Below are 54,666 nucleotides of genomic sequence, written 5' to 3'. Positions count from 1 at the left end.
CGCGTGCGGCATCTGCGCGTTCGGACCGTGGCGCGCCCGTCACCTCGTCGGCCACGAGCAGCTCTTCGGCGGCCTGACGCTCACGGTCGTCGCGCCTGCCGCCGTCACCCTGGACTTCTGGCGGACCCGCTGGAGTCTTCCGGCCGCCGGCCATGTGGTTCATCCGCATGCGAGGCTGGTCGAACGCGCAGCCGCGCCGGTTCCCCCGAGCGAGCGTCCGCTCCGGGTGGCGTTCCTCGGCTATCCCGTCGCGCACAAAGGCTGGCCGCTGTTCAAGCGGCTCGTCGCCCGGCACGCGGGTGACGCCCGCTACGTCTTCTTCCACCTCGGGGCCCAGCAGGACACGGGCGTCGCGGCGGAGTTCCACGAGGTGCGCGTCGCCGCCGGCGGACCGAACGCCATGCAGCAGGCGCTGGAGCGGCTGGAGATCGACGTCGTCCTGCTCTGGCCTTTGTGGCGCGAGACCTTCTCGTTCGCCGCCTACGAGGCGCTGGCCGCCGGCTGCGCGGTGGTCACGGGCCCGGACAGCGGCAACGTGGCCGCGATCGTCGCCTCCACGCGCCAAGGCGCCGTCCTCGCCGACGACGCCGCGGTCGAGGCCGCGTTCGAATCGGGCCAGATGGCTAAGCTTGCCCGCGCGCAGCGTCGGCCGATGCTCTACGATCTGACGCTGAGCGGGATGACCGCCGATCTGTTGCCTGCGAGAGCCGAGGCATGAAAGTCCAAGCCTTTTCCAGCTTTACGTTCTCGTACCTGAACCGCGCCCGCGTGCTGTTCAAGACGCTGCGCCGGCATCATCCCGACTGGGAGCTGGTGGCGCTGATCACCGACGTGCCGCCGCCGGATTTCGTCTTCGACCCTGCCGGCGAGCCGTTCGACCGGGTCGTGTGGGCCCAGGACCTGGGCATCCCGAGCTTCAAGAGCTGGCTCTTCAAGCACGACATCGTCGAGGTCTGCACGGCGGTGAAGGGCCCCTACATCCACCAGGCGTGCACCTCGGGCGCCGACGTGGTGATCTACCTCGACCCCGACACGGCTCTGCTGGGCCCGCTCGATCCGCTGCTCACCATGCTGCAGACGGACGACATCCTGCTGACGCCTCACCTGATCGATCCGAACGACGACCCGCAGGCGATCCTGGACAACGACATCGCTACGCTGCGGACGGGGATCTACAACCTGGGCTTCGTGGCCATCCGCACGAGCGGCGAGGGCGCCCGGTTCGCCAAGTGGTGGAACGACCGGCTGCTGTCGTACTGCTACGACGACATTCCACAGGGTCTGTTCGTCGATCAGCGCTGGTGCGACCACGTGCCGGCCCTTTTCGACAAGGTGAAGGTCGTCCGCGATCCCGGCTACAATGTCGCGAGCTGGAACCTCAGTCAGCGGAAGGTCGCGGTGGGCAAGGACGGTGCGATAACCGTGAACGGTCACCCGCTTCGGTTCTGGCACTTCACGAAGCTCGGGCCGCTCGGCGACACCATGACCAAGCGTTATGCCGGCTCGAATTTCCCGGTCTACGAGATCTGGTCCTGGTACAAGCGCGAGGTCGCCGAGGCGACGGACGCGGGCATTCCGGAACGCTGGTGGGCGTATGGGACCTACGCCGACGGGACGGCCATCGAACGCGCGCACAGGCTGCTCTACCGTGGGCGCGTCGACCTGCAGGCGGCCTATCCGGACCCGTACGCCGCCGGTCTCGGGACCTTCCGGGACTGGCTGGAGCATGAAGCAGCATGAGCGGCGAGGCCGATTCCGTCCTTCGCGTCGTCGGGAAGGCGCGAGCGGTCGCTCAAAAGGTGGCCGGCCTGCGCCGCGTCGCCCAGGACGCCCAGGTCCGTGAAGCGGTCGTCCGCGCCGAGCTGAGCCAGGCGCTCCACGAGTCGCTGATCGCCCGGGCCGAGCTGGTCGGACGGGTCCGCGCCACGGCGCTGGCCGCCTACGTCGCCGCGGCGCGGCCGGCTCGTCTGCGTCGCCGCACGGGTCTGAGCCGCAAGCTCGACCGCGTGCTGGTGCGGCTGGGGGCGTTCGGCCAGGCCCTGGTGATCGCCCGCAGCGGCGTCTGGCGAGGATCGGGCCGCCTCGCGCACGACTATCGGCACATGGCCGCCTACACCCGGCGCGGCGCCAACCCCGCCGTGGCGCCGCCGGCGGCCTTCGATCAGGCCTGGTACCTCGCCCGCAATCCGGACGTGGCCGGATCGCGCATCGCCCCGCTCGTCCACTACCTGATCGCCGGCGGCCAGGAAGGGCGCGAGCCGCGCCCGCTGTTCGATGAGGCCTTTTACCGGCGCGAGAACGCCTCCGAACTGGCCGCTTCGGGCGTTACGGCGCTGGAGCATTATATTCGCCGCGGCGCCGCCCAGGGCCGCAGCCCGCATCCTGTCTTCGACGTCGCCTACTATCTGGCCCAGCGGCCCGCGCTCGCCGTCGGTGAGGATCCCGTGTCGCACTACCTGCGGGAAGGCTGGAGACTGGGGCTGTCGCCGCATCCGCTGTTCGATCCCGCCTGGTACGCCCGTCAGGCCGGCCGCGGCGCGCACGGCGTCGCCCCGCTGGTCCACTACCTGCACGAAGGGTGGCGGTCCGGCTGCACGCCGCACCCGCTGTTCGACTCAACCTGGTATTTGGAACAGTACGCGCACGTGGCCGAGGCCGGCCGGGAGCCGCTGACCGACTTCCTGGTCGAAGGCGCGGCGGAGGGGCGCAGCCCCGGACCCTGGTTCGATCTGCCGCACTACGTGGCGGTGCGTGGCGGCGGCCTGGCGCCGGGCTCCAATCCCCTGGTCGACTATCTGCAGGGCGGCGCGTGGGCCGTCGCCGAGGCGCGCCCCGGCTTCCCGACCGCTGCCTATCTCGCCTCGCGGCCGGAGCTGGCGCGCGAGGGACTCACGCCGCTGGAACACTGGGCGCGACAGGCCCAGCGATAGGCCGGGGGACGCCCAGCGCCTCCAGCTGGCGCCAGATTTCGGCGTAATATTCGGGAATGAAGTGAAAGGGGCTGAGGCCCCAGCGGTGTTCCGCGTCGGCGATACGAAGCGCCGGCGCATCCAGCCGCTCCATATGCGGCATGAGGTCGAGGAGGGTCGCCTCGTATCCGGCGAGCAGGCTGTTATGTTCGGCGATCTCCGCGGGCCGGCCTTCCATGATGGCGACGTTGGTCAGCGGCGCCCGGAGCCCGGAGCCATCGCGCACTTCGTGAGCCCAGCGGGAGACATGCAGGATCAGCCTGGCCTCGGCGAGCGGCGTCGCCCGGATCAGGGCGGCGACTTCCCCGGCCGCGCGGGTCCACAGGCGATCGCACGCCGCGGAGAGGCGCGGCACGCGACGCGCTCCACCGAAGGCCTTCTGCTCGAGATATCCGCTCGCCTCCAGCTCCCAGCTTTCCGTCACGATCGAACGGCCGACGGACAGCAGGTCGAAGCGTTCGTCGATCAGATCGAAGATCAGGTGCGTGGGCCGGAAGGCCACCAGGCGCGCGAGCGCCGTCTTCTCCAGATCGGCGACCATCGCGCTGTGCTGATAGCCGTTCAGTCCCGCGGGCGGCTGCTTCGCGGGCCGGAAACCGAGGAGCGGCTCGGAGACCAGGCTCGGCAGGCTGGTGCGCGAGACGTAGGCGAGGCCGTCTGCCCCGTCGCCACGGATCGGCCACAAATCGCGCGTGATGCAGCTTCCGATGATCGCGACCCGTGGCATTCCAGCTCCCAACGTCGGCGCAATTGCCGGCGGCTCAGCATTGACAACATTTCGGCCGCTCCGCATCTAGCCCGCCGCGCCGGACGTTCCGGGCGCGAGGCTGGACGAACGGCGACCCGAAACCTGCGTTCACCTTTTTCGCGCCAGATGGGTTTATCTGGCTGCAAGCCACGACGGAACAGCTCGGCGCCCCGATGAAATTCCTGACGTTCCTCTCGAACCAGCCCGACACGGCGCTGACCCGCGCGCTCGGCGACGCAAAGAAGGTGGCGACGGTCGCCTTCCTCTTCAGCCTGGTGTCGAACATCCTCTACCTGGCTCTGCCGCTCTACACCTACCAGGTGTACGGCCGCGTCATGCTCAGCCAGAGCCAGGCGACGCTCTGGGTTCTGACCCTGGTGACGCTGTTCGTGTTCGGCATCTCCGGCGTCATCGACGACATCCGCGCGCGGATCCTCATCAACTACGGCGTAGCCCTCGATCAGCGCGTGTCGGGCCGCGTCTTCGCGAGCCTGTTCGACGCGGCGGTGCGCGGCGAACCCGGAGCTCGGGCGCAGGCGCTGCGCGACCTTGACCAGTTCCGCCAGACCTTCACCGGCGTCGGCGCGGCCGCGATCTTCGACGTGCCATGGATTCCGGTCTTCCTGATCGTCCTCTTCATCATCGATCCGCTCGTGGGCATCGTGACCCTCATGGGCGCGATCACGCTCCTCGCCCTGGCGATCCTCCAGACGCGTGCGATGGCTCCCGCCCTCAAGGACGCCAACGACGCTGCGCTCAAGAGCTATGGCTTCACCGATGCGGCGCTGCGCAACGGCGAGGTCGTCCGGGCGATGGGCATGCTGCCGACCCTGGGCAGCGCCTGGGCGCGGCATCGGGCGGTGACGATCGAGCGCGGCGCCGCCGCCGCCGAGTACTCGAACGGCTATACCGACCTGATCAAGTTCGTCCGCATGGGGATGCAGGTCCTGATCATCGCGCTCGGCGCGTACCTGATCCTGAAGGGCAAGATTCACTCCGGAATGCTGTTCGCCAACATGATCCTGGCCAGCCGGGCCCTGCAGCCGATCGAGAAGATCGTCAGCTCGTGGGAGCCGCTCAACAACATGGTCCGCTCGCACGAGCGACTGCAGAACCTGCTGACGAAGGCCGAGCCGGCCCCGAGCGGCACGCAGCTTCCGCGGCCGACCGGCAAGCTGTCCGTCGAAGGGCTGAACTTCGCCCCGCCCGGCGCCAGCAAGCTGGTGCTGAGCGGCGTGCAGTTCTCGGTGGAACCGGGCGAGGTGCTGGGCGTGATCGGGCCGTCCGGGGCCGGCAAGTCCACCCTGGCCCGCCTGCTGCTGGGCATCTGGAAGCCGCTGCAGGGCGTGGTGCGGCTGGACGGCGCGGACGTCTTCACCTGGGACCGCGCCGACTTCGGGCGCTACGTGGGCTATCTCCCGCAGGACACGGAGCTGTTCGCGGGCACGGTGCGCGACAACATCGCCCGCTTCCGCAGCGACGTGAGCGACGAGGATGTCGTCGAGGCCGCACGCCTGGCCGGGGTGCACGACCTCGTTCTGCGCATGCCCAAGGGCTACGACACCGACGTGGGCGAGAGCGGCCTCGTGCTCTCGGGCGGGCAGCGACAGCGCGTAGGCCTTGCGCGGGCGGTGCTCGGCAAGCCCGCCTTCGTGGTTCTGGACGAGCCGAACGCCAGCCTCGACGCCGAAGGCGAGGACGCCCTCATGCGCGCCATCGAGCAACTGAAGGCCGACGGCGCAACGGTGGTCATCATCTCGCACAAGCCCAGCGTCTTCCGGCCGGCCGACAGGATGCTGGTCCTCCGGGACGGCCGGGTCGAACTGTTCGGCCCGCGCGACCAAGTGATGTCGCGCCTCGTCAAGCCGGCGCCGGACGTCCGCGCCGTGGAGGGCGGCCGATGAAACTCGACCTCGGGCCGGTGCGCCCCAACAACAACACCAACAACTACGTCGTCCCGACGTTCGGCGACGACCCAGGCGAGATGGATGCGACGCTCCAGCACCGGCTGAAGCGGCCTATGATCGTCGGCGTCGGCGTCATCGGCGCGTTCGTCTTCGGCCTAGGCCTCTGGGCATCGTTCACCCCCCTCAGCAGCGGCATCGCCGCGCCGGCCGAGGTCCGCGTGGAGAGCAACCGCAAGACGCTCCGCGCGCCGCGAGAGGGTGGCACGGTCCGACAGATCCTGGCGCGCGAAGGGCAGCTCGCCCGCGCCGGCCAGCCGCTGCTGCTGTTCAACGACGTGGAGGCCCGCGCCACCGTCGACGTGCTGCAGAACCAGTACGACGTGCTGATGGCGCAGAACGCCCGCTTCACGGCCGAGGCCACGAATCAGCCGACCGTCCAGTTTCCCGCCGAGCTGACGGCGCGCATGGCCGATCCGCGCGTTTCAGGAATGATCCGCGATCAGCAGTTCCTGTTCAGCACCCGCGCCCAGCTCTTCCAGAGCCAGGCGGCGGTGCTCAGCCAGGGCATCGAACAGCTCGAAACCCAGGTGCAGGGCCTGCAGGCCCAAGTCGCGTCCATTGACGAGCAGCGGCGCCTCACCGAGGAAGAGCTCGCCGGGTACCGCAAGCTGAACGAGCAGGGCTATGCGCCGAAGACGCTGATCCTGCGCTACGAGCGTACGCTGGCCGAACTGGGTGGCCGGAAGGGCCAGCTCACCGCCGACATCGCCCGCATGCGGCAGGGCATGGGCGAGACCCGGATGAAGCTGACGCAGCTCCGCGATCAGCGGCAGACCGAGGCGGCCGAAGGCCTGCGTGACAGCCAGGCGAAGCTGTCCGACGTGGTGCCGCGCCTTGCCACCGCACGCCAGGCGCTGGAGCAGACGGTCGTGCGCTCCCCCGTGGACGGCTACGTCTTCAATCTCACGCAATTCACGGTCGGCGGCGTCGTCGGTTCCGGCGAGATCCTGATGGACGTGGTGCCCGCCGGCGCGCCGCTCACGGTCACCGCGATGGTCAAGCCGGAAGACGTCGATCAGGTCCGCGTCGGCATGCCCGCGCGGGTGCGCCTGACGGGGCTGAACCAGCGCTTCAACGACGAGCTCCAGGCCAAGGTGGCGCTCGTTTCCGCGGATCGGATCACCAACGAGCAGGCGGGCACGTCGTTCTACCGCGTCGAACTGCGAATCCAGCCAGGCGAGCTGAAGAAGCTGAAGCGCGGCGTCGAACTGACCCCGGGGATGCCGGCGAGCGCCCAGATCGTCACCGGGCACAGGACGGTGATGAGCTACCTGATTTCACCCATTACGGACACCCTGCGGGACGCCTTCCGCGAGGAGTAGAGGCCTAGGCGCCACACCGTCGCAGGCTCGCCGAAAGGGGGCTTTTTGGTGTTGCGTAATTGGCAGGGTTCCGATACGTCTCGGCTTGGGCTCGTCTAACCTACGCCGCAGCCGTGCTATGGCGCTTGGGTGATGGACCGCCGGGATTGCCCCATCGGGGATGGGGGTCAGGCGTTCCGGGGGTCCGTGTGACACAGACTGGAGAGACTAATGGCTAGCTATATTTGGGAAAACATGACGCCGGAGCAGTCGGCGGATTTTGGTCCAGGCGACGTGCTCGTCTTCACGACGGCCGGCGCCCGCGCCAACCTCGTGACCGTGTCCTACGTCCCGGCGACCGCCACGGCGGTGGAATCGGTGAACATCACGTTCGGCGGCAAGACGCTGAACTTCCCGATCGATTCGGTGTCGGATGATGGCGACTTTGCGATCTTCCCGGACGGGTCTAAGCTCTACATCGGCGATGCGAACAGCACGACCTACACCGGCGGTTCCACGCAGGATGGCCTGTACGGCGGCGCTCTGAACGACACCCTGTCGGGCGGCGGCGGCGCTGACCTTCTGCATGGCAACACCGGCAATGACGTGCTGGTGGGCGGCAACGGCGCTGACTCGATCTACGGCGGTCAAGGCAACGACAACATCGACGTGCTGAACGGCGGCGCCGATGACCTGTCGGCGTTCAACTTCGCCCACGGCAACCTCGGCAACGACAGCATCAGCGCGCAGAACGCCACCGGCACGGCGTGGCTGTACGGCGGTCAGGGCAACGACTCGATCATCGGCGGCGCGGGCAACGACCTGCTGTTCGGCAACCTCGGCAATGACTCGGTTGTCGGCGGCAACGGTGCTGACCAGATCTTCGGCGAAGACGGCGATGACACCATCGACGGCGGTACGGGCGCGAACGTGATCGTGGCCGGCGCTGGCGACGACTACGTCACCGTCACGGGCACCTCGGCCAACAGCATCCAAGGCAACCTGGGTGACGACACGATCATCAGCACCAGCAACGGCGCCGACACCATCACCGGCGGCCAAGGCGATGACGTGATCACCGCCGTGGCGGGTGGTGCGAAGTTCCTGAACGGCAACCTCGGCAACGACACCCTTGTTGGCGGCGCTGGCAACGACACGCTGCTCGGCGAAGACGGCAGCGACAACCTGTCCGGCGGGAACGGCAACGACTCGCTCGCAGGCGGTGACGGCGACAACACGCTGGTCGGCGGCGAAGGCGCTGACACCATCACCGGCGGCGCCGACGACGACGTCGTCAGCGGCGGCAACGGCAACGACACCATCAACGTCGGCAGCGGCGATAACTTCGTCGACGCGGGTGCCGGCAATGATGTGGTCACCACGGGTGCTGACGAGGACTCCATCGCCGGTGGCAACGGCAACGACGTGATCAATGCTGGCGACGGTGAAAACCTCATCGATGCCGGTGCTGGTGACGATGCGATCACTTCCGGCAACGACGACGACTCGATCACCGGCGGCGTGGGTGACGACACTGTCGTGGCCGGCGGCGGCGACGATACGGTCTTCGGTGACGCTGGCGTGGATAGCATCCAAGGCGGCGACGGTGACGACTACATCGAAGGCGGCGGCGATCAGGACATCATGTTCGGCGGCGCGGGTGCGGATACCTTCGGGATCTTCACCGACCAATCGGGCACGACCGCCGGCGAGATCGACCAAATCCGTGATTGGTCGGCGAGTGACCGCCTGGAGTTCAATGCCGGGGCTGGTTCTGCCACGAACTACGACGAGACGACTGCCGCGACCTACGCGGACGCGCTCGACGAAGCTTCGGACATCATCGGCAACGTGACCGATGCGTTCAACTACGTCGCTGTCCAGGTTGGTAACGACGTGATCGTGTTCGCTGACCAAGACGGCGACAACACGGTTGATGACGCGGTGGTGCTGGTGGGCCGTTCGCTCGCCGACATCTCCGAAGACAACCTGATCTAAGCGAAGCGCAAGCTTCCACGATCTAGGGGAGGGGCCGCCTTCGGGCGGCCCCTTTCTTTTTGCGCGGAGGGCGAGCCGTCGCGCCAGGACGCGCATGCATCGGCACGCCGATGCGGCGCGGCGGAAGGCGAGGCGGATTGTCGGGAGTTCAAACGAAGACCGGGCGGCGGATCGCTGGATCCGCCGCCCGGTCGAAGCGACACAGCCTTGGAGAGCTAGGCTGACGACGAAGCTTAGCTGAATTCGATGATGCGCGAAAGCGAATCGCCGAATCCTTCTCAGCTGGGCCAACAGTGGCGACGCTGATCCGCGGGGCGCGCGGCGCCAGGCCTCGCGAGCGCCGATGATGCTAAGACCTGGGCGCATCCGTCCGCCGGCGAGTCGCCGCGCTCTTTGAGGACCCCGTTTTCGATGACCGCACCGCCGATCTGCGCTTCATCCATGACCTGGGCGCCGGAGGCGCGAGCATGATCTCGCTCGAGCGTCGATTCCTCTTCGTCCACATCCCCAAGACCGGCGGCAACTCCATCCAGAACGTGCTGCGGACCTATTCCGAAGACGAGATCGTCTGCCGCGAGCCCCATCAGGACGGCATCGAACGCTTCGAGCTGAGCAACCCCACCTACGGCTTCTCCAAGCACTCGCCGCTCGCCGAGTACGCGGCCAAGCTGCCGCCAGACGTCTATGGGGCGCTGTTCAAGTTCGCCTGCGTGCGCAATCCCTGGGCCCGAGCCGTCTCGTTCTACTTCTCGCCGCATCGCGGCGTGACCGAGTTCACCCGGGAAGCCTTCGTCGCATTCCTGCCCACGATCCCGCCCATGACGCAGCATCTCCGCGCCACGCCGGACCAGCCGGCCGCTGGCATCCGGGACAATTTCGACTATCTGATGCGTTTCGAGACCTTGCAGCAGGACTTCGACGTGATCTGCGAGCGCCTGGGCCTGCCGCCACAGCCCCTCCCGACCCGCAACCGTTCGCAGCGCGGCCGCGTGGAAGACTACTATGACGCAGGGACCGTCGAGCTCGTGCGGCAGCTGTTCGCTGACGACATCGCGCTCTTCGGCTACGACGTCCCGTGGGCAGGAGCCTGAGCATGTTCTTCAAGCCGATCGGCCGCCAGGCGGCCAAGCCCGCGCCGGACGCCGCCGTCGAGCAGCGCACGATCAATGTGCGCTTCTTCACCGACTACCCAGTCTGCAACTACAAGTGCCCCTACTGCGTGGCCGGCCACGCGCCGCCCGAAGGCCGCGGCCCCAGCCCGTGGAACGAGGAGCGCTATCTCCAGATCGTCGACAACCTCTGCAAGCTGCCCTTCCCGATCAACATCCGGATCGGCGTCGGCGGCGAGTTCTTCATCTCCAAGGTCCTCGTCGAGGGCGCGCGCCGCCTCGGCGCGTCGGACAACGTCCGTGTCCTGAACCTGATCACCAACCTGTCCTTCCATCCGAAGCAGTACGCCAGAATCCTGGCCGGCGTGCCGAAGGAGAAGGTGGCTCTGGTGGCCAGCTATCACCCCACCGAGATCAAGAACGAGGACGCCTGGATCGCGGCGGCGCAGGAGCTGGGCACCTACTACGACCTCACCACCATGAGCGTCGCCTATCCGCCGTCGCTGCATAAGTTGCCCGAGGTGAAGGCCAAGTTCGAGGCCGCCGGCGTCGACCACTTCGTCCAGCCGTTCATCGGCGAGTACGACGGCAAGACCTATCCTCAAGCCTATACGGAGGAAGAGCGCGCGATCATCCGTCAGGTGATCTACTCGCGCCACGACTGGGAGTTCCTGCTGAACCTGAAGCGGCCGGGCCTCTGCAACGCCGGGTTCAAGTACCTGTTCGTCGATCCCGAGGGCGTCGTCTATCCTTGCGGCGGCGCGCAGCACCTGAAGCCGATGGGCGACCTCAGCCAGTCGCCGGAGGTCACCTTCTTCGCGGGCCCGAAGCCGTGCCCGGCGATGGCGTGCCAGTGCGACACCGAGAACATCAACACCAAGGTCTTCGAGGAGCACTACGCCTACCTCGACAAGAACCAGCACCGCTTCGCCTATCGTTTCACCGAGGAGGCCAAGGCCGCGCCCTGGATGGACGAGTGGACGGTGGCCTACTAGCCCTTCGCCCGTTAAGACCGGTCCGAAGGGGAAGGCGCTGTTGAGATGAAGACGGTAATCCTGGCCGGCGGCCTGGGCACGCGGATATCGGAAGAAAGCCACCTGCGGCCCAAGCCGATGATCGAGATCGGAGGCCGGCCGATCCTCTGGCACATCATGAAGCTGTACTCGGCCGCGGGCTTCAACGACTTCGTCGTGTGCCTGGGCTACAAGGGCTATGTCATCAAGGAGTACTTCGCCAACTATGTGCTCCATAACGCCGACCTGACCGTCGACCTGGACAAGGGCTCGATCGAGTATCACGCCACCAACCACGAACCCTGGCGGGTGACCTTGGTGGAGACCGGGGCCGAGACCATGACCGGCGGCCGTCTCAAGCGCGTGGGGCGCTACCTCGATCCGGGCCAGCCATTCTTCTTCACCTACGGCGACGGTCTTTCCGACGTGGATTTGCGCGCCCTGGCCCACTTCCATCGCGGACACGGCAAGGCGGCGACCATCACGGCGGTCGCGCCGCCCGGCCGCTACGGCGCGCTGGAGATCCAGGAAGGTCGGGTGGAGCGCTTTACGGAGAAGCCCCCTGGGGACAACGCGCTCATCAACGGCGGCTTCTTCGTGCTGCAGCCCGAGGTGATCGAACGTATCGCGGGCGACGAGATGTCCTGGGAGGCCGAACCTCTCGAAGGCCTCGCCCGCGACGGCGAGCTGATGGCCTATCGTCACGACGGCTTCTGGTCGGCGATGGACACCCTGCGCGACAAGAATCACCTCGAGGCGCTGTGGGCCTCGGGCGAGGCGCCGTGGCGGCGGTGAACGCGGCGTTCTGGGCCGGCAAGCGGGTCCTGCTGACGGGTCATACGGGCTTCAAGGGAGCCTGGGCCGCGATCTGGCTCAGCCGCATGGGCGCTCAGGTCACCGGCCTGGCGCTGCCCCCGGACCAGACGCCCAACCTGTTTGACCTCGCCGACGTCTCGAGCCTGGTGGAATCCCGTTTCGTCGACCTGCGCAATCCTGCGGCCGTGACCGCCGCGGTCGAGGGGAGGCGCTTCGACGTCGTGCTCCACATGGCGGCCCAGGCGATCGTCCGGACCTCGATCGAGGATCCGGTGGGCGCCTTCTCGGCCAACGTCATGGGGACGGCGCACCTGCTGCAGGCCCTGCGGGAACAGCCGGGTCTCAAGGCGGCGCTCGTGATCACCTCGGACAAGGTCTACGCCAACGCCGACACCGGGCGGGCCTTCAAGGAGGGGGACCCTCTGGGCGGCAAGGATCCTTATTCCGCATCGAAGGCGGCGACCGAGATCGTCGTGCAGAGCTTCGCCCGAAGCTATTTCGACAGCCTGGGCGTGGCGGTGGGCACGGCCCGCGGCGGCAACGTGATCGGCGGCGGCGATTTCTCGCGCGACCGCCTCGTCGCCGATATCGTGCGTGCCGCGGCCGCCGGCGAAGCGGTGGTCCTGCGCCATCCGGAGGCGACGCGACCCTGGCAGCATGTGCTGGACTGCCTCGCTGGTTACTTCCGCCATCTCGAGGCCCTGGCGACCGAACCCGGCGCGCCCCGGGCCCTGAACTTCGGACCGCGCCCCGGCGGCCCATCCGTCACCGTCGGCGAACTCGCAACCCTGGGCGTCGAGGCGCTGGGCGGGCAGCCGTGGCGGCATGAGCCCGATCCGAACTCCATCGAGGCCCGGGCCCTGGCCATCGACGCCAGCCTCGCCCGCGAGACGCTAGGCTTCGAGAGCCGGCTCGACGCGCCCGACGCCGTGGCCCTGACCATGGCGTGGTACCGGCGTCAGGCCGGCGGCGAGCCCGCTCTCGCCTTGTGCCAGGGGCAGATCGCGGCCTACGAAGGCCGGCCATGAGTCCGCCTGCCTGCCGCTTCTGCCGCGCTCCGCTCACCCAGACCTTTCTCGACCTGGGCCGCCAGCCGCTCGCCAACAGCAACCTGACGCGCGAGCAGCTCCAGGCGGGGACGGAGAAGACCTATCCGCTGCACACCCGCGTCTGCGGCCGGTGCTTCCTGGTGCAGGCCGACGACGTGGTGCCGGCCGAGGACATCTTCGACGCCGACTATGCCTACTTCTCCTCCTACTCGCCCGGCTGGGTGGAGCATGCCCGGCGCTATGCCGTCGCCATGGCCGAGCGGTTCGACCTCGGGCCTGAGTCGCTCGTCATCGAGGTGGCCAGCAACGACGGCTATCTGCTGCAGCACTTCCTGGCGATGGACATTCCCGTCCTCGGAATCGAGCCGACGGCCAACACGGCCGAGGCGGCGCGGGCCAGGGGCGTCCGGACCGAGACCGTCTTCTTCAACGAGGAGACGGCCATTCAGCTCGCCGCCCGTGGCGACCGGGCGGACCTGATCGCGGCCAACAACGTCCTGGCCCACGTGCCCGACATCAACGGCTTCGTCGCCGGCTTTCGCCACGTGCTCAAGCCGGAGGGCGTGCTGACGTTCGAGTTCCCGCACCTGCTGAACCTGATCGAACAGGTGCAGTTCGACACCATCTACCACGAGCACTTCAGCTACCTCTCGCTGCTGGCGGTGGAGCAGGTTCTGGCGGCGCATGGCCTGATGGCGTTCGACGTGGAGCAGCTTCCCACCCACGGCGGCTCGCTGCGGGTCTTCTGCGCGCTGCGGTCGTCCGGCCATGCCGAGACCGAGGCGCTGCGCCAGCTTCGGGCCGACGAGGCCGCGGCCGGCCTCGACCGGCTGGAGACCTACGCCGGCTTCACGCCAAGGGTGGAGGCCGTCCGCGACAGCTTCCGCGCCTTCCTGGCCGAGGCGAAGGACGAAGGACGGGAGATCGCGGCCTATGGCGCGGCGGCCAAGGGCAACACGTTCCTGAACTACTGCGGCGCGACGGCCGACGACATCGTCTGCGCCTTCGACGCCAATCCGGCCAAGCAGGGCCGCTACCTGCCGGGCAGCCACGCGCCGATCCTCGCGCCCGACAAGGTCGCCGAGGTGCGGCCGGACTACGTCCTCATCCTGCCCTGGAATCTGAAGGACGAGATCATGGGCCAGCTCGCCTTCATCCGCGATTGGGGCGGCCGCTTCGTCGTGGCCTCGCCCGTGACGCGGATCCTGGACTAATGCGTCTTGCGCCTACCGCCATCGCCGGCGTGATGCGGGTGGGGGCCGACCCGAGGACGGACGAACGCGGCAGCTTCGCCCGCCTTCAATGCCCGGAAGAGTTCGCCGCAGCGGGCGCGCCGTTCGCGCCGGCTCAGACCAGCCTTTCGCGCAATCCGCGCCGGCACACCTTGCGTGGCATGCACTTCCAGCCCGTCCCGCACGGAGAGATCAAGCTGGTGCGCGCGGTGCGGGGCCGGATCTATGACGTGGCGGTGGACCTGCGCCCGGGGAGCCCGACCCACCGCCAGTGGGTGGCCGCGGAGCTGTCCGCGGAGGCCATGGACGCCCTGCTGATCCCCGAAGGCGTGGCGCACGGCTTCCTGACGCTCGAGCCGGACACCGATGTCCTCTATCAGATCAGCCCAGCCTACCGCCCGGGGCACGAGGCCGCCGTGCGCTTTGACGATCCGGCGTTCGGCATCGCCTGGCCCGCCCCGCCGGCGGTGATCTCGGACCGCGATCGCGGCTATCCGGACTATCGGCCGTGAAGACGGTCCTGCTGACCGGGGCGAGTTCGTTCACCGGCCTATGGATGGCCGACGCCCTCGCCGGCGAGGGCTGGCACGTCGTCGCGCCCTTGCGTCGAGCCGCCGGCGAGTACGAGGGCGTCCGAGCGGAACGGGTGAAGACTCTGGCCGAGGTGGCCGAGGTGGTCTTCGAGGCGCCCGTCGCCTCGGCGGCCTTTCGCGACCTGATCGCCACGAATCGGCCCGAGCTCTTCGCGCACCACGCCGCCGACATCCCCGGCTACCGAGACCCGGATTACGATGTCGAGGCCGGGGTCGCGCGCAACATGGCCGGCATGCCCGAAGCCATTGCGGCCTTCGCCGCGGCAGGCGGCGCGGCCTTGCTGGCGACGGGCACCTATTTCGAGAGCGGCGAGGGCGGCGGCGAGGAGGCGGCGAGCCCCTACGGCCTGTCCAAGGCGCTGACCAACGCGGCCCAGCGCGATCTCGCCCAGGCTGCGGGCCTCGCCTTCGGCAAGTTCGTCATCCCGGCGCCGTTCGGGCCGTGGGAGGAAGGACGGCTGGTCTGGTCGCTGTTCCAGGCCTGGACCGAAGGCGCCGCAGCCGAGATCCGCACGCCTGAGTATGTTCGCGACCACCTGCCGGCCCCCTACCTGGCCCTCGCCTACGCCTTCGCCGCGGCTCGGCTGACGGAGGATGGCGGCGACCAGGTGTTCCGACCCTCAGGTTATGTGGAGCGGATCGGCGACTTCGCGGCCCGGGTCGCTCGCGAGGTGCGCGCGCGCACGGACATGGCGTGCGAGATCGCCGAACACGTCCAGACCGAGTTCCCCGAGCCCCGACGTCGAGCGAACAGCGACCCGCTGCTGGACGACGAGGAAGAGCAGCCGTTCTGGGACATCTATGTCGACTACTACGACCAGGTGCGGGCGAGCGGGCTGCTGAAGGCGGTCGCCGCCTAGGCGCTCCGCCGTGCGATCTCGGCTGCCACCGCCTCGAAGAAGTCCTCGGCCCACTGCTTCGTCCGACCGAGCGGGCTCTCCTGCATGCGTGGGCGCATGATCCGCCGCAGCTCGCCGATGCGCCCGGCGTCGGCCGCCAGCCGCACGGCGATGTCCTCGTATTCCTGGATGGTGCGGGCGCAGAACTCGCCCAGGCCGAGGTTGGTCAGCACCGAATAGCTGAGCCGTTCGTACAGCGCCTCGCCGACGAGGGTGATCACGGGCGCGCCCATCCACAGCGACTCGCAGGTCGTGGTGCCGCCGGTCTGCGGCCAGGTGTCCAGCGACATGTCGATCTGATTGTAGAAGGGCAGATGCTTGCCCCGCACCGGTTCGAACAGGATGCGCTCGGGCGCGACGCCCTCGGCGGCGAAGGCCGCCGTCATGTGCGCGCGGAAGCTGGGCGCCCCGCCCTCCGGCCGGATGAACAGGAAGCGCGAGTTCGGCGTCCGGGCCATGATCCTGGCCCAGGAGGCCAGCATCTCCGGCCCATACTTGTAGGGATTGTTGGCCGTGCCGAAGGTCACGTAGCCGTTGCGCTCGACCGGCGCCTGGAGCTCCAGGGCGGGCTCCGGCCCATAGATCTCGGGCGCCAGGCTGTACCAGCAGTGCGGCAGCATCAGCGGCTGTTCGATCAGCAGCGCGGGGTCCGCCGGCTTCATGAAGGGGTCGAGGACCAGATAGTCGATCGCCGACAGTCCGACCGAGTGCGCGTAGCCCAGCCAGCTCGCCGACAGCGGCGCGGGCTTGTACGCCATCACCTCGATCTTGTTCATGTGGGTGGAGCCGCCCAGCTCGATCAGCATGTCGAGCTGGTCGTCGGCGATCATCTGGGCCGCATCGCGATCCGAGATGTCGGGACGCCAGCGGAAGACGTCGACCAGCTGGGCCATGCCGTCCTGCACCGGATCGGCTTCCCCCTGCTTGTACGAGTAGCAATAGACCTCGAACCGCTCGCGGTCGTAGTGGCGCAGCAACGGCAGGGTGAACCAGCCTACCGGGTGTGCGCGAAGGTCCGACGACATGAAGCCGATCCGCAGCTTCTTCCGATCCGCCGGACGCGGCGGCCGGACGATCGGGTCCTGCGCGGCGATGCTCTCGATCTGGCGGCCCCAGGCGCGGTGAGCCTCCACGAGCTCGCGGCGATCCTCGGCCGTGCGCACCCGTGACAGCAGCGCCATCAGGGGCGCGTGCATGCTGGCGCCGACGTAGGCGCGGCCAAGGTCGCGCACGGAGCCGAGCTGCTCCAGCCGCTCGTGATCGCCGATCCGCTGGAAGATCTCGGCGGCGATCTTGCGGTTGCGGATGGTCAGCGTGCGCAGCGCCGGAACGTCACGGATGACCTGGTAGGAGTCCTCGATATGAGCGGCCTCGTCGCCGTAGCGCGACCGCTGCAGGCTCTCCGCCAGGCTGAAGCGGACGTCGACGTCGCCGGGCGACAGCGCCGCGGCCTGTCGGAGATGGTCGTTGGCGCGGGGGCGATCCGTGTCGGCCAGCATCTGGCCTAGCTGACGGTGCGCCCACGCCTGGTTGGGATCCTTGGCGAGAACGGCCTCCAGTGCGGCGATCGCGGCGGCCTGGCCCTCCTTGCGGCGGATCAGACTGATCCGGCCCTCGCGGAACTTCTCGTGGTCGGGGAAGATCGTCGAGGCGCGCTCGACCGCGTCCGCCGCCTCGTCGTCGCGGCGCATGTCCAGGAGCAGGCCTGCCAGGTCGAGCCACGCATTGATGTTCTTGCGGTCCAGCAGGACCGATTGGCGAAGCCGCGCCAGCGCCGGCTCGTGCCGACCCTGCCGGCGAAGCGCGCGGGCCAGCAGACGCTGGTGCTCGCCGTTCTTGGGCTCCATCCGCACCAGCCGCGTCAGGATGCTCTCGGCCGCCGCGTCATCGTCGCGGTCGAGCTGGACGTTCGCCAGGTTGGTGAGGACCGAGGTGCTGGAGGGCTGCAGCCGAAGCGCGGCGTTCAACGCCTCGAACGCCTCGTCGAGTCGGCCCAGCCGTCGGAGCAGGACGCCGCGCATGTTCCACAGCTCGAAATTGCGCGGATGATGGTCGAGACCCTGCCGGACCCAGGCCTCAGCTTCGGCATGGCGTCCGACGCGGTAGAGCTGCAGGGCGAGGGTCTGATAGACGCGGGCGTTCTGCTCGGGCGCCTCGGTGAGCACCGCGGCCAGGAGTTCGACGGCCTCGGCCAGACGCCCGCCCTGCAAGGCCGCCTGGGCCGCCGCCAACCGCTCGCGCATCCGATCTCCCTGCCTCCTGCCGAGACGTCCAAGCCGCCGCAGCCAGGGACTTACGGCGCGCGTCCGTCGCTGGCTAGACCTCCCGCGCGGCTGCGCCTCTGCGCGAGAAGCGCCATTTCAGCGCCAGGATGGTGGCCGACATCACGAGGCAGACGGTGTTGGCGCCCGTCACCGGCCAGCTCTTGATCAGCACGCCGTAGGCGATCCACAGGGCGAAGCCCGTGACCGTGACGATGTACATACGCAACGACACCGAAGAGGCGTCGCGTTCGCGCCAGATCTTGAGGATCTGGGGGGCGAAACTCGTCATCGAGCATAGGGCCGCGCCCGTTCCGACGATGTTGGCGATCTGGGAAGCGTCCATCCGTCCTCAAGGCTGAGCCTGGTTCGTGGGGACGCTAACGGCGACTCGCAGGCCGGGTTGCGCGTCCGTGATCTCAAGGCGTGCGCGGAGCTGCTGGCTGAGGAGCTGCAGGATCGTGCGGCCGAAGCCGGGCGCCGCCCCGGCCTGACCTACGCCGTCGTCGGCGACCGCGAGCTCGAACCCGCCGTCGGTGTCACGCAGCGTGACGGCGATGCGGCCTGGCCTGGCGTCCGGAAAGGCGTGAGCCAGGGCGTTGCCCAGCGCCTCGTTCAGGATCAGCGCCAGCGGCGCGGCGTCGCGTGCGCCGACGAACACCGGTTCCAGGTCCAGGCTGATCGCGATTCCCTCCCGCCCCGCCGCCGCGGCGAGATCGCCGGCGAGTTCGCGGACAAGGGCGGCCAGATCCACCTGTTCCGACCCCCTCTCCCGCGTCACGTAGCGGTGGGCGGCGCTCACCGCCGTCACGCGCTGCTGGACCGCCTTCAGCGCCTGCCTGGCCCCTTCGTCGGCGGTGCGGCGGCCATGCAGCATGACCAAGGAGGAGATGAGCTGGAGGTTGTTCTTGACCCGATGGTCGGCTTCCCGCTGAAGCTCGCGTTGGGCGGCGAGCGCTTGCCGGAGGCTCTCGATCTCTTCGGCGGACATGATGAGGGAACCTCCACGCAGGCGCTGCAGCATGCGTCCAAACGCGCGAACGTCGCCAGTGTCACGGCCGTGACACAGGTTTGGCGATGCTGGACAGTCTGTCGACGGAGATTCGCTTGAGCCTGCCGCAGTCGCCACCGCCGACCGCGTCCCGCCGGGGGGAAGCGCCGCTTTGGCCTACGCTCGCCGCGGGCGGCGCGGGCCTCGCGGCCCTGGCCGTGTTCGCCCTTCAAGGCGCGGTGGCGGGCGGCGGCGCCGTGGCGGCCATGGTGTTCGTGGCCGCCGTCACGGCGGTCGCCATGATCGTCGCCGATCGCAGATCCGAGGACGACCAGGATCCTCTCGCGCCCGCCGTCACGCCCGGCGTGAGCGAGACCCTGCCTTACGCCGCGCTGATCAACGTCCTGCCCGATCCGATCCTCGTGGTGTCGGGGCTGGAGCCTGACGATTTCACCGGCCGCCGCTATGTCTTCGCCAACAGCGCGGCCCGCGCGCTCTTCCGGATCGACGGAGTCGAGGGGCTGCTGGTCAATCTGATCCGCGACCCCCAGTTGCTGGAGGCCGTGGACGCCGCTCTGTTCCGCGCCCAGGACACCGAGGCCGTCTATGAGACCGGCGGCGCGCAGTCCCGGACCTTCCGCGCCTTCGCACGGCCGATCGGCCTCGGGTTCGACGGCGCGCACCTCGCGCTGGTCTCGCTGCGCGACGAGACCGAGCTGCGCCAGGTGGAGCGGACGCGGGTCGATTTCCTGGCCAACGCAAGCCACGAGCTGCGCACGCCGCTCGCGTCGCTGTCCGGCTTCATCGAGACGCTGAGGGGCCATGCCAAGGCCGACGAGGGCGCGCGCGACCGGTTCCTGGCCATCATGGGAGCGCAGGCCGAGCGGATGAACCGGCTCATCGACGACCTGATGTCGTTGAGCCGCATCGAGCTCAATGAACACGTCGCCCCCAGCGACCGGGTCGACCTCGTCGACGTGGTGGCCGATGTCGTCGATGCGGTGGGCCCGCTCGCCGCCGAGCGGCGCGTTAAGCTCGAAGTCAGGCGCCCCGAGCGCGGGCACGCGCCCGTCCTGGGCGCCCGGGACCAGCTCGTGCAGGTCGTCCAGAACCTGGTCGACAACGCGCTGAAGTACTCGCCCGACGGCGGGACGGTGGCGATCTCCATGGGCTGCGGCCAGACCGCGGACGCGGCCGCCGCCGGCGTCCGCGCCGATGCGCCGCGGCTGTCGCTGCTCACGCCCGATCACACCGGCGCGACCTACGCGGTGCTGCGGGTGGGCGATCAGGGACCAGGGATCGAACGGGAGTACCTGCCGCGCCTGACGGAGCGATTCTACAGGGTCGAAGGGCAGAAGAGCGGCGAGCGCTCCGGCACCGGTTTGGGCCTCGCGATCGTCAAGCACATCGTCAATCGCCATCGCGGCGGGCTGCAGGTCGAAAGCGTCCGTGGCGAGGGCGCGACCTTCACCGTCTACCTGCCCGAGCCTGGCGACGAAGGAGCCGCGGCCGGTCACCGTCGTGAAAGTGTCATGGAAGTGTAGCAATGGGTCCGCACGGCGCGGGCATGGTGGCCTGCGCTGAGCCAACCCCGCGCCCTGAGGCGCCAAGAGCCACGCCATGATCACCTGGGCCGTCCTCGCGGCGCTCGTCCTCTTCTCGGCCGTGACCTACGTGCTGGGCCGCCGCAAGCTTACCGCCCAGACGGGCGCAGGCGGCGCACGTTCCCACTCCCGGCCGGGCTATCACGGCGCGTATGTGATGCTTTGGGCGGCTGTGCCCGCGGCGCTCGTCCTGCTGCTGCACGGGGCGTTCGGCGGCCGAATCGTCGCCGCCGTCGTGGAGGCCGAGCCGCCGGCCGCCGTCCAGGCGCTCGAGCCGCAGGCCCGCTCGTTCTTCTACGATGACGCGCTCTCGATCGCTGCGGGCTACGCGCCGAGCGAGACGCTCTACGCGCCGGATGTCCGCGCCGCGCTCGACGACGAGGCGCGCGAGGCGGCGCGCGCCGCCATGGCGCTGCGCCTGGGCGCCATCGTGCTCGCGCTGGCCCTCGCCGCGGCGGGCTTCATGTTCGCCTATCGCCGCGTGCAGCCGGACTTCCGCGCCCGCCAGCAGGTCGAGGGCTGGACCTCGGTCCTGCTGATCGCCTGCTCGGCCGCCGCGGTCCTGACGACCATCGGCATCGTCGCGTCGCTGGCCTTCGAGAGCTTCCGCTTCTTCCGGGCCGTGCCGCCGCACCAGTTCCTGTTCGGCCTGGATTGGGATCCGCAGATCGCCATGCGCGCGGACCAGTTCGCTACGGCCGGCGCGTTCGGGGCCGTCCCGCTGTTCGTCGGCACCTTCCTGATCATGGTGATCGCCATGATCGTCGCCGCGCCCATTGGCCTGCTCTCGGCCATCTACCTGGCGGAGTACGCCAGCCGCCCGACCCGGGCGATCGTCAAGCCGCTGCTGGAGATCCTCGCGGGCGTGCCGACGGTGGTCTACGGCTTCTTCGCGGCCCTGACGGTGGGCCCGCTCTTCCGCTCGGCCTTCAACGCCCTGGGCGCCCGGCTGGTCGACGGCCCCTTCCACGAGCTCGGCCTCTATCTCACCCAGGTGCAGAACCAGATGGCGCTCGTCGCCGGCGCGGTGATGGGGATCATGCTGATCCCCTTCGTCTCCTCGCTGTCGGACGACATCATCAACGCGGTGCCGCAGTCGCTGCGCGACGGCAGCCTGGCCATGGGCGCAACCCGGTCGGAGACCATCAAGAAGGTGGTCATGCCGGCCGCCCTGCCGGGCATCATGGGCGCCCTGCTGCTGGCCGTCTCGCGGGCCATCGGCGAGACCATGATCGTCACCATGGCCGCCGGCCTGCAGGCCAAGACCACGCTCAACCCGCTCGACACGGTGACCACGGTGACGGTGCAGATCGTCACCTTGCTGACAGGCGACCAGGAGTTCGACAGCCCGAAGACGCTGTCCGCCTTCGGTCTCGGGCTGACGCTCTTCGTCATCACCCTGATCCTGAACGTCATCGCGCTCCGGATCGTGCAGAAGTACCGGGAACAGTATGACTGACGCGGCCCTTCCCCCGACCGGACGGACCGCGGGCGCCCCGGCGGCCCAAGACCGCTCCGCCATCGCCGCGCGCCTGAAGGCCCGCCGGGCGCGCGAGCTCAGGTTCATGTGGTATGGCCGGGCGGCGATCTTCGTCGCGCTGGCCTTCCTCGCCCTGCTGCTGGGACGCATCGTCACCCAGGGCTACACGACCTTCATCGATTACCGGATGAGCGTGCCCGTCTATCTGGACCCGGCGCGGATCGATCCGGCCGATCCGACGGGGGCGAACTACGACCTGCTGGTCGCCGACGCGGTCCTGGCCAAGCTGGGCGAGACCGACGACGCGATGGGCGTCACCTCGGGCAAGGTCTCGGCGCTGCTGTCCACCGACCTCGGCTTCCAGCTGCTGGACAAGGTGCGGGCCAACCCCAGGCTGATCGGCCAGACCGTCACCGTGACCGGGCCGGTCCGCGCGGACGCCGCGCTCTATTACAAGGGCCACGTCGACGCCTCCGCCGCCGAGGGCGACCGCAAGCTGGACGACCGCCAGATCGCATGGCTCGAGACGCTGAAGGCGCAGGGCATGGTCTCGTCCGGCTTCAACACCGGCTTCCTGACCCGCTCCGACTCGACCGAGCCCGAACAGGCCGGCGTGCTGGGCGCCGTCGTGGGATCGGCGATGATGCTGCTGGTCACCGCGCTCCTGTCGGTGCCGATCGGTGTGCTGGCGGCAGTCTACCTCGAGGAGTTCGCGCCCAAGAACCGCTGGACCAGCGTCATCGAGGTCAACATCAACAACCTCGCCGCGGTGCCCTCCATCGTCTACGGCCTGCTGGGCCTGGCGGTGTTCATCAACTGGCTGGCCGTGCCGCGCTCCTCGCCGCTGGTGGGCGGGCTGGTGCTGGCGCTGATGAGCCTGCCCACGATCATCATCGCCACGCGCTCGGCGCTCAAGGCGGTGCCTCCGTCGATCCGGGAAGCCGCCCTCGGCGTCGGCGCCTCGCGCACCCAGACGGTGTTCCACCACGTCCTGCCCTTGGCCATGCCGGGCGTGATGACCGGCGCCATCCTGTCGCTGGCGCACGCCCTGGGCGAGACCGCCCCGCTGCTGATGGTCGGCATGGTGTCCTTCGTGCCCGGTGTGCCGGCCGCTATCACCGAGGCCGCCACCGTGCTGCCTGTCCAGGTCTTCATCTGGGAGAACGCCTCCGAGCGGGCGTTCCACGAGCGGACCGCGGCGGCCATCATGGTCCTGCTGGTCTTCATGATCGTCATGAACCTCGCCGCCATCGTGCTGCGGCGCCGGTTCGAACGGCGCTGGTAGCCATGACCCAGCGCCGCCCCATCTCGAGGTCCAACATGCTTACCCAGCCCGACGGCGCACCTGGCGGTCCGGTGCACATTGAACTGCGCGGCCACGGGGCTCACGCCGTCGACGCCCCGGCGAAGCTGCGCGCTCGCGACGTCAGCGTCTTCTATGGCGAGAAGCAGGCCCTGTTCGACGTCTCGCTGGACATGCCGGAGAAGGCGGTCACCGCCCTGATCGGCCCCTCCGGCTGCGGCAAGTCCACCTTCCTGCGCTGCATCAACCGCATGAACGACACCATCGCCTCGGCGCGGGTGGCCGGCCGGATCGAGCTTGACGGCGAGGACGTCAACGCCCGCAGCATCGACCCCGTCCTGCTGCGCGCGCGCGTCGGCATGGTGTTCCAGAAGCCGAACCCGTTCCCGAAGAGCATCTTCGAGAACGTGGCCTATGGCCCGCGCATCCACGGCATCGCCACCGGCAAGCGCGAACTGGAGCACGTGGTCGAGACCTCGCTGAAGCGCGCCGGCCTCTGGGACGAGGTGGCCGATCGCCTTCAGGCGCCGGGCACCAGCCTGTCGGGCGGCCAGCAGCAGCGCCTGGTGATCGCCCGCGCCATCGCGGTGAACCCCGAGGTGATCCTCATGGACGAGCCCTGCTCGGCGCTGGATCCCATCGCCACCGCGCGCGTCGAGGAGCTGATCGACGAACTGCGCGAGGAGTACTGCATCGTCATCGTGACCCACTCGATGGCCCAGGCCGCGCGGGTCTCGCAGAAGACCGCCTTCTTCCACCTGGGCAAGCTGATCGAGGCGGGCAACACCGACGAGATCTTCACGAACCCCCGGGACAGCCGCACCCAGGACTACATCACCGGCCGGTTCGGCTGAGGACGGAGCCGATGAACGAGCACATCGTCAAATCCTACGAAGACGAGCTGAACGCGCTGACGGCCGAGACCGTCCGCATGGGCGGCCTCGCCGAGGCCGCCGTCGCCGACTGCCTGCAGGCGGTGGTCAAGCGCGACCAGGACCAGGCCGTGGCGGTGGTTTCCCGCGACGAGCGGCTGGACGTGGCCGAGCGCGACATCGAGCGCCGGGCGATCCGGCTCATCGCGCTCCGCCAGCCGATGGCCAACGACCTGCGCAAGACCGTCGCGGCGATGAAGATCGCCAACAACCTCGAGCGCATCGGGGACCTGGCGAAGAACATCTCCAAGCGCACCCTCGTGATCATCGAGGAAGAGCCGATGACCTCGCCCCTCACCCGCTCGATCGAGCGGATGGGCAAGCTGGTGCTGAACCGCCTCACCGCCGTGCTGGATGCCTACAGCCGCTCCGACCTGGAACGGGCGCAGTCGGTCTGGTCCTCCGATGACGAGGTCGACGAGCACTACAACAGCCTGTTCCGCGAGCTGCTCACCTACATGATGGGCGATCCGCGCACGATCACCGCCTGCACGCACATGCTGTTCGCGGCCAAGAACCTCGAGCGCATCGGCGACCACGCCACCAACATCGCCGAACTCATCCACTACGAGATCACGGGCGAGGACACGATCTCCGGCGCCCGACCCAAGACCGATGCGCTGGAAGGGAGCACCGCGCCGTGACGCCGCATGTCCTGGTGGTCGAGGATGAGGACAGCCTCGCCACCCTGCTGCAGTACAACCTCGAGAAGGAAGGCTACGAGGTCACGCTCGCCGGCGACGGCGAGGAGGCCCTCCTCCAGGTGCAGGAGCGCCTGCCTGACCTGATCGTGCTGGACTGGATGCTGCCGAAGGTGTCGGGCATCGAGGTCTGCCGCCGCATCCGCCAGCGCACCGAGAGCCGCAACGTGCCGATCATCATGCTGACGGCCCGCGGCGAGGAGACCGACCGCATCCGGGGTCTCGACACCGGCGCCGACGACTATGTGGTCAAGCCCTTCGCGATGAGCGAACTCGCCGCCCGTATCCGCGCGGTGCTGCGCCGCCTGCGCCCTGGCCTGGCCGAGGACCGCGTCCGCTGCGGCGACATCGTCATCGACCGCGTCGCCCACCGTGTGCGTCGCGCCGGCTCCGAGGTGCACCTGGGGCCCACCGAGTTCCGCCTGCTGGACCACTTCATGCAGCACCCGGGCCGCGTGTTCTCCCGCGAACAGCTCCTGGACGCCGTCTGGGGCTCGGACGTCTATGTCGAGGCGCGCACCGTCGACGTGCACATCGGCCGCCTGCGCAAGGCGCTGAACGCGTCCGAGGGCGGGGACCCGATCCGCACCGTCCGCTCGGCCGGCTACGCCCTGGATGTGGACGCCGGCTAGCTGCCGGCTTGACCGGGGCGGCCCGGGCCGCCAAAGCGGCCGTCCATGAACATCCTTCTCGTCGGCTCCGGCGGCCGTGAGCACGCGCTCGCCTGGAAGATCGCGGCCTCGCCGCTCGTCACCCGGCTCGTCGCCGCGCCCGGCAACCCCGGCATGGCGGCCCAGGCCGAGCTGCGCGACGTCTCTGCGACGGACGTCGACGGCCTGGTGGCGCTCGCCCGCGAGATCGCCGCCGACCTGGTCGTGATCGGGCCCGAGTCCTCGGTCGCCGCCGGCCTCGCCGACGCCCTGGAAGGCGAGCAGATCCCCTGCTTCGGGCCGAGCGCCGGCGCGGGCCAGCTCGAGAGCTCCAAGGCCTTCACCAAGGCCTTCGCCGACCGTTACGGACTGCCCACCGCAGCCTATCGGGTCTGCGAGAGCGCCGATGAGGCGCGCGCGGCGCTGGAGCTGTTCGAGGCGCCCTATGTGATCAAGGCCGACGGCCTTGCGGCCGGCAAGGGCGTCACCATCGCCCAGGACCGTGGCGAGGCCGAAGCCGCCATCGACGACGCCTTCGGCGGCCGCTTCGGCGCGGCCGGGGCGCGGGTGGTGGTGGAGGAGTTCCTGCAGGGCGAGATCGGCTCGCTCTTCGCGCTCTGCGACGGCGAGACCTCCATGCTGTTCGGCTGGGCCCAGGACCACAAGCGCGCCTTCGACGGCGAGCAGGGGCCGAACACCGGCGGCATGGGGACCTATTCGCCGGCCCCCGTCTTCACGCCGAACCTGGTGGAACAGGTGCGCACGCGGCTTGTGGAGCCCGCCTTCGCCGGAATCGCCGCGGACGGCTCGCCTTATCGCGGCGTGCTGTTCGTGGAGCTGATGGCCACCAAAGCAGGCCCGAAGCTGGTGGAATTCAACGTCCGCTTCGGCGACCCGGAATGCCAGGTGCTGATGCTGCGCCTGGAAAGCGACCTGGTCCCCTATCTGGACGCCTGCGCCAAGGGGACCTTGAAGAGCATGCCGCAGCCGGTCTGGCGCGACGAGCCGGCGGTCTGCGTCGTGCTCGCGGCCAAGGGCTACCCGGGCACGCCCGCCGCGGGCGGCGAGATACGCGGGCTGGACGGCGATCTCGGCGAGGGCGCCGTGGTCTTCCATGCTGGCACCCGCCGCGACCCCGACGGGACGCTCCGGGCGGCGGGTGGGCGGGTGCTGAACGTCTGCGCCCGCGGGCCCGACCTCCGCACCGCCCGCGACCGCGCCTACGCCGCCATCGAGAAGATCGACTTCCCAGACGGCTTCTGCCGAAGCGACATCGGCTGGCGGGCGCTCGGCCGCTAGCCCTCGACCTCGGCCTTCAGGGCGGGAAGCACCGTGTTGGCCCAGGCGTCCCGCAGCGCCGCCAGCGCCGCATCCATCCGGGCGGGGTTCACCTCGTCGTCGAAGGCCTCCCAGCCGGTGTGGGTGAGGCGGACGTGGGTGCCGCCGGTGATGGGCGTCAGCGTCAGCGTCACGTCGGTGGAAGGCCGGCCAGGATAGGTCCATCGGAAGCGCAGCCGCCGGTTCGGCTCCACGACTTCGAGTCGGCAGGGGATCGCACCTTCCAGATCCGTGGTCTCCCGGCGGCGGCGGCTGGGCTGCATCACGAACAACTGCCCGACGTTGGGTCGGAAGCCGAAGGCGCCGAGCCAGCGCCAGGCCAGCTCGGTGTCGATCATCACCCGCCACACGGCTGCGGGCGGAGCCTCGATCTCGATGATCGCCTCGACGTCGTTGTCGCTCATGGAGCCGCTTCCGAACCCGCTTCCGGACGCGGGGTCAAGCGCGCGCTGCCTTGCTCACGCTGGGTCGCCGTCGCTAAAAGGGTTCAAACAATCGTACGAAGGGGAACGCCATGGCCGTCACCGCGGACGTCGCCGCCGAGCAGGAGCGCGAGAAGGCCAACACGGGCACCGAGGCTGTTCCCGAGGCCCAGCAGTTCGACCAGGCTTCCCTGGAGCGTTGGCTCCAGGCCAACGTCGAGGGCTATGCGGGGCCGCTGGAAGTCCGAAAGTTCAAGGGCGGTCAATCCAACCCGACCTACCAGCTCATCACGCCCTCGAAGAAATACGTCCTGCGCCGCAAGCCGCCGGGCAAGCTGTTGCCCTCGGCCCACGCGGTGGACCGCGAGTACAAGGTGATCTCGGCCCTCGGCCCCACGGGCTTTCCCGTGGCGCGCACCTACGGCCTCTGCACCGACGACGGCGTCATCGGCACCTGGTTCTACGTGATGGACTGCGTGGAAGGCCGCGTCCTCTGGGACCAGACCCTGCCGGCCTACAGCCCCGAAGAGCGCCGGGCGATCTTCAACGCCAAGATCGGCACCCTCGCCGACCTGCACAACACCGACCACGTGAAGATCGGCCTGGAGGATTTCGGCAAGCCCGGCAACTACATGGCCCGGCAGGTCGACCGCTGGACCAAGCAGTACAAGGCCTCGCAGGATCGCGAGATTCCCGAGATGGAGCGGCTGATCGAGTGGCTCCCGGCCACCGTCCCGAACCAGGAGCGGACCTCCATCGTCCACGGCGACTATCGCCTGGACAACATGATCTTCCACCCGACCGAGCCGCGCGTCGCCGCCGTGCTCGACTGGGAGCTCGCCACCCTGGGCGAGCCGCTGGCCGATTTCGCCTACCTGCTGATGAACTGGGTCAACGGCACGATCTCGCAGCTTCCCGACCTGAAGGCGCACGGCATCCCGACCATCGAGGAGGCGGTGGAGCTCTACTGCGCGCGGACCGGCCGGTCGAGCCTGCCGGACCTGAACTGGTTCTTCTCGTACAACACCTTCCGCCTGGCCGGCATCGTTCAGGGCATCCTCGGCCGGGTGCGGGACGGCACCGCCAACCATCCGGACGCGGCCAGCATGGGGCCGCGCGTGCTGGCCTTGGCCGAGACGAGCTGGGCGTTCGCGAAGAAGGCGGGGGCGAGCTAGAGCGCGGAGAGTAGGCGGTCCAGCCCCGCCTCGTCCTCGAACGCGGCCCGCACGGGCCAGGGCGTGACCTTGGCCCGCCAGTCCGACGGCAAGCGCACCCAATCCTTCTCCGTGGTGACCAGCCGCGCGCCGAACTGCGCCGCCCGCTCGTCCAGCAGCTTCAGCGCCGCGGGATCGTAGGCGAAGTGGTCCGGGAACGGCGCGAAGTCGGCGAGCTCGGCGCCCGCCGCCTTCAGCGCACGCTCGAACTTCCACGGCTTGCCGATGCCGGCGAAGCCGACCACGGGGCCGGGCGGCGGTGGTCCAGCCGACACAAGCCGGGCGATCAGGACGGGCCTCCTCGCCAGCGCCGCCAGCAGTTCGGGGTCCGGAGCTTCCAGATCCGCCGGCAGCAGCACGACGCTGGCGTCGGCGCGCGCCAGCCCCGCTTCCAGGGGCTCACGCATCGGCCCCGCCGGGAAGACGCGGCCGTCGCCGAACGGCCACTCGCCGTTCCGCGTCTCGCCGTCCACCACCACCAGCGACAGCGCCTTCCTCACGGACGGGTTCTGGTGGCCGTCATCCATCACGATCACGCGGGCGCCGGCCTCGGCGGCGGCGCGCGCTCCTGCCGCCCGATCGCGCGACACCCACACCGGCAAGTCGGTCGCCAGCATCAGCGGCTCGTCGCCGACGTCGTCGGCGTCATGGCGCGTTGGATCCACCCGCAGCGGTCCCGCCTCGCGGCCGCCGTAGCCACGCGTCAGGACATGGGCGTCCAGCCGCCGCGCGATCTCGCGCACGACCGGCGTCTTGCCCGCGCCGCCCATGGTGACGTTCCCGACGCAGATCACCGGAACGCCCGCATCGGCCGGCCTGGCGCGCGCGATCCTGCGCGCCGTCACGCCTGTCCAGACCCAGGACAGCGGCGTCAGCAGGCCGCGCGTCATCGGCATCACCCGCCGGTCGCGGCTGTACCACCAGCGGGGCGTCGCGAGCTTCATGGCAGCAGCGGCTCCAAGGCCGCCAGGGCGACGTCGAGCTGCGCGCCCTGGCGCTCGGCGTAGGCGCGTGCGGCCTTTCCAAGCCGACGCGCCGCCGCGCGGTCGTTCAGCAGTCGTTCCACGGCGGCGCGTAGCGCCTCGGGACTTTCGACCTGCAACGCCGCGCCCTCGGCCAGCATCTCGGCGTAAAGGTCGGCGGCGTTGAACACATGCGGGCCGGTGACGATGGCGGCCTCGGACCGCGCCGGCTCCAGCGGGTTGTGGCCCCCGATCCCCGGCAGCAGGCTTCCGCCCATGATCGTCACGTCCGCCAGCCGGAAGAACAGCCCCAGCTCGCCGAGGGTGTCGGCCACATAGACCCGCGTCTCCGGCGAGGGCAGGGCGTCCGCACTCCGGCGGGGCGCGTCGAAGCGCCGGGCGAGGTCCGGTCCCCGTTCGGGATGACGCGGCGCCAGGATCAGCAGGGCGTCCAGGCCACGCAGGGCGTCCGCGATCAGCGCCTCCTCGCCGGGATGGGTGCTGGCGGCCAGCACGATGCGGCGCGGCCCGAGAATGTCGCGCAGCCGCGCGAGGTCCTTCGGCCGTTCGTCCAGGGGCTTGCCGACGCGCTTCAGGTTCAGCGTCTCCCCTGCCGCGGCGCCGAGGCCGGCCAGCCTGGCCGCCACCGCATCGTCCTGCGGCATCACGAGATCGAAGGCGCCGAGCAGCGCCCGCGCCGAGGCCGGGGCTCGTGACCAGCCGCGGGCGCTGGCCTCCGTCATCCGTGCCGAGAGCAGGGCCAGTCTCACGCCCCGGTCGCGGGCGGCCGTGATCAGGTTGGGCCAAAGTTCGCTCTCGACGAAGACCGCCAGGTCGGGCCGCCAATGCTCCAGGAAGCGCGCCACGATTCCCGGGGTGTCGACCGGCGCGTACTGGTGGATCACGCCGGCCGGCAGGCGCTTGGCCAGCACCTCCGCCGAGGTGACCGTGCCCGAGGTCACCAGCACCGTCACGTGGGGCCGCCGCGCCCTTAGCGCCTCGACCAGCGGCAGCAGCGAAACGCTCTCGCCGACGCTGACGCCGTGCAGCCAGAGGAGCGGGCCTGGGGGGCGCGGCCGATCGCTGCGGCCCAGCCGTTCGCCAACCCGTCCGGGGTCTTCCTTGCCGCGCCGCGCGCGGGCCTTCAGCGCCAGCGGGGCGAGCGGCTCCAGGAGGCGTGTCGCCGCGCCATAGAGGGCCAGCGCCGTCGTCACACCACCTCGGCGGGCCGCAGGCGGCAGACGTGCGCGGCGTCGGTCTCCACCTGCAGAGTGGCGTGGATGATGTTGAATTTCCGCTCCAGTCCCTCGCAGGCGGCGTGCAGGAAGGCGTCGTGGTCGGCGTTCTGCGGCCGCACGAGGTGGGCGGTGAGCGCCGTCTCGGTCGTGCTCATGGCCCAGATGTGCAGATCGTGCACCTCGGTGACGCCCGGCTGCGCGGCGAGCCAGCGGCGGACCTTTTCCACGTCGATGCCGCGCGGCGCGGCGTCGAGGGCAAGGTCTGCGGAGTCCCGCAGCAGCCCCCAGGTGCCGAGCACGATAACGGCCGCGATGATCAGGCTCAGGGCCGGGTCGATCCACAGCAGGCCGGTCTGAGACATCGCGAAGGCCCCGACGACGACCGCCAGCGACACCGCCGCGTCGGCGGCCATGTGCAGGAAGGCCCCCCGGACGTTGAGGTCCGAATGGCTGCCGCGCATGAAGAAGGCGGCCGTGATGCCGTTGATGACCACGCCCAGGCCCGCGACCAGCATGACCACATCGGCCTCGACGCTCGCGGGCTCGCGCAGGCGGTGCGCCGCCTCGGAGACGATCGCGCCCACGGCCACCAGCAGGAGGACGGCGTTGGCCAGCGAGGCGAGGATCGTGCCCTTGCGCAGCCCGTAGGTGCGGCGTCCGGACGGCGCCCGACGCGCCAGCACGATGGCGCCCCACGCCAGCAGCAGCGAGAGCACGTCCGAGAGGTTGTGGCCGGCGTCGGCGAGCAGCGCCAGCGAGCCGGTCCACAAGCCCGCCGCCGCCTCGGCCGCCACGAACAGGATGTTCAGCGTGACGCCGACGGCGAAGGCGCGGCCCATGTCGGCGGGCGCATGGTGATGGTGGCCGAAGCCGTGCGCGTGGCCGTGCTCATCGTGCTCATGATCGTCGTGATCATGGTCGTGATCGTGATGGTGGGCGTGAGCCATGGACGCCTATGTCCCGCGAACCGGCCGCAGTTTCAATGCGGCGGACCTATCCTGGTCGGCTGACGAGGGCCTCTGCCCGCCGGGTGGCCGCGGAGAGCCGGCGCGACCAGTCTTCGATCAGGGCGGCGATTTCGGCCTCGCCGGCATCGGCCGGGACGTGCAGGGGGCCTTCCCAGACGACGGCGCCCCGGCCGAACGGCGCGGCGAACATCACCCTGTCCCAGGTGTCCTGCAGCTGCCAGGCAGGATTGGCGGCGATGCCCATCAGGAACACCGGCTGGCCCGAACGGCGGGCGATCTGCAGGGCGCCCGCCTGGATCACCTCGTTGGGACCGCGCGGACCATCCGGCGTGACGACGAGGGCGCCGCCGCCCGCCACCCAGCCGGTCGCCTCCCGGATCGCCGCCACCGCCGCGCGGGCCTTGGCCGCATCGCCCTTCTTGGCCGAGGACACGCGGATCGCCGGGAAGCCCGACATCTGGAGCGCCCGGGCGATGAACTCGCCGTCCGCCGAAGGCGAGACGAGGCAGCGCGTCCGCTTGCGCCACCATTGGGGGGCGGTCGCCAGGCACAGCGGGATCCGGCCATGCCAGAAGAGAGCGATCGCCCCGGCCGCGTCGTCCGCCAGCACAGGCTCGACGCACGCCACGTTCTCGTGCCGCCAGCGGACGGTCCGCAGCACGACCCGCAGATAGGTCCCCAGCAGCCAGCCCAGCACCGCCTGGACGCCGTCGCTCCGCAGCAGCCTCTTCAAGCGGGTTCGGCCTCGAGGTGCTGGCTCTTGGCCAGGCGGGCGTAGAGGCCGCGCTTCTTCAGCAGGCTCGCGTGGTCGCCGGTCTCGACGATACGGCCGCGGTCGATGACGTAGATCCGGTCGGCGCCGCGCACGGTGGAGAGCCGGTGGGCGATAAGCATGGTTGTGCGGCCGGCCATCAACCGGGCGAGCGCCGCCTGCACCTGGGCCTCGCTCTCGGTGTCCAGCGCGCTCGTCGCCTCGTCGAGCAGCAGGATGGGCGCGTCCTTCAGGAAGGCGCGGGCGATGGCGATCCGCTGGCGCTGGCCGCCCGACAGCCGCGCGCCGGCCTCGCCCACGGTGGTTTCGTAGCCGTGCGGCAGCGCCAGGATGAACTCGTGCGCCGCAGCCGCCTTGGCCGCGGCCTCGATCTCGGCTTCGCTGGCGTCCGGCCGCGCGTAGCAGATGTTCGCGCGGATGGTGTCATCGAACAGGAACGGCTCCTGGGTGACGAGGGCGATCTGATCCCGCAGCGACGCCAGCGTCACATCGCGCACGTCGAGGCCGTCGATGGTCACCCGGCCGGAGGTCGGGTCGTAGAAGCGCGGGATGAGGTTCAGGATCGTGCTCTTGCCGCCGCCGGAGGGGCCGACCAGGGCGACCGTCTCGCCGCGCCGGGCCTCCAGGGTGACGCCCGCCAGGGTGGGGGCGCCTTCGGGCCCGTAGCGGAAGCCGACGTCCTCGAACCGGACCGTCGCCTGGCCTCGCGGCATCGCGCGCGCGCCCGGCTTCTCCCGGACCTCCGGCTCGACGTCCAGGGCGGCGAACAGGCGGCGGGCCGCCGACATGCCCTCGGCGAAGACGGTCTGCAGGTTGGCGAGCTGGCGCAGCGACTGCGACGCCACGCCGAGCGCGGCGATGAAGGCCACGAACGCGCCTACGGTCATGCCGCCCTGCTGCGAGCGCCAGCCGGCGTAGGCGATCACCGCCGCGGTGATGAGGGTCATCAGCAGTTCGGTTGTGGGGGCGGCGCGGGCCCGGGCGTTGGCCCCCTTCGTCAGGTGCTTCTGGCGTCGGCGCACCACTTCGCCGACGCGGGCCTCCTCGTAGCTCTCGCGGTTCTCCAGCTTGACGACCCGCACGCCGTCCAGGCTCTCCATGATCGCCGTCGACAGCGCCGAGGTCTCGGCCATGGCGCCCTTGGCCGCCTTCGTCGTCCGTTTGGCGAAACGACGCATGATCAGGCTGGCGGCGGGCAGGGCGACGATGAGCAGCAGCGAGAGATTGCGGTCGTTGGAGATCATCACCGTGATCGCGCCGATCACGATCAGCAGGTGCTGGGTGTAGTTGATCACGCCCGACGTGGCGGCCTCGCGGATCAGGCCCGCGTCGTACAGCACCGAGGAGACGTAGGAGCCGGAGTGGGCGCTGCGCAGCCGGGCGAGGTCGGCCCGCACCAGCTTGCCGAACAGCTGCACCTGGATGTCGCCCACCACCGCATTGCCGATGCGGTTCACGAGCGTCGCCTGGGCGATCTGCGCCAGCGCCCGCAGGATGGCGTAGACCGCGATAGTCAGCGGCAGGGCCACCAGGGCTCCGGGCTTGTGGTTGACCATCAGGTCGTTGGTCGCAGGCTCCAGGATCTGCACCAGCTTGGTGGTGAACCAGGCCGCCGCGATGCCCGCGAGCAGGGCGCCGGTCCAGGGCGCCCACCGCGGCGCGAGGTAAGCCTTCGCCACCCGCGCGATCAGGTCGCGGCCAGATAGCTCGGGCAGGCTGTCGCTCATGGGTCTGGGGTCGGACGTCGGGGCTGCGAAGTCAAGCGGGGCGACTTCCTCTGGCGGCCGCTTGGCCCTACTTAGCGGCCATGAACGAACAGCCGGTCCGGAACGGATTCGACGTCAGCACGCCCGGCGGGCGGCTGAAGACCTATCTGGACTATCTCTGGAACGACCATGCCTACCTGCGCCTGGGCTTCTCCAACGCTCATTGGATTTCGGAGGAGCTGGTCCGCACCAACCAGCCCTGGCCGCACCAGCTTGCCCTGTGGAAGGCGCGGGGCATCAAGACCGTGATCAACCTGCGCGGCGGGTTCGACGCCAGCTTCCACGCCCTCGAGAAGGACGCCTGCGAGCGGCTCGGCCTGACGATGGTGGATTTCACCATCACCTCGCGCGAGGTCCCGAGCGTGCAGCGGGTGCTGGGCGCCAAGCGGCTGTTCGAGACCATCCAGTATCCGGCCCTGATGCACTGCAAGTCCGGCGCGGACCGGGCTGGCATCATGAGCGTGCTCTACATGCACTTCCGGAAGGGCAAGACGATCCGCGAGGCCATGGACCAGCTCCACCTCCGCTACCTGCACGTCAAGCAGGGCAAGACGGGGGTGCTGGACTACACCTTCGAGCGCTACCTGGAAGAAGGCGAACCCGCGGGGATGAGCTTCCTCGAATGGGTGGAAAGCCCGATGTACGACCCGGCCGGCATGAAGGCGAAGTTCAGGAGCCAGATGCTGGGATCGCTGCTCACCGAGCGGCTGCTCCGTCGGGAGTAGCTGGCGCAAAGAGTCGCCTCGCCGACGGACGGCTCGCCCATAGCGTGCAACAGTTCGCGCATGGAGGAGGGGCTGACCATCAGCGCGGCGGAAGAATACTGCACCCTGCTGTGCGTCAGGGCGGATGGTGTTGCGCCGGTGGTGGACCTGGCCCCCTGGACCGAGCTGGAACAGCTCCAGACCCATGCCCGACGGCTGCTGGGCGAGCATCGGAGCTGCCACGCGGTCGAGGTCTGGCGCGGCGGCGCCTTGCTCGACCGCATCGAGCGCGACTAGGCCCTGTCGTTACTCGCCGGCCGCCGGCGACAGCAGCTTGTGGGCGTGGATCACGAAGTAGCGCATGTGCGCGTTGTCCACCGTCTCCTGGGCCTTGGCGCGCCAGGCGCGGACGGCTTCGTCGTATGACGGAAAGGCGCCCACCAGGTCGACCTTCGACAGGTCGCGGAATTCCGGCGGGCCGTTGAGGGACTTCAGCTCGCCGCCGATGACGAGGTGAAGGAGCTGTTGGCTGTCAGGCATGATGTTCGGAAACGCTTTCAGGACCGGAAGGGTCAGTTTGCGCTGCCGATATGCCGGACCCGGTCCAGGATCAATGGGGTGAGCGCCGGCGCGCAGCAGACGAGGCTCGCCTGCACCGGTTTCGGCCGGTTGTAGCGGAAGGTCTGGCCGTGATGGTCGCCGACGAAGGCGCCCGCCTCGGTGGCGATGAGGTCGGCCGCCGCCAGGTCCCAGTCGTGTTTGGCCACCGGCGCCACGGCGGCGTCGAACTGGCCCCCCGCCACCAGGCACATGCGGTAGGCCGTGGAGTTTCGGGCCTCCACCTGCATCTCGGGCCAGGGCGTGGGCCAGCTCGGATGCCGGAACAGGTTTGGGTCGCCCGCCATGCGGCAGGCCTCCAGCGTCTCCCGGCCGCCTACCCGTATCGCCTCGCCGTCGAGGGTCGCGCCCTGGCCCGCATGGGCGGCATAGGTCTCGCCCACCTCCGGCGCGAAGACGACGCCGGTCACCGGCCGCTCGCCGTCGACGACGGCCACCGACACGGCCCACCAAGGCCGGTCGTTCAGGAAGGCCCTCGTCCCGTCGATCGGATCGACCACGAAGATGCGCTGCTGGGCCAGGCGAGCGGGATCGTCCGCCGTCTCCTCGGACAGCCAGCCGTAGTTGGGTCGGGCGGTGAGCAGCCGTTCCTTGAGCAGCCGGTCGGCCGCCAGATCGGCGTTCGTGACCGGCGAATTGCCGGCCTTGTACTCGATCTCCAGCCCCTGCCGGCGGAGCTTGCCGGCCAGTTCGCCCGCCTCGCGGGCGGCGTCGAGGAGGAGGGCGAGGTCGTCCAGCGTCAGCGTCCTGCGATGGCCAGCTTGTCGACCAGCAGCGACGGCGAATTGGAGGCGCCGCGGAACTCGAGGTCCGACCCCGGGACCAGCCGGCCGTAGATGTCGATCAGGTTGCCGGCCACGGTGATCTCGCTCACCGGATAGGTAATCTCGCCGTTCTCGAACCAGAAGCCCGAGCAGCCTACCGACCAGTCGCCGGTGTTGCCGTTCAGCGAGGGACCGAACATCGAGGTGATCAGCAGGCCCGAGCCGGCGTCCTTCATCAAGCCGGCGAGGTCCCTTTCGCCGGGCTGGAGCGTCAGGTTGCTGGGCGATACGCCCGGCGGTCCGGCAAGGCCGCGTGAGGCGTGGCCGGTGGTCGAGAGGCCGAGCTGCCGGGCCGACGAGGTGTTCAGCAGCCAGGTGGTCAGCACGCCCGCCTCGATCAGGTCGCGGCGCTGGTTGCGGACGCCTTCGTCGTCGAAGGGCGACGAGCCGAGGCCGCGGCGCTTGTGCGGATCGTCCGTGATGGTGACGCCGGGCGCGAACACCGGCTGTCCGAGCTTGTCCTTCAGGAACGAGGTGCCGCGGGCGATGGCCGGGCCGGAGATGGCGCCGATAAGCGGGCTCATGAGAGAGGCGGCCAGGCGGTTCTCGAAGATCACGGGCGCGGTCGTGGACGCGATCTTGCGCGCGCCCAGGCGGCTGGCGGCCCGGCGGCCGGCCTCGGCGCCCAGGCTGTCGGGCGCCGGCAGGTCGGCCTCCCAGCGGGCCGAGCGGCCGTCGTAGCCCGTCTCCATGCCGCTCTCGTCGCCCGCGATGGCCGAGGCGCCGATGGAGAAGCCCGACGCACGGTGCACGCCGGTGAAGCCGGCGCTGGTGGTCAGGATCCACCGCGACGACGACCACGAGCCGCTGGCGCCGTCCGAGTTGGTCACCTTGGGCTGGGCGCGGGCGGCGGCTTCCGCGATGCGCGCACGCTCTTCGAGCGCCTCAGGCGTGGGTTCGGTCGGATCGTAGAGGTCGAGGTCGGGCAGGGGGCCGCGCGCCAGCGCCTCGGGATCGGCCAGGCTGGCATAGGGATCTTCCGGCGCCAGCTTCGCCATGGCCACGGCGCGCTCCACCAGCTTGGCGCGGGCCTCGGGGGAGATGTCCGAGCCCGAAACCGTCGCCTGCCGGCGGCCGACGAACACCCGCAGGCCGAGATCGCGGGACTCCTCGCGCTCCACCTCCTCCAGCTCGCCCTCGCGCACGTTGACCGAGAGGCTGCGGCGCTCGGCGCCCACGGCTTCGGCGGCGTCGGCCCCGGCCTTGAGAGCGGCGGCCACGACGTCGTTCAGCAGGTTTTCGTCCATCCCGGCCATATGGCCGAGCGCGAGCCCCGCTACAAGCTAGGGGACGGCGTAGAAGATGAGCGCCGCGCCCAGCACCACATAGGCGATCCACGTGGCCAGCGTGCCGATCGCCCGCGGCAGGGTGGCGTCGCCGCTGCGCGACAGGCCGACGGCGTGCAGGAGCCGGCCTGCGAACAGCACCAGGCCCACGGGGTGGATCAGCAGCGGCGGCGCGCCGGCCAGCGCCAGGATCGCCAGGCCCCCCAGCGCGGCGGGGACGTGCTCGCTGGCGTTGCCGAAGGCCCGGATCGCGTGGCTCAGCGCCGGCACGCCGCCGTCGCCCAGGGAGACGCCGTGCTTGCGCCGCTGGCGGGTGACGAGCACCGACAGGACCAGCAGCAGGAAGATGTGCAGCCCGGCCCAGAGCGCGGCCGCGTGCGCGGATGCGGTGACGTCCATGCGATCCTCCGGCCTAGTCGACGGGCCGGCCGTCGCCGGGCAGGCCGAGCTTAGCCCACTTCTCGGTCACCGTGTCGATGACGGACTGGTCCATGTAGAGCTTCTCGCCCCACTCGCGCTTGGTCTCGGGCGGCCACTTGTTGGTGGCGTCCAGGCCGATCTTGGAGCCCAGGCCGCTCTCCGGACTGGCGAAGTCCAGGTAGTCGATCGGCGTGTTTTCGATGACGGTGATGTCGCGGGCCGGATCCATGCGGGTCGAGACCGCCCACATGACGTCCTTCCAGTCGCGAGCGTCGATGTCGTCGTCCACGACGATCACCCACTTTGTGTACATGAACTGACGCAGGTAGCTCCAGACGCCCATCATCACGCGCTTGGCGTGGCCGGGGTAGGCCTTCTTCATCGAGACCACGGCGATCCGGTAGCTGCAGCCCTCGGGCGGCAGCCAGAAGTCGACGATCTCGGGGAACTGCTGGCGGATCAGCGGGATGAAGACCTCGTTCAGCGCCTCGCCCAGCACGCTGGGCTCGTCCGGCGGCCGGCCGGTGAAGGTGGTCAGGTAGATCGGGTCCTTGCGCATGGTGACCGCCGTCACCTCGAACACCGGGAACCGCTCGACCGAGTTGTAGTAGCCGGTGTGGTCGCCGTAAGGCCCCTCGTCGGCGTACTCGTCGAGGTGCACATGGCCTTCCAGCACGATCTCGGCCTGGGCCGGCACCATCAGCGGCACGGTCTTGGCCGGCACGAGGTCCAGCTTCGCGCCGCGCAGCAGGCCGGCGAACTGGTACTCCGACAGCGTGTCCGGCACCGGCGTCACCGCCGCCAGGATCGTCCCCGGATCGGCGCCGATCACCGCGCACGCCGGCAGAGGCTCGCGCTTGCCGGCGCCTTTCCAGCGCCGGTGGTGCTGGGCGCCGCCGCGGTGCGCGAGCCAGCGCATGATCGTCTTGTTCCTGCCCAGCACCTGCATGCGGTAGATGCCGAGGTTGTAGTCGTCCTCGCGGTCGTCGGACGGCCCCTTGGTCACGACCAGCGGCCAGGTGATCAGCGGCGCGGGCTCGCCCGGCCAGCAGCTCTGGATCGGCAGCTTCGACAGGTCGATCTGGTCGCCCTTCAGCACCACCTCCTGCACGGGACCCGACTTGCGGACCTGAGGCCGCATGCCCATCACGGTCCTGGCGAGCGGCAGCATGTCCCAGGCGTCCTTCAGGCCGCGCGGCGGCTCGGGCTGGCGCAGGAAGGCCAGCAGTTCGCCCACCTCGCGCAGCTCGCCTGCGGTGGTGCGTTCCTTGCCCTCCAGCGTGACCCCCATCGCCACGCGCTTGACCGTGCCGAACAGGTTGACCAGCGCCGGCATCGTGGACCGTTCGCCGTCGGCGCGGACGACGTTCTCGAAGAGGACGGCCGGTCCGCCGGTCGCGAGGAGGCGGCGCTGGATCTCGGTCATCTCCAGGACGGACGACACGGGCTCTGTGACGCGGACCAGCTCGCCCGCGGCCTCCAGCTTGTCCAGGAACTCGCGCAGCGATCGGTAAGCCATGCGGGCGATTTACCCCCCGGGCTCCCGCGGGTCTAGGATGGGGCCATGAAGCGCCTCGACCTCGACGACCTGCCGCCGAAGATCGCCGCCTTGCTGGAAGGCCTGGAAGCGGGCGAGGAACTGCTGCTCGTCCAACACGGCGTGGTCGTGGGCCGGCTCACCGCCGGCGCCGGCGCAGGCCCCGCCGAGCCCGAGCTCCCGCCAGAGCAGCACGCCCGCGAGGTCTTCGAGAACTTCCGCGCCGCGATCGAGGACGAGTTCTAGCCCTCCCAAGCCTTCAGCACGCTCTTCTTCGCCACCTGCCGGAAGCGACGCTCCAGGAAGCCGCGCACGACGTCCGGCTCCAGCCGCTCCAGCGTCGCCACCACGCAGCGCGCCTGCTTGAAGTGGCCGTCCGCCCAGAAGACATCCGGCTCGGCTTCGGTGAGCATCTCCACCTCTTCCACAGGCACGCCCGTCAGCATGGCCCGGCCGCCGCCCAGCAGGCGGGCCAGGTCCTTACCGTTGGCCTTGAAGTAGATCGATCCCATGTTCGCCCCTTCCACCGTCTCGGGAAGGGAGAGGCACAGCGCGCGGAAGTCGTCCTCGGTCACGCGCCGCGCGCCTTGTCCCATTCCTTCACGACCGACTTCTTCGCGATCTTGCGGAACCGGCGCTCGAGGAAGTTGCGGAACGAGCCGGGATGCAGGCTCTCCATCCGGGCCAGCACGCTGGGATAGTCCTTGTAGTGCGGCGTGATGTGGAAGGTCGCGGGCTCGGCCTCAATCAGCATCTCGCGCTCGTCGAACGAGACGTCCATCAGCACCAGGCTGGCGTCGTCGCGCCGCAGCCGCGTGAAGAACTTTCCGTCCACCAGATAGGCCGGTTTGCCGTAGCTCGTGCCCTTCGTCGCGCCGGGGAACGCGAGGACGATCGCCTCCATCTCCGCTTGCGTCATCGTGGTTCCTCGACAGCCTTAAGTAGTTTTCCGAAATGGCGAACGCCGGTCGCCGCGCGCATACCCGATCGTCAGTCGGGGTCGAACCGTAATGTACCAGCTTCGCGTGATCGCCAGAGGATCTCTCGTTCCCATCGAAATCCTGTCCATCGAGCGGGCGTCGGAGGTGCTGAGCAGCATTCCACAGCTTCTCGCGCGGCATGGGGACTGCGAACGGATCGAAGTGCTCGCCCGCACCACGCCGCTGTTCGCCGTCGACTGTCGCGGCCAGCCGCTGCAGGGCTGAAGCGCCCTTCCAACGACCTGACACAATTGCGCAATGCGCGTCGGATCATCCTGTTCGGATAACAAGAAATTCCGGACGGGAGGCTGGAGCATGGGTGTGGCGCGACGGGCGGGCGTGAGAGCCGCCGTGATGGGCCTGATGATGGCGATGGCGGCAGGATTGCTGCTGTCTGGTCAGGCGCGGGCGGCTCAGACCGTCGACAATTTCCGGCTCGCCGACCAGAACCTGATTGCGCGCGAGCTGTATCGGAACGCCGACGCCAAGGCCGTCGTCCTGGTCGCCTACGCCTCGGGCGATGCCCAGCTCCGCAAGGACGCGCCGGCGCTCGCCGCCCTCAAGCGAGACTACGCCGGCAAGGGCGTGGAGATGTTCGGGGTCACCTCTCGGCTGGGCGAGAAGCGCGACGTCGTCAAGGCCGAGGCCGCCAGGCTCGGTCTCCAGATGCCGATCCTGTTCGACTACCAGCAGCTTGTCGGCGAACAGCTCGGGATCAGCCGCGCCGCCGAGGTCTTCGTGGTCGACCCGAAGAGCTGGCAGGTGCTCTATCGCGGCCCGGCGGCCGGCGCGCGCGCCGCCGTCGACGCCCTGACCGCCGGCCGCAGCGTCGCCTTCACCCAGGCCGCCGCCAAGGGTTCGGCCATCGCCTTCCCGGCCAAGGCCAAGGGCGGCTTCACCGAAATCAGCTACGCCCACGACGTGGCGCCGATCATCAAGGCCAAGTGCGCCACGTGCCACCAGCCGGGCGGCATCGGCCCGATGCCGCTCAACACCTACGAGCAGGTGAAGGGCTTCTCTCCGATGATCCGCGAGGTCATTCGCACGAACCGTATGCCGCCCTACATGGCCGACCAGACCGTCGGCCACTTCAAGGACGACGACCGCCTGAGCCCCGAGCAGATCAAGACCCTCGTCCACTGGATCGAGGGCGGCGCGCCGCGCGGCCAGGGCGAGGACCCGCTGGCCAAGATCGACTTCAAGGCGCCCGACTGGCCGCTGGGCAAGCCGGACGTGATCGTCGAGATCCCGGCCTTCGCCATCCCGGCCCAGGGCGTGCTCGACTACCAGCGTCCGGTGGTGCCCAGCGTCATGACCGAAGGCCGTTGGATGAAGGCCACGACCTTCCGCGTCACCGACCGCCAGGCGGTGCACCACATCCTGACGGGCGTCGTGGACGGCAATTTCAAGACCGGCGACACGGCGACGGAGACCCAGTGGGGCGCCTCGCTCGGCGGCTACGGGCCGGGCCGCGGCTCGAACATCAACCCCGACGACCACGGCGTCTGGGTGCCGCCCTCCGGCGGCGTGGCCTTCCAGAACCACTACACGCCCTATGGCCGCGAGACGGTCGAGAAGACCCAGATGGGCATGTACTTCTATCCGAAGGGCCAGGAGCCCAAGTACGTGCTCCGCACCATGGGCATTTTCGACTTCTCGATCGTCATCCCCGCCAACACCGAGGAGCACCACGAGCACGCCTACATCCAGTTCCCGAAGGAGGCGATCCTCTACGGCCTGACGCCGCACGCTCACCATCGGGGCGCCTCGGCCAGCGTGTCGGTGATCTATCCGGACGGCCGGGAGGAGATGCTGCTCTCGCTGCCCCGCTACGACTTCAACTGGCAGTACGAGTACTTCCTGGCCGAGCCGCTGAAGATCCCGGCCGGCACGAAGGTCGTGACCCGCTACACCTATGACAACTCCAGGCGTAACCCCGCCAACCCGGACCCGAACAAGGTGGTCACCTGGGGCGAGCAGTCGTGGGAGGAGATGCTGGCGACCTACCTGCACTACCGCTGGGTCGACGAGACCGTGCAGGACCAGAAGCCGGACTACGACAAGCAGCTCCAGGCCACCCTCTTCATGGGCGCCATGGACGACGACTTCGACGGCAAGCTGCAGAAGGCCGAGCTGAAGGGCCAGACCGGGGACATGATGGCCAAGTTCTTCGGCGTCATCGACAAGAACACCGACGGCGCCCTGGACCCGGCGGAACTCCGCGAAGCCCAGAAGCTGATGCCCCGCCGCCGCCAGTCGGCCGAGGCCGAGACGCCGAAGGCTCCGGGGAACTGAGCCGCCTGACCGGCGGGCTGAGCCTCAGCCCGCCGGTTGCGCGAGCCTTACCCCTCGCTCCAGACCGCCAGTTCGTTGCCGGCCGGATCCTGGAAGTGGAAGCGCCGGCCCCCGGGGAAGCTGAAGATCGGCGTGCTGATCACGCCGCCGGCCGCCTTCACCTTCGCCTCCATCGCCTCGAGGTCGTGGGCGTAGAGCACCACGAGCGGCGGCTTCTTCGGCGCGTCCGGGCCCGGCTTGTAGAAGCCGCCGTCCAACCCTTCGCCGAACGCCTGATAGTCGGGGCCGTAGTCCTGGAACGTCCAGCCGAACGCCTCGGCGTAGAACGCCGTCTGTGCGGCCATGTCCTCGGCGGGGAGCTCCACATAGTCGATCTTGCCGTCTTCACGCATGGCGTCGCCTCCTGATGTTCTATATATGTTCTAGATCGAGGCTTCCCAGGACGCAACCGCCCGAATTCTTCGCCTAGGTGAATTTCAGGAACCCCGCGCGGCGCCAAACTCCTCATCCGCGCGGGAGTAACGCTTGTGTCAGTGTCCGTTCGAGATGTTCTGGTCTCCATCCAGCCTCTGGAGGGCGGCTGGCGGATGGATTGTTCCGCAGGCCTGGAGCCGATCGTGTTCGGCTCGGGCGCGAAGGCCGAGGCGCAGGCCCATGCGCTGGCCCGCAAGCTGGCCCGGGCCGGAGCCGACGCCCGGGTGGAGGTTCATGACCGCGGGCATCGGCTGGTCGGGACGACCCGGTACTTCGCCGATGGCTGACTATCGCGTGCGGGTGCGCGGACCGGGCGGGCTCTTCGGGGCCGATGTCGCCCTGGACTGCGAAACCGACGACCAGGCCCTGGTCATCGCGTGGAGCATCGAGAGCCCCTACGGCCACGAGGTGCGCTCCGATGGCCGCCTTCTCGGCGTGTTTGAAGCCGGTTGGGGCACGGACTTCCCCGCCCAGGATGAGGACTAGAGGGCGACAACCCGCGCCGCCCCGGCTCCCGCTGCCGTGGCCTGCTCAGCCGACGGTGAGCCAGTCGCCGGTGAGGCTCGCCATCGAGACGCCGACCAGCTCGATGCGCGCCCCGCCCGTGACGTTGATCACAACGTCGTTGCCGACCTGGCCGAAGGAATAGGTGGAGCCGGCCACGAGGTTCACCCGATCGCCCTCGGCGCGGTTGAAGTCGAGGATGCGGTCGAGCCCCGCCTCGCCGAAGCTGTGGAAGGTGTCGGCGCCGGCCCCGCCGGCGATGGTGTCCTCGCCGCGGTCGCCGGCCATGTAGTCGGCGCCGAAGCCGCCGGTGATCAGGTCATGGCCCTGGCCGCCGCGCACCACGTCGTCGCCCGCGCCGCCGTCGGCGGTGTCCTGGCCGAGATTCCCCAACACCACATCGTCGCCGTCTTCCCCGAACAGCACGTCCTGCCCCTGGCCGCCGACCACCCAATCGCCATCCGGGCCGCCGACCACGGTGTCCTCGCCGAGGTTGCCGTGCAGGTCGTCGAAGGCCGCGCCGCCGTACAGGCTGTCGTTCCCATCCTCGCCGCGCAGGAAGTCCTGGCCCACCGTGCCGGTCAGGGTGTCGTTCCCGGCTCCGCCATACAGCGGCGTGCCCGCCAGGTTGTCGTTCCCCGGCGTGGCCCCGCCGCCCGCGGCCTGGGGATCGGCCCAGTCGACCTTTACGTTGGCGGAGCCGACCGTGACCGTCCGCGTCACGCTGGCGAAGCCGCCGCCCGAGAAGGTGACGTTGTACGTCCCGGGCGAGACGGCCAGCTCGTAGCCCCCGGCCTGGGCGTAGGTGCTGGTGGCCCCGACCACAGCCCCGCCGGCGGTGGCGACCGTCACCGTCAGGCCGCCCAGGCCCTCGCCCACGTCATAGCGAAGGTCGCCGTCCAGATCGTCGAACGCCACGCCGGTGATGAAGAACGCCGTGCCCGTCTTGGCGAAGTTCTGGGTCGCCATCACGGCCTGGTAGCCCTGATACTCGCCGAGCTCGATGCCGACGCCCAGCTCCCGCAGCGTGGCATTGACGATGTTGGCGTGGTGGCCCGGAGAGGCAAGGAGCTGCTGGTGCAGCAGCTCGACGTCGTCCTGCAGGGTGGGCGTGCCGTTGATGCTGCGCAGCGCCAGGTTCTCGGCGGTGGTCCAGGAGCCGGTGAGCTGGTAGCCAGCCGCCGCCATCCGGGCGGTTGGGCTCGAGCCGCCGGCGCCTTCGTGGGTGAAGGTGTCGGTCTGCAGCACCCACTGGCTGTGGAGCTCGGCGGATTCGCCGAGGTCGGGGTCCCAGGCGAGCGGCTGGACTCCCTGTGAGATCCGGTACTGGTTCACCAGTTCCAGCATGTACTGTTCTAAGGCGGTCGGAGCGGGCATCGGACCCTCGGAAGTTGCAGCCTCCCGAGATTTCAACGCAGAAGCGGCGGAAAAGGGGCCCAAGGCGGCGCTTGGGCGGGCCTCAGGGCAGCGCCCAGACCGCGGTCTTCTTGACCTCCATGTCTTCCAGCTCCCGGGTGGTCGGCACCTGGTATTCGGCGAGCTTCACGAGGCCCTCGCGCGGGAAGTAGCTGCGGCCGGGGTCGCCGATCAGCACGGTCGCGCCGCGGGCCCGCGCCTCGCCCAGCCACGCCATGACGCGGGCCGCCAGCGGCTTCTCGTAACAGATGTCCCCGGCCAGGATCACCTTGGCCCAGGCAGGGGCCGGGGCGTCCAGCAGATCGGCGTCGGTGAATTCCGAGGCCACGCCGTTGGCGTCGGCGTTCACCGCCAGGGCTGCGCCGCAGAACGGGTCGATGTCGGCCGCCAGCACGCGCGCCGCGCCGGCCTTCAGCGCCGCGATGGCGACGATCCCCGACCCGGAGGCGAAGTCGATGACCCCCTCGCCGGCGACGACCTCGGGATTGTCCAGAACGTAGCGGGCCAGCGCCTGGCCGCCGGCCCAGGCGAAGGCCCAGAACGGCGGCGGCAGGCCGATCTCGGACAGCGCCTCCTCGGTCATCCGCCAGATCGGCGTGATCTCGTCGGCGAGATGCAGCGCAAGCTCCGGCGTGTGCGGGGGCCGCTGGACGCGGGTGTTCTCGAGGATGAAGGCGCGGCGGGCTTCGAGCGTGGGGGCGATCACGCCGCCACGGCTACGCGCTCGGGCTTGCCGGACGCAAGCTTCAGCACCTGCAAATAGCCCGGGGCCGACAGCATCCGCTCGGTCACGCCGGCCCGCTCCAGATGCCGACGAACCTTCGGCAGGTTGTAGCAGGGCACATGCATGAACATGTGGTGCTCGCAGTGATAGTTCACCCAGTAGGGGGCGAGCAGCGCACGCTCGAGCCAGTTGGCGTGGGTGGTCCGCGCGTGCCGCAGCGGGTCGGGCTCATCCTTCGCCACCAGGGCATGTTCGGCGATGTTGCGTAGGCGCGTGACCATCGGGAGCCAGGTGGCCTGCGGCAGCAGCCACAGCACCGGCCAAACCCACCACAGGCCGAACGGGGCGGTCAGCGCGACGGTGACGGCCATGCCCAGGAAGAACCGCTTCCGGCGGACCACGGCGTCCTTCAGGATCGGCCACAGCGGCTCGTGTGGCTTGCGGTTGCGGATGCGGTCGACCAGTCCCGACCACTTCAGCTTGTAGTAGGTCTGGCCGGTCAGATCGCGAACGATCTTCCGGCGCAGCGAGGTCCGCGTGATCGGGAAGGGCGCCGACAGCACCAGGTCGGGATCGTCGGCTTGCTGGGCGTATTTGTGGTGTCCCAGGTGGTAGGGCCGGTAGGCCATCAGGTCTCCGGTCGTCAGGTGGTTTCCGACCCAGTCGTTGACCTTCAGGTTCGGATGCAAGGCTCCGTGCGCGGCGTCGTGCATCAGGATGGCCAGGCCCAGCTGGCGGGCGCCGATGATCATCACCGCGAGGGGAATGGTGATCGGCCAGACCACGGCCATGGCCCCGGCCAGGAAGATCACCGCCCACGCGTGGGCGACCAGCGCCGGACCCTTCCAGTTCGACCGGCGGGAGAGCGGCGCCCATTCCTCGGGCGAGAAGAAGTCCTTGGGACTGACGCGGGCGGCTGCGGCCATGGGCCTATTCTACGCCGTAAACGCGCCGGCTGCGATGGCCACGAACAGGATCAGGCCCGCCCAGGCGTTGGATTTGAACAGGAACAGCGCCTGCGCCGGCTCGTCCACGCGCACGCGGCGGGCCTGCATCACCAGGTGCGCCGCGTAGAGGGCGAACAGCGGCAGGAAGAACACCGACAGCCCCGCCGTCAGGCCCGCCGCCAGCGCGAAGGCGAGGCTGAGCCCGTAGAACACCGCGACGCCCCGCTGCACGTGGGCGCCGAGCCTCCGCGTCGACGACTTCACGCCGACGAGGGCGTCGTCCTCCAGGTCCTGGATGGCGTAGATCGTGTCATAGCCGAGGGTCCAGAACAGCCCGCCGAGGTAGAGCAGCAGGGCCGGCGGCGCGAGCTCCCCCATTGCCGCCGCGAACCCCAGCAGGGCGCCCCAGTTGAAGGTCAGGCCCAGCCAGGCCTGCGGCCACCAGGTGATCCGCTTCATGAACGGGTAGGCCGCCACCAGGGCGCACGAGGCGACGCCCAGCCCGATCGCCAACGGGCCCAGCGTAAGCAGGATCAGGAACGAGACCAGGCTGCAGCCGATCAGGAACGCCCAGGCCTGCTTGACGCTGATCTGGCCCGAAGCCACGGGCCGCGCGGCCGTGCGCGCCACCTGGGCGTCGATGTCCCGGTCCACGATGTCGTTGAAGGCGCAGCCCGCCGCCCGCATCAGCGCCGCGCCGACAAAGAACTTGGCGAGCAGGATCGCATCCGGCCACCGCCCCGCCATGGCGCAGGCCAGCGCGATCCCCTGCCAGCCCGGCAGCATCAGCAGCCAGATACCGGCCGGCCGATCGAACCGCCCCAGCTTCAGCCAGGGCCGCAGCGCCGCCGGCGCATGCCGGTCCACCCAGTTCGCGGGCGCGGCGTCGGGAAGGCGGGCGGAAGTCGTCATGTGGCGGGCTTAGCAGACGCGGCGGTGTGGCTGAAATGCCGCTTGCGAAACCATGTTCTACCGCCGCCTTGACCGCTGTTGAGCCCAGGCCTACGTGAACGCCTTCGAGGCTGAAGAGGGAGGACTGCATGATGTTCGTCACGCCGCTTTCCCGCCGACGCTTCGGGCCGCCGCCGCCGCACCTCTAGCTCGCCCGGACAGCCCGTCCTGAGGCGCTCGCCGGTCCCCCGCGCGAAGCGATCCCGCGTGCTCGCGGACCTCCCGGACCTCTCCTCATCGCGAACCCCAGTTCCAGTTTCCGCCGGTCCTCGGCGCGCGCCCGCTGCCGGCGCGCCCAGGGTCGGCCCATCCGAGATCCGTCATGACCGACCATTACGAAGACGACGACGAGACCAAGAAGGATCGCGTCCTCAAGAACTCCCAGGTGCTGGGCTTCATCGCGCGCTTCTGGCTGCGCCGGCGGATGCTGTTCTTCGCCTCCGTCGGCCTGATGCTGGTCGCCATCGGCTTCGACCTGGCCCTGCCGTGGGCGGCGGGCCGGCTTGTCGACGCCGTCGCCACCACGCCCCGCGAGCCGCCGGCCGCCTGGCGCGCCTGGATGATCTTCGTCGGCGTCTATGTCTGCTTCAGCGTGGTCCGCAACCTGGCCTTCCGCTTCTGGAATCCGATGGCCGCCGCCAACATGAAGGAGATGACGGACGAGGCGTTCCGGCACGTGCAGCGCTTCTCGGCCGACTGGCACGCCGACACCTTCGCCGGCTCGACGGTCCGCAAGATCTCCCGCGCGATGTGGGGCTACGACAGCGTGTCGGATGCCGTGGTGCTGTTCCTCGGGCCGGCCGTCATCGTGCTGCTCGGCCTGTCGGTCAGCATGCTGCTGCGCTGGCCGGCGGTGGGCCTGTTCTCGCTGATCACGGTGACGCTCTACATCGCCGCCAACGTCTGGCTGACGGCGGTCTACGTGCGGCCGGCCAACGTCCGCTCGGTCGCGCTGGACAGCCGGATCGGCGGGGCGCTCTCGGACTCCATCTCGTCCAATCCGACGGTCAAGGCGTTCGGCGCGGAAGCGCGCGAGGAGGCCCGCGTCGGCGAGGTGACCGAGCTGTGGCGCCACCGCTCGGTGATCACCTGGAACCGCTTCCTGGACGTCTGGTTCGTCCAGAACGTCATCCTGATGGTGTTGCAGGCCGGCCTGTCGGGCCTGCTGGTCCGGCAATGGGCCAGGGGCGAGGCCAGCGCCGGCGACGTCGCCTTCGCCATCACCTCGTTCATGCTGATGAGCGGCTATCTCCGGAACGTCGGCGAGAACATTCGCATGATGCAGAAGGGCCTCGACGACGCCGAGGACGTCGCGGCCTATGCGCGGATCGAGCCCCAGGTGCCGGACCACGCGGGCGCCGCCGTCTTCCGCCGCGACCTGGGCGAAGTCGCCTTCGACCGCGTGACCTTCCGTTACAAATCGGCGGAGCAGGACCTCTATCGCGACTTCAACCTGCTGATCGCTCCGGGGGAGCGGGTCGCGCTGGTCGGGCCCACGGGCTCGGGCAAGTCGACGTTCGTGAAGCTGGTGCAGCGGCTCTACGACGTGCAGGGCGGCCGCATCCTGATCGACGGCCAGGATGTGTCGAAGGTCGCCCAGGCGAGCCTGCGTCAGGCGATCGCCGTGGTGCCGCAGGATCCGGCGCTGTTCCACCGCACCATCGCGGAGAACATCGCCTACGCCCGGCCCGACGCCACCCAGGCCGAGATCGAGCTCGCCGCCCGGCGGGCCCGCGCCCACGACTTCATCGTCCGCCTTCCCAAGGGCTACGACACCCTGGTCGGCGAGCGGGGCGTGAAGCTGTCGGGCGGCGAGCGACAGCGCGTGGCGATCGCGCGTGCGTTCCTCGCCGACGCGCCGATCCTGGTGCTGGACGAGGCCACCTCGTCGCTGGACGTCGAGACCGAGCGCCAGGTGCAGCAGGCGATGGAGGAGCTGATGGCCGGCCGCACCACCATCGTGATCGCCCACCGCCTGTCGACCATCCGCGGCGCCGACCGGATCCTCGTCTTCGAGAACGGACGCATCGTCGAGGAGGGCCGCCACGCCGACCTCGTCAAGAAGGGCGGCGCCTACGCCCGCCTGCACGCGGTGACGGAAGGGATGATCTAAGCCGAAAGCTCCTCCCCCGCTCAGCGGGGGAGGTGGCGCGAAGCGCCGGAGGGGGCGTCAGGCCTCGCCGGCCGCTCAGCGGCCAGCCGCACGATTCCTTCCGCGATGCTGTCGGGATCGCGAAGAACATCGGCGGCCGCGATCCGGTACACGCTGATGCCTTCACCTCTCAGGTAGGCGTCGCGTCGGGCGTCCCTTCGCGGCCGATCCTCCGTGCCATGCGCCCAACCATCCACCTCGACGCAGAGCCGTGCCTGCGCGCAATAGAAATCGAGCACGTAGGGCCCGACGGGGTGCTGCCTCCGGAAGGCTGGTCCGCCGTCTTCGCGGCGCCGTAGCCGAACCCACAGCAGCGTCTCGGGAAGGGATAGTTCCGCCCGCAGCCGCTTGGCTCGCCGATGAACATGCGTATGCGCCCTCACGCCCCCTCCGTCTCGTCGCTACGCGCCGATCCACCTCCCCCGTCGCTGGCGCGACAGGGGAGGAGCCTCTTCCTGCTCCTCCCGCGCCAGGCGGGGGAGGTGGCGCGCAGCGCCGGAGGGGGCCTCATCCGACGGCGGTTTCGAGCGCTCCCGCCAGGTCGCCGCGGCGCTCGACCCGCACGGTTTGCAGGCCAAGCCAGCCGGCCATCCGGCGCAGCTCGTGGGCCAGGCGGACCGGCGTCTCGTCGCTCGCCCAGGGCTCGGCGTGGCTCGCCTGGACGATCAGGACGCCAGCCTTGCGGTCGGCCTTCAGGTCGACGCGGGCGGTGAGGGCGTCGCCCTCCAGGAACGGCAGGACATAGTAGCCGTGGGTGCGCTTCTCGGCCGGGGTGTAGATCTCCAGCCGGATCTTCACGCCGAACATCCGCTCGGTGCGGTCCCGGAACCAGATCAGGTTGTCGAACGGCGAGAGCAGGGCATGCGCGCCGATCCTGCGCGGTCGGCGCGCCGAGGGATCGAGGTAGGCCGTCTCCCGCCAGCCCTTCACCGTCACGGGGACGAGATCGCCGGCCTCGACCAGTTCGCCGAGCCGGAGCTTCGTCTCCTCGACGCCCATCCGGAAATAGTCGCGCAGGTCGCGGGCCGTCGCGATCCCCATGGCGCGTGCGGCGATCTTCAGCAGCTCGCGCTGGGCCGCGTCCCGGGGCGGCGTCGGCGTCTCGCGCACCGCCTTGGGCAGCACCTTCTCGGGCAGGCCGTAGACCCGCTCGAACGTCCCGCGTCGACTCGCCGTGGTCAGCTCGCCCGCCCAGAACAGGCCCTCCAGCGCCCGCTTGGCGTCGCTCCAGCCCCACCAGCCGCCCTCGCCCTTGTGGCCCATCTCCAGCTCGGAGGCCGAGAGCGGGCCCCGGTCGTGGATCTCCGCCAGCACCTTGTCGACGAAGTCCCGCCGCTCGCGCAGGAAGCGGGCGATGCCCGTCCAGGTGCCGACGCCCGCCTGCGCGTCCTCCATCCGCCAGCGGAACAGCGGCTGGCTCGCCAGCGGCAGGAGCGAGGCCTCGTGCGCCCAGTATTCGAAGAACGCCTTCTTCTTCCCCCAGGCCAGCTCCTCCAGGAGGTCGCGCGGATAGGCGCCCAGGCGCGAGAAGGCCGGCAGGTAGTGGGTGCGCGAGACCACGTTGACGCTGTCGATCTGCACGACGCCAAGCCGGTCGACGAGCCGGGCGAGCTGGCGCCGGCCGACCTCGGCCTCGCGGTCCTGTCCGAAGCCTTGCGCCGCGAGCGCGATGCGCCGGGCCTCGCCGGCGGTCAGGGAATCCCTCATCCGTCCAGGCTAGAACGAACGGAGAACGATGGTCAACGGAACAGCCGGCCCGCAGCCGCCTCGGAATAGGCGAACACCACCTCCGGATCGGGCTCCGCCGCGTCGCGCGCCATCTCGGGCGCCAGCGCCTTCAACAGGAAGCGCAGGATGTTCAGGCGCGCCTGCTTCTTGTCGTCCGTCTTCACGATGGTCCACGGCGCGTGTTCGCTGTGGGTGCGGGCCAGCATCTCGTCGCGGGCCGCGGAATAGGCGTCCCACTTCTCCTGGGCGACGGCGTCCAGAGGGCTGACCTTCAGGGCCTTCAGCGGGTCGGACCGGCGCGCGTCCAGCCGCCGGGCCTGCTCCTCGCGGGAGATGTCCAGCCACAGCTTGACGATCTGGAGGCCCCCGTCGGTGAGCATCCGCTCGAAGATCGGCGCATCCTGCAGGAACACCTCCTGCTCGGTCAGGGTGGAGAAGCCCATGACCCGCTCGACGCCGCCGCGATTGTACCAGGAGCGGTTGAGGATCACGATCTCGCCCAGGGCCGGCAGGTGGGACGCATAGCGCTGGAAGTACCACTGTGTCTGCTCGCGCTCGGTGGGCTTGGGCAGGGCCACCACGCGGGTCTGGCGGATGGAGAGATACTCGACGATGCGCTTGATCGCCCCGTCCTTGCCGGCCGCGTCGCGGCCCTCGAAGATGACGAGGTCCTTCTCGCCCGCCTCGATGGCCCGTTGCTGGAAGCGCACGAGACCCAGCTGCAGCGCCTCGATCTCGCGGTCGTAGTCGTCTTTCTTGCCCATGCGGCCCAGCCTATGCGCGGATGATCAGGGGAGGCTAGAACGCGCCAGATGATCCGTCTGTTCGTCCCCCACGACCTGACCGCCCGCGCCGAGCTTCTGCTGGACGAGAGCCAGAGCCGCTACCTCGCCGCCGTCATGCGCGCGAAGGCCGGCGACGAACTGCGGGTGTTCAACGGCCGTCAGGGTGAGTGGCGCGCCCTGGTGGCCCAGGTCGGCAAGCGCGCGGTGACGCTGCAGGTGATCGATCCCGCCCGGCCGCAGGCGCCCGGCCCCGACCTCGACCTCGTCGTCGCCCTGGTGAAGCGCGCGCCGCTGGAGACCATCGTCGAGAAGGCGGCCGAGCTGGGGGCTCGACGCATCCGCCCGGTGGTCACCGAGCGCACCAACGCCGACCACACGCGCGTCGACCGGCTGCGGGCCATCGCCACCGAGGCCTCCGAGCAGACCGGCCGCCTGGACGTGCCCGAGGTGCTGGAGCCGGTGAAGCTCGAGAGCCTGATCGCCGGCTGGGACGGCGGCCGCCGCCTCCTGTTCTGCGACGAGGCGGGCGACGCGCGGCCGGCGCTTCAGGCGCTGGAGGGCGCGTCTGGCCCCTGGGCCATACTGATCGGGCCCGAGGGCGGCTTCTCGCCCCGGGAGCGGGAGATGCTGCGCGGCCTGCCCTACGCCACGGCCGCCACCCTCGGGCCGCGCATCCTGCGCGCCGACACCGCGGCCATCAGCGCCCTCACGCTCTGGCAGGCGGCCGCGGGCGACTGGCGCTGAGGCGTTCCGCACTTGAGCTTGACGGAATTGCCCCCACCTACCTGAACGGCCTAAAGATGCGGCCGCACGGACCCTTCCCGCTCGGGGGATCCATTCCGGGCGATCCAGGTTGGGCTGGGGAGGTGTTGAATGGTCGAAGTCGCCTGCGGCGATCGTCCGCTCGTGTTCGAGGACCTGGTCCGCTGGTTCGAGCAGGGCGCCAAGCCCGCCAGCGAATGGCGCGTGGGCGCCGAGCACGAGAAGTTCGTCTTCAAGCTGGGCAGCCATGAGCCGGTCCCTTACGAGCCCGGCGGCATCAAGGCGCTGCTCGACGGCCTGACCCGCTTCGGCTGGCAGCCGGTCTACGAGGGCGAGAACGTCATCGCGCTGGAGCGCGGCATGGCCAACGTCAGCCTGGAGCCCGGCGGCCAGTTCGAGCTCTCCGGCGCCCCGCTCGAGACCGTCCACGACATCTGCGAGGAGACCGGCCAGCACCTGCAGGAGGTGAAGGTCGTGGCCGACGAGCTCGGCCTGGGCTTCCTGGGCCTGGGCTTCACCCCGCTCTGGACGCGCGAGCAGATCCCGGTGATGCCCAAGGGCCGCTACAAGATCATGCGGCAGTACATGCCGAAGGTCGGCTCCATGGGCCTCGACATGATGTTCCGCACCTGCACCGTGCAGGCGAACCTCGACTTCGGCTCGGAAGCCGACATGGTGGCCAAGTTCCGCACCTCGCTGGCGCTGCAGCCGATCGCCACCGCGCTCTTCGCCAACTCGCCGTTTAATGAGGGCAGGCCCACGGGCTTCCTGTCGGCGCGGGCCAACGTCTGGACCGACACCGATCCCGACCGCACCGGCATGCTGGACTTCGTGTTCCGCGACGGGTTCGGCTTCGAGACCTATGCCAACTACGCCCTCGACGTGCCGATGTATTTCGTGAAGCGCGACGGGCAGTACATCGACGTGGCCGGCCGCTCGTTCCGCGACTTCATGGCCGGAAAGCTGCCCGAACTGCCGGGCGAGAAGCCCACCCTCAAGGACTGGGCCGACCACACCACCACCATCTTCCCCGAGGTGCGGCTGAAGCAGTACCTCGAGATGCGCGGCGCCGACTCCGGTCCGTGGAGCCGCCTCTGCGCCCTGCCGGCGCTGTGGATGGGCATCCTCTACGACAGCGCCTCGCTGGCCGCCGCCTGGGACCTCTGCAAGCACTGGGAGATCGACGATCACGAGCGGCTGCGGGCCGACGTGGCGCGCCTCGGCCTCAAGGCCCAGGTGAGCGGCCGATCGGTTGAGGACGTC

Annotated in this window: 56 protein-coding genes (2 of these 56 cut by a window edge); 31 read left to right on the top strand and 25 right to left on the bottom strand. The window is 69.6% G+C overall.

Features of this window, described 5'->3' with window-relative positions:
* The 3 genes in view from ACO2Q0_RS19905 to ACO2Q0_RS19895 are tightly spaced (each overlapping or abutting the next) and all read left to right on the top strand, a layout consistent with a single transcriptional unit that may run on beyond the window.
* A protein-coding gene (locus ACO2Q0_RS19905) for a hypothetical protein (RefSeq protein ID WP_423353256.1) crosses the window boundary here: on the top strand, positions 1–718 show its end. Its footprint begins 902 nt before the window's first position; 718 of the gene's 1,620 nt are visible here — the last part of the coding sequence; the start codon falls outside the window, past its left edge; its stop codon occupies positions 716–718.
* A complete protein-coding gene (locus tag ACO2Q0_RS19900; RefSeq protein ID WP_423353255.1) occupies positions 715–1,740 on the top strand; it encodes a hypothetical protein in 1,026 nt (341 codons plus the stop codon). The genes ACO2Q0_RS19905 and ACO2Q0_RS19900 overlap by 4 nt, the downstream gene beginning before the upstream one ends.
* On the top strand, positions 1,737–2,930 hold the full coding sequence (locus ACO2Q0_RS19895; protein WP_423353254.1) for a hypothetical protein: 1,194 nt from the start codon (positions 1,737–1,739) through the stop codon (positions 2,928–2,930). Before ACO2Q0_RS19900 ends, ACO2Q0_RS19895 begins: the two co-directional genes overlap by 4 nt.
* Here the strand turns inward: ACO2Q0_RS19895 and ACO2Q0_RS19890 are convergent.
* Entirely contained in the window at positions 2,890–3,762 is an 873-nt protein-coding gene (locus ACO2Q0_RS19890) for a DUF6270 domain-containing protein (RefSeq protein WP_423353253.1), read from the bottom strand. The genes ACO2Q0_RS19895 and ACO2Q0_RS19890 overlap by 41 nt on opposite strands.
* A gap of 128 nt (positions 3,763–3,890) precedes the next feature.
* On the opposite strand from ACO2Q0_RS19890, the gene ACO2Q0_RS19885 reads away from it, so the two are divergent.
* From ACO2Q0_RS19885 to ACO2Q0_RS19840, 10 genes are all read left to right on the top strand, one after another.
* On the top strand, positions 3,891–5,621 hold the full coding sequence (locus ACO2Q0_RS19885; protein ID WP_423353252.1) for a type I secretion system permease/ATPase: 1,731 nt from the start codon (positions 3,891–3,893) through the stop codon (positions 5,619–5,621).
* Positions 5,618–7,006, top strand: coding sequence for an HlyD family type I secretion periplasmic adaptor subunit (locus tag ACO2Q0_RS19880; RefSeq protein ID WP_423353251.1), 1,389 nt, complete (start codon positions 5,618–5,620; stop codon positions 7,004–7,006). The genes ACO2Q0_RS19885 and ACO2Q0_RS19880 overlap by 4 nt, the downstream gene beginning before the upstream one ends.
* 210 nt (positions 7,007–7,216) lie before the next feature.
* Positions 7,217–8,983 (top strand): calcium-binding protein, encoded by a 1,767-nt coding sequence (locus tag ACO2Q0_RS19875; RefSeq protein WP_423353250.1) that lies wholly within the window; start codon positions 7,217–7,219, stop codon positions 8,981–8,983.
* A gap of 467 nt (positions 8,984–9,450) precedes the next feature.
* Positions 9,451–10,074 (top strand): sulfotransferase family 2 domain-containing protein, encoded by a 624-nt coding sequence (locus ACO2Q0_RS19870; RefSeq protein WP_423353249.1) that lies wholly within the window; start codon positions 9,451–9,453, stop codon positions 10,072–10,074.
* Positions 10,075–10,076: 2 nt separating this feature from the next.
* On the top strand, positions 10,077–11,087 hold the full coding sequence (locus ACO2Q0_RS19865; RefSeq protein ID WP_423353248.1) for a hypothetical protein: 1,011 nt from the start codon (positions 10,077–10,079) through the stop codon (positions 11,085–11,087).
* 45 nt (positions 11,088–11,132) lie between these two features.
* A complete protein-coding gene (rfbF, locus tag ACO2Q0_RS19860; RefSeq protein ID WP_423353247.1) occupies positions 11,133–11,900 on the top strand; it encodes a glucose-1-phosphate cytidylyltransferase in 768 nt (255 codons plus the stop codon).
* Positions 11,888–12,949, top strand: coding sequence for a CDP-glucose 4,6-dehydratase (rfbG, locus tag ACO2Q0_RS19855; protein ID WP_423353246.1), 1,062 nt, complete (start codon positions 11,888–11,890; stop codon positions 12,947–12,949). The genes rfbF and rfbG overlap by 13 nt, the downstream gene beginning before the upstream one ends.
* Entirely contained in the window at positions 12,946–14,184 is a 1,239-nt protein-coding gene (locus ACO2Q0_RS19850) for a methyltransferase domain-containing protein (RefSeq protein WP_423353245.1), read from the top strand. The genes rfbG and ACO2Q0_RS19850 overlap by 4 nt, the downstream gene beginning before the upstream one ends.
* Positions 14,184–14,714 (top strand): dTDP-4-dehydrorhamnose 3,5-epimerase family protein, encoded by a 531-nt coding sequence (locus ACO2Q0_RS19845; protein WP_423353244.1) that lies wholly within the window; start codon positions 14,184–14,186, stop codon positions 14,712–14,714. The genes ACO2Q0_RS19850 and ACO2Q0_RS19845 overlap by 1 nt, the downstream gene beginning before the upstream one ends.
* The gene (locus tag ACO2Q0_RS19840) at positions 14,711–15,655 is read left to right on the top strand and encodes an NAD-dependent epimerase/dehydratase family protein (RefSeq protein WP_423353243.1); all 945 of its coding nucleotides are present in this window, start codon (positions 14,711–14,713) and stop codon (positions 15,653–15,655) included. Before ACO2Q0_RS19845 ends, ACO2Q0_RS19840 begins: the two co-directional genes overlap by 4 nt.
* On the opposite strand, the gene ACO2Q0_RS19835 is transcribed toward ACO2Q0_RS19840, so the two are convergent.
* The 3 genes from ACO2Q0_RS19835 to ACO2Q0_RS19825 all read right to left on the bottom strand — a co-directional run bounded on the left by ACO2Q0_RS19835 (position 15,652) and on the right by ACO2Q0_RS19825 (position 18,946).
* Entirely contained in the window at positions 15,652–17,937 is a 2,286-nt protein-coding gene (locus ACO2Q0_RS19835; RefSeq protein ID WP_423353242.1) for a tetratricopeptide repeat protein, read from the bottom strand. The two genes, ACO2Q0_RS19840 and ACO2Q0_RS19835, sit on opposite strands and share 4 nt — an antisense overlap.
* A gap of 73 nt (positions 17,938–18,010) precedes the next feature.
* Positions 18,011–18,301 (bottom strand): SemiSWEET family sugar transporter, encoded by a 291-nt coding sequence (locus tag ACO2Q0_RS19830; protein WP_423353241.1) that lies wholly within the window; start codon positions 18,299–18,301, stop codon positions 18,011–18,013.
* 6 nt (positions 18,302–18,307) lie between these two features.
* Positions 18,308–18,946, bottom strand: coding sequence for a sensor histidine kinase (locus ACO2Q0_RS19825; protein ID WP_423353240.1), 639 nt, complete (start codon positions 18,944–18,946; stop codon positions 18,308–18,310).
* 218 nt (positions 18,947–19,164) lie between these two features.
* On the opposite strand from ACO2Q0_RS19825, the gene ACO2Q0_RS19820 reads away from it, so the two are divergent.
* The 7 genes from ACO2Q0_RS19820 (at position 19,165) to purD (ending at position 26,915) form a co-directional block, all read left to right on the top strand.
* A complete protein-coding gene (locus ACO2Q0_RS19820) occupies positions 19,165–20,490 on the top strand; it encodes a sensor histidine kinase (protein ID WP_423353239.1) in 1,326 nt (441 codons plus the stop codon).
* A gap of 76 nt (positions 20,491–20,566) precedes the next feature.
* Complete coding sequence (gene pstC, locus ACO2Q0_RS19815; protein ID WP_423353238.1) at positions 20,567–22,009, top strand: phosphate ABC transporter permease subunit PstC; 1,443 nt, start codon at positions 20,567–20,569, stop codon at positions 22,007–22,009.
* Entirely contained in the window at positions 22,002–23,315 is a 1,314-nt protein-coding gene (gene pstA / locus ACO2Q0_RS19810; protein ID WP_423353237.1) for a phosphate ABC transporter permease PstA, read from the top strand. The genes pstC and pstA overlap by 8 nt, the downstream gene beginning before the upstream one ends.
* 2 nt (positions 23,316–23,317) lie before the next feature.
* Positions 23,318–24,187: a phosphate ABC transporter ATP-binding protein PstB gene (gene pstB, locus ACO2Q0_RS19805; protein ID WP_423353236.1), complete on the top strand. Its 870-nt coding sequence runs from the start codon at positions 23,318–23,320 to the stop codon at positions 24,185–24,187.
* A gap of 11 nt (positions 24,188–24,198) precedes the next feature.
* Complete coding sequence (gene phoU / locus ACO2Q0_RS19800; protein ID WP_423353235.1) at positions 24,199–24,909, top strand: phosphate signaling complex protein PhoU; 711 nt, start codon at positions 24,199–24,201, stop codon at positions 24,907–24,909.
* Complete coding sequence (gene phoB / locus ACO2Q0_RS19795) at positions 24,906–25,598, top strand: phosphate regulon transcriptional regulator PhoB (RefSeq protein ID WP_423353234.1); 693 nt, start codon at positions 24,906–24,908, stop codon at positions 25,596–25,598. The genes phoU and phoB overlap by 4 nt, the downstream gene beginning before the upstream one ends.
* A gap of 45 nt (positions 25,599–25,643) precedes the next feature.
* Positions 25,644–26,915, top strand: a complete 1,272-nt coding sequence (purD, locus tag ACO2Q0_RS19790; RefSeq protein ID WP_423353233.1) for a phosphoribosylamine--glycine ligase — start codon at positions 25,644–25,646, stop codon at positions 26,913–26,915.
* Here purD and ACO2Q0_RS19785 read toward each other — a convergent pair.
* A complete protein-coding gene (locus ACO2Q0_RS19785) occupies positions 26,912–27,358 on the bottom strand; it encodes an SRPBCC family protein (RefSeq protein ID WP_423353232.1) in 447 nt (148 codons plus the stop codon). The genes purD and ACO2Q0_RS19785 overlap by 4 nt on opposite strands.
* Positions 27,359–27,468: 110 nt before the next feature.
* Here ACO2Q0_RS19785 and ACO2Q0_RS19780 point away from each other — a divergent pair, with 110 nt between their 5' ends.
* On the top strand, positions 27,469–28,551 hold the full coding sequence (locus ACO2Q0_RS19780; RefSeq protein ID WP_423353231.1) for a phosphotransferase family protein: 1,083 nt from the start codon (positions 27,469–27,471) through the stop codon (positions 28,549–28,551).
* Here the strand turns inward: ACO2Q0_RS19780 and lpxK are convergent.
* The 5 genes from lpxK to ACO2Q0_RS19755 are packed head-to-tail and all read right to left on the bottom strand — an operon-like array spanning position 28,548 to position 34,257.
* Entirely contained in the window at positions 28,548–29,534 is a 987-nt protein-coding gene (lpxK, locus tag ACO2Q0_RS19775; RefSeq protein ID WP_423353230.1) for a tetraacyldisaccharide 4'-kinase, read from the bottom strand. The two genes, ACO2Q0_RS19780 and lpxK, sit on opposite strands and share 4 nt — an antisense overlap.
* A complete protein-coding gene (locus ACO2Q0_RS19770) occupies positions 29,531–30,766 on the bottom strand; it encodes a 3-deoxy-D-manno-octulosonic acid transferase (protein WP_423353229.1) in 1,236 nt (411 codons plus the stop codon). Before ACO2Q0_RS19770 ends, lpxK begins: the two co-directional genes overlap by 4 nt.
* A complete protein-coding gene (locus ACO2Q0_RS19765; protein WP_423353228.1) occupies positions 30,763–31,737 on the bottom strand; it encodes a cation diffusion facilitator family transporter in 975 nt (324 codons plus the stop codon). Before ACO2Q0_RS19765 ends, ACO2Q0_RS19770 begins: the two co-directional genes overlap by 4 nt.
* A 46-nt stretch (positions 31,738–31,783) precedes the next feature.
* Positions 31,784–32,491 carry a lysophospholipid acyltransferase family protein gene (locus ACO2Q0_RS19760; protein ID WP_423353227.1) on the bottom strand — a complete coding sequence of 236 codons (708 nt, stop codon included), beginning with the start codon at positions 32,489–32,491 and terminating at the stop codon, positions 31,784–31,786.
* A complete protein-coding gene (locus tag ACO2Q0_RS19755) occupies positions 32,488–34,257 on the bottom strand; it encodes an ABC transporter ATP-binding protein (protein WP_423353226.1) in 1,770 nt (589 codons plus the stop codon). Before ACO2Q0_RS19755 ends, ACO2Q0_RS19760 begins: the two co-directional genes overlap by 4 nt.
* Positions 34,258–34,337: 80 nt before the next feature.
* On the opposite strand from ACO2Q0_RS19755, the gene ACO2Q0_RS19750 reads away from it, so the two are divergent.
* Positions 34,338–35,021, top strand: a complete 684-nt coding sequence (locus ACO2Q0_RS19750) for a fused DSP-PTPase phosphatase/NAD kinase-like protein (protein ID WP_423353225.1) — start codon at positions 34,338–34,340, stop codon at positions 35,019–35,021.
* A gap of 60 nt (positions 35,022–35,081) precedes the next feature.
* Complete coding sequence (locus ACO2Q0_RS19745; RefSeq protein WP_423353224.1) at positions 35,082–35,297, top strand: hypothetical protein; 216 nt, start codon at positions 35,082–35,084, stop codon at positions 35,295–35,297.
* Positions 35,298–35,306: 9 nt separating this feature from the next.
* Here the strand turns inward: ACO2Q0_RS19745 and ACO2Q0_RS19740 are convergent, their stop codons facing one another.
* The 5 genes from ACO2Q0_RS19740 to ACO2Q0_RS19720 are packed head-to-tail and all read right to left on the bottom strand — an operon-like array spanning position 35,307 to position 39,667.
* Complete coding sequence (locus tag ACO2Q0_RS19740; RefSeq protein WP_257836062.1) at positions 35,307–35,540, bottom strand: DUF4170 domain-containing protein; 234 nt, start codon at positions 35,538–35,540, stop codon at positions 35,307–35,309.
* Between the two features lie 32 nt (positions 35,541–35,572).
* Positions 35,573–36,355 (bottom strand): 3'(2'),5'-bisphosphate nucleotidase CysQ, encoded by a 783-nt coding sequence (locus tag ACO2Q0_RS19735; RefSeq protein ID WP_423353359.1) that lies wholly within the window; start codon positions 36,353–36,355, stop codon positions 35,573–35,575.
* A gap of 2 nt (positions 36,356–36,357) precedes the next feature.
* On the bottom strand, positions 36,358–37,689 hold the full coding sequence (locus ACO2Q0_RS19730; protein WP_423353223.1) for a TldD/PmbA family protein: 1,332 nt from the start codon (positions 37,687–37,689) through the stop codon (positions 36,358–36,360).
* Positions 37,690–37,725: 36 nt separating this feature from the next.
* The gene (locus tag ACO2Q0_RS19725) at positions 37,726–38,127 is read right to left on the bottom strand and encodes an MAPEG family protein (protein ID WP_423353222.1); all 402 of its coding nucleotides are present in this window, start codon (positions 38,125–38,127) and stop codon (positions 37,726–37,728) included.
* Positions 38,128–38,140: 13 nt separating this feature from the next.
* Positions 38,141–39,667: a UbiD family decarboxylase gene (locus ACO2Q0_RS19720; protein ID WP_423353221.1), complete on the bottom strand. Its 1,527-nt coding sequence runs from the start codon at positions 39,665–39,667 to the stop codon at positions 38,141–38,143.
* A gap of 45 nt (positions 39,668–39,712) precedes the next feature.
* Between ACO2Q0_RS19720 and ACO2Q0_RS19715 the strand changes: the two genes are divergently transcribed.
* Positions 39,713–39,931: a hypothetical protein gene (locus tag ACO2Q0_RS19715; RefSeq protein ID WP_423353220.1), complete on the top strand. Its 219-nt coding sequence runs from the start codon at positions 39,713–39,715 to the stop codon at positions 39,929–39,931.
* Here ACO2Q0_RS19715 and ACO2Q0_RS19710 read toward each other — a convergent pair.
* Both ACO2Q0_RS19710 and ACO2Q0_RS19705 read right to left on the bottom strand, forming a co-directional pair.
* Positions 39,928–40,260, bottom strand: a complete 333-nt coding sequence (locus tag ACO2Q0_RS19710) for an MmcQ/YjbR family DNA-binding protein (protein ID WP_423353219.1) — start codon at positions 40,258–40,260, stop codon at positions 39,928–39,930. The genes ACO2Q0_RS19715 and ACO2Q0_RS19710 overlap by 4 nt on opposite strands.
* Positions 40,257–40,604 carry an MmcQ/YjbR family DNA-binding protein gene (locus ACO2Q0_RS19705; protein ID WP_423353218.1) on the bottom strand — a complete coding sequence of 116 codons (348 nt, stop codon included), beginning with the start codon at positions 40,602–40,604 and terminating at the stop codon, positions 40,257–40,259. The genes ACO2Q0_RS19710 and ACO2Q0_RS19705 overlap by 4 nt, the downstream gene beginning before the upstream one ends.
* A 91-nt stretch (positions 40,605–40,695) precedes the next feature.
* Here ACO2Q0_RS19705 and ACO2Q0_RS19700 point away from each other — a divergent pair, with 91 nt between their 5' ends.
* Entirely contained in the window at positions 40,696–40,890 is a 195-nt protein-coding gene (locus ACO2Q0_RS19700; protein ID WP_423353217.1) for a hypothetical protein, read from the top strand.
* A gap of 90 nt (positions 40,891–40,980) precedes the next feature.
* Entirely contained in the window at positions 40,981–42,960 is a 1,980-nt protein-coding gene (locus ACO2Q0_RS19695) for a redoxin domain-containing protein (protein WP_423353216.1), read from the top strand.
* Positions 42,961–43,007: 47 nt separating this feature from the next.
* Here the strand turns inward: ACO2Q0_RS19695 and ACO2Q0_RS19690 are convergent, their stop codons facing one another.
* The gene (locus ACO2Q0_RS19690; RefSeq protein WP_423353215.1) at positions 43,008–43,352 is read right to left on the bottom strand and encodes a VOC family protein; all 345 of its coding nucleotides are present in this window, start codon (positions 43,350–43,352) and stop codon (positions 43,008–43,010) included.
* A 141-nt stretch (positions 43,353–43,493) separates the two neighbouring features.
* On the opposite strand from ACO2Q0_RS19690, the gene ACO2Q0_RS19685 reads away from it, so the two are divergent.
* A complete protein-coding gene (locus tag ACO2Q0_RS19685) occupies positions 43,494–43,721 on the top strand; it encodes a hypothetical protein (RefSeq protein ID WP_423353214.1) in 228 nt (75 codons plus the stop codon).
* The gene (locus tag ACO2Q0_RS19680; protein ID WP_423353213.1) at positions 43,714–43,920 is read left to right on the top strand and encodes a hypothetical protein; all 207 of its coding nucleotides are present in this window, start codon (positions 43,714–43,716) and stop codon (positions 43,918–43,920) included. Before ACO2Q0_RS19685 ends, ACO2Q0_RS19680 begins: the two co-directional genes overlap by 8 nt.
* A 45-nt stretch (positions 43,921–43,965) precedes the next feature.
* Here ACO2Q0_RS19680 and ACO2Q0_RS19675 read toward each other — a convergent pair whose 3' ends face one another.
* The 4 genes from ACO2Q0_RS19675 to ubiA form a co-directional block, all read right to left on the bottom strand.
* Entirely contained in the window at positions 43,966–45,315 is a 1,350-nt protein-coding gene (locus ACO2Q0_RS19675; RefSeq protein WP_423353212.1) for a CAP domain-containing protein, read from the bottom strand.
* An 82-nt stretch (positions 45,316–45,397) separates the two neighbouring features.
* Positions 45,398–46,060 carry a class I SAM-dependent methyltransferase gene (locus ACO2Q0_RS19670; RefSeq protein WP_423353211.1) on the bottom strand — a complete coding sequence of 221 codons (663 nt, stop codon included), beginning with the start codon at positions 46,058–46,060 and terminating at the stop codon, positions 45,398–45,400.
* On the bottom strand, positions 46,057–47,004 hold the full coding sequence (locus ACO2Q0_RS19665) for a fatty acid desaturase family protein (RefSeq protein WP_423353210.1): 948 nt from the start codon (positions 47,002–47,004) through the stop codon (positions 46,057–46,059). The genes ACO2Q0_RS19670 and ACO2Q0_RS19665 overlap by 4 nt, the downstream gene beginning before the upstream one ends.
* 9 nt (positions 47,005–47,013) lie before the next feature.
* Positions 47,014–47,937, bottom strand: coding sequence for a 4-hydroxybenzoate octaprenyltransferase (gene ubiA / locus ACO2Q0_RS19660; RefSeq protein ID WP_423353209.1), 924 nt, complete (start codon positions 47,935–47,937; stop codon positions 47,014–47,016).
* A 361-nt stretch (positions 47,938–48,298) separates the two neighbouring features.
* On the opposite strand from ubiA, the gene ACO2Q0_RS19655 reads away from it, so the two are divergent.
* Positions 48,299–50,089, top strand: a complete 1,791-nt coding sequence (locus ACO2Q0_RS19655; protein WP_423353208.1) for an ABC transporter ATP-binding protein — start codon at positions 48,299–48,301, stop codon at positions 50,087–50,089.
* A 20-nt stretch (positions 50,090–50,109) separates the two neighbouring features.
* On the opposite strand, the gene ACO2Q0_RS19650 is transcribed toward ACO2Q0_RS19655, so the two are convergent.
* From ACO2Q0_RS19650 to ppk2, 3 genes are all read right to left on the bottom strand, one after another.
* Positions 50,110–50,511 (bottom strand): endonuclease domain-containing protein, encoded by a 402-nt coding sequence (locus ACO2Q0_RS19650; RefSeq protein ID WP_423353207.1) that lies wholly within the window; start codon positions 50,509–50,511, stop codon positions 50,110–50,112.
* A 124-nt stretch (positions 50,512–50,635) separates the two neighbouring features.
* Positions 50,636–51,835: a winged helix-turn-helix domain-containing protein gene (locus ACO2Q0_RS19645; protein WP_423353206.1), complete on the bottom strand. Its 1,200-nt coding sequence runs from the start codon at positions 51,833–51,835 to the stop codon at positions 50,636–50,638.
* A 32-nt stretch (positions 51,836–51,867) separates the two neighbouring features.
* Complete coding sequence (gene ppk2 / locus ACO2Q0_RS19640; RefSeq protein WP_423353205.1) at positions 51,868–52,620, bottom strand: polyphosphate kinase 2; 753 nt, start codon at positions 52,618–52,620, stop codon at positions 51,868–51,870.
* A 48-nt stretch (positions 52,621–52,668) separates the two neighbouring features.
* Here ppk2 and ACO2Q0_RS19635 point away from each other — a divergent pair, with 48 nt between their 5' ends.
* Both ACO2Q0_RS19635 and ACO2Q0_RS19630 read left to right on the top strand, forming a co-directional pair.
* On the top strand, positions 52,669–53,385 hold the full coding sequence (locus ACO2Q0_RS19635) for a 16S rRNA (uracil(1498)-N(3))-methyltransferase (protein ID WP_423353204.1): 717 nt from the start codon (positions 52,669–52,671) through the stop codon (positions 53,383–53,385).
* A 129-nt stretch (positions 53,386–53,514) separates the two neighbouring features.
* Positions 53,515–54,666, top strand: the 5' portion of a protein-coding gene (locus ACO2Q0_RS19630; RefSeq protein ID WP_423353203.1) for a glutamate--cysteine ligase. 204 nt of this gene lie beyond the right edge of the window; only the first 1,152 of its 1,356 coding nucleotides appear in the window; its start codon is at positions 53,515–53,517; its stop codon lies off the right edge, out of view.

It is taken from the genome of Phenylobacterium sp. VNQ135, assembly GCF_049445735.1.
Lineage (GTDB): Bacteria > Pseudomonadota > Alphaproteobacteria > Caulobacterales > Caulobacteraceae > Phenylobacterium.
The sequence above is the reverse complement of the archived record's forward strand: the minus strand, read 5'-3'. Positions and strand labels throughout refer to the sequence as shown.

Coding starts and splice junctions, on each gene's coding strand:
- ACO2Q0_RS19900 (WP_423353255.1), top strand. CDS start 715: ATGAAAGTCCAAGCCTTTTCCAGCTTTACGTTCTCGTACCTGAACCGC.
- ACO2Q0_RS19895 (WP_423353254.1), top strand. CDS start 1,737: ATGAGCGGCGAGGCCGATTCCGTCCTTCGCGTCGTCGGGAAGGCGCGA.
- ACO2Q0_RS19890 (WP_423353253.1), bottom strand. CDS start 3,762: ATGCGGAGCGGCCGAAATGTTGTCAATGCTGAGCCGCCGGCAATTGCG.
- ACO2Q0_RS19885 (WP_423353252.1), top strand. CDS start 3,891: ATGAAATTCCTGACGTTCCTCTCGAACCAGCCCGACACGGCGCTGACC.
- ACO2Q0_RS19880 (WP_423353251.1), top strand. CDS start 5,618: ATGAAACTCGACCTCGGGCCGGTGCGCCCCAACAACAACACCAACAAC.
- ACO2Q0_RS19875 (WP_423353250.1), top strand. CDS start 7,217: ATGGCTAGCTATATTTGGGAAAACATGACGCCGGAGCAGTCGGCGGAT.
- ACO2Q0_RS19870 (WP_423353249.1), top strand. CDS start 9,451: ATGATCTCGCTCGAGCGTCGATTCCTCTTCGTCCACATCCCCAAGACC.
- ACO2Q0_RS19865 (WP_423353248.1), top strand. CDS start 10,077: ATGTTCTTCAAGCCGATCGGCCGCCAGGCGGCCAAGCCCGCGCCGGAC.
- rfbF (WP_423353247.1), top strand. CDS start 11,133: ATGAAGACGGTAATCCTGGCCGGCGGCCTGGGCACGCGGATATCGGAA.
- ACO2Q0_RS19850 (WP_423353245.1), top strand. CDS start 12,946: ATGAGTCCGCCTGCCTGCCGCTTCTGCCGCGCTCCGCTCACCCAGACC.
- ACO2Q0_RS19845 (WP_423353244.1), top strand. CDS start 14,184: ATGCGTCTTGCGCCTACCGCCATCGCCGGCGTGATGCGGGTGGGGGCC.
- ACO2Q0_RS19835 (WP_423353242.1), bottom strand. CDS start 17,937: ATGCGCGAGCGGTTGGCGGCGGCCCAGGCGGCCTTGCAGGGCGGGCGT.
- ACO2Q0_RS19830 (WP_423353241.1), bottom strand. CDS start 18,301: ATGGACGCTTCCCAGATCGCCAACATCGTCGGAACGGGCGCGGCCCTA.
- ACO2Q0_RS19825 (WP_423353240.1), bottom strand. CDS start 18,946: ATGTCCGCCGAAGAGATCGAGAGCCTCCGGCAAGCGCTCGCCGCCCAA.
- pstC (WP_423353238.1), top strand. CDS start 20,567: ATGATCACCTGGGCCGTCCTCGCGGCGCTCGTCCTCTTCTCGGCCGTG.
- pstA (WP_423353237.1), top strand. CDS start 22,002: ATGACTGACGCGGCCCTTCCCCCGACCGGACGGACCGCGGGCGCCCCG.
- pstB (WP_423353236.1), top strand. CDS start 23,318: ATGACCCAGCGCCGCCCCATCTCGAGGTCCAACATGCTTACCCAGCCC.
- phoU (WP_423353235.1), top strand. CDS start 24,199: ATGAACGAGCACATCGTCAAATCCTACGAAGACGAGCTGAACGCGCTG.
- purD (WP_423353233.1), top strand. CDS start 25,644: ATGAACATCCTTCTCGTCGGCTCCGGCGGCCGTGAGCACGCGCTCGCC.
- ACO2Q0_RS19785 (WP_423353232.1), bottom strand. CDS start 27,358: ATGAGCGACAACGACGTCGAGGCGATCATCGAGATCGAGGCTCCGCCC.
- ACO2Q0_RS19780 (WP_423353231.1), top strand. CDS start 27,469: ATGGCCGTCACCGCGGACGTCGCCGCCGAGCAGGAGCGCGAGAAGGCC.
- lpxK (WP_423353230.1), bottom strand. CDS start 29,534: ATGAAGCTCGCGACGCCCCGCTGGTGGTACAGCCGCGACCGGCGGGTG.
- ACO2Q0_RS19765 (WP_423353228.1), bottom strand. CDS start 31,737: ATGGCTCACGCCCACCATCACGATCACGACCATGATCACGACGATCAT.
- ACO2Q0_RS19755 (WP_423353226.1), bottom strand. CDS start 34,257: ATGAGCGACAGCCTGCCCGAGCTATCTGGCCGCGACCTGATCGCGCGG.
- ACO2Q0_RS19750 (WP_423353225.1), top strand. CDS start 34,338: ATGAACGAACAGCCGGTCCGGAACGGATTCGACGTCAGCACGCCCGGC.
- ACO2Q0_RS19745 (WP_423353224.1), top strand. CDS start 35,082: ATGGAGGAGGGGCTGACCATCAGCGCGGCGGAAGAATACTGCACCCTG.
- ACO2Q0_RS19740 (WP_257836062.1), bottom strand. CDS start 35,540: ATGCCTGACAGCCAACAGCTCCTTCACCTCGTCATCGGCGGCGAGCTG.
- ACO2Q0_RS19730 (WP_423353223.1), bottom strand. CDS start 37,689: ATGGACGAAAACCTGCTGAACGACGTCGTGGCCGCCGCTCTCAAGGCC.
- ACO2Q0_RS19725 (WP_423353222.1), bottom strand. CDS start 38,127: ATGGACGTCACCGCATCCGCGCACGCGGCCGCGCTCTGGGCCGGGCTG.
- ACO2Q0_RS19720 (WP_423353221.1), bottom strand. CDS start 39,667: ATGGCTTACCGATCGCTGCGCGAGTTCCTGGACAAGCTGGAGGCCGCG.
- ACO2Q0_RS19715 (WP_423353220.1), top strand. CDS start 39,713: ATGAAGCGCCTCGACCTCGACGACCTGCCGCCGAAGATCGCCGCCTTG.
- ACO2Q0_RS19705 (WP_423353218.1), bottom strand. CDS start 40,604: ATGACGCAAGCGGAGATGGAGGCGATCGTCCTCGCGTTCCCCGGCGCG.
- ACO2Q0_RS19700 (WP_423353217.1), top strand. CDS start 40,696: ATGTACCAGCTTCGCGTGATCGCCAGAGGATCTCTCGTTCCCATCGAA.
- ACO2Q0_RS19695 (WP_423353216.1), top strand. CDS start 40,981: ATGGGTGTGGCGCGACGGGCGGGCGTGAGAGCCGCCGTGATGGGCCTG.
- ACO2Q0_RS19690 (WP_423353215.1), bottom strand. CDS start 43,352: ATGCGTGAAGACGGCAAGATCGACTATGTGGAGCTCCCCGCCGAGGAC.
- ACO2Q0_RS19680 (WP_423353213.1), top strand. CDS start 43,714: ATGGCTGACTATCGCGTGCGGGTGCGCGGACCGGGCGGGCTCTTCGGG.
- ACO2Q0_RS19675 (WP_423353212.1), bottom strand. CDS start 45,315: ATGCCCGCTCCGACCGCCTTAGAACAGTACATGCTGGAACTGGTGAAC.
- ACO2Q0_RS19665 (WP_423353210.1), bottom strand. CDS start 47,004: ATGGCCGCAGCCGCCCGCGTCAGTCCCAAGGACTTCTTCTCGCCCGAG.
- ubiA (WP_423353209.1), bottom strand. CDS start 47,937: ATGACGACTTCCGCCCGCCTTCCCGACGCCGCGCCCGCGAACTGGGTG.
- ACO2Q0_RS19655 (WP_423353208.1), top strand. CDS start 48,299: ATGACCGACCATTACGAAGACGACGACGAGACCAAGAAGGATCGCGTC.
- ACO2Q0_RS19645 (WP_423353206.1), bottom strand. CDS start 51,835: ATGAGGGATTCCCTGACCGCCGGCGAGGCCCGGCGCATCGCGCTCGCG.
- ppk2 (WP_423353205.1), bottom strand. CDS start 52,620: ATGGGCAAGAAAGACGACTACGACCGCGAGATCGAGGCGCTGCAGCTG.
- ACO2Q0_RS19635 (WP_423353204.1), top strand. CDS start 52,669: ATGATCCGTCTGTTCGTCCCCCACGACCTGACCGCCCGCGCCGAGCTT.